This is a genomic window from Methylophaga sp. UBA2012 (assembly GCF_002335235.1).
Classification (GTDB): Bacteria; Pseudomonadota; Gammaproteobacteria; order Nitrosococcales; family Methylophagaceae; genus Methylophaga; species Methylophaga thalassica.
Genome location: NZ_DDCG01000016.1, coordinates 1 through 46,194, shown reverse-complemented (window position 1 = coordinate 46,194; position 46,194 = coordinate 1). Strand labels below are relative to the sequence as shown.

At 44.2% G+C, this 46,194-nt stretch carries 40 protein-coding genes and 1 pseudogene; 17 read left to right on the top strand and 24 right to left on the bottom strand.

The window, feature by feature from the left end:
- Positions 1 to 7: 7 nt before the first annotated feature.
- The 4 genes from B2248_RS12350 to B2248_RS12335 form a co-directional block, all read right to left on the bottom strand.
- The gene (locus tag B2248_RS12350; RefSeq protein ID WP_273178495.1) at positions 8 to 409 is read right to left on the bottom strand and encodes a hypothetical protein; all 402 of its coding nucleotides are present in this window, start codon (positions 407 to 409) and stop codon (positions 8 to 10) included.
- Entirely contained in the window at positions 406 to 1,155 is a 750-nt protein-coding gene (locus B2248_RS12345; RefSeq protein ID WP_273178498.1) for a hypothetical protein, read from the bottom strand. The genes B2248_RS12350 and B2248_RS12345 overlap by 4 nt, the downstream gene beginning before the upstream one ends.
- Before the next feature lie 15 nt (positions 1,156 to 1,170).
- Positions 1,171 to 3,006, bottom strand: coding sequence for a hypothetical protein (locus B2248_RS12340; protein WP_273178500.1), 1,836 nt, complete (start codon positions 3,004 to 3,006; stop codon positions 1,171 to 1,173).
- 142 nt (positions 3,007 to 3,148) lie between these two features.
- Complete coding sequence (locus tag B2248_RS12335) at positions 3,149 to 4,966, bottom strand: DNA cytosine methyltransferase (RefSeq protein WP_273178502.1); 1,818 nt, start codon at positions 4,964 to 4,966, stop codon at positions 3,149 to 3,151.
- A gap of 66 nt (positions 4,967 to 5,032) precedes the next feature.
- On the opposite strand from B2248_RS12335, the gene B2248_RS12330 reads away from it, so the two are divergent.
- Positions 5,033 to 5,506: a very short patch repair endonuclease gene (locus tag B2248_RS12330; RefSeq protein ID WP_273178504.1), complete on the top strand. Its 474-nt coding sequence runs from the start codon at positions 5,033 to 5,035 to the stop codon at positions 5,504 to 5,506.
- A 42-nt stretch (positions 5,507 to 5,548) separates the two neighbouring features.
- Here the strand turns inward: B2248_RS12330 and B2248_RS12325 are convergent, their stop codons facing one another.
- Both B2248_RS12325 and B2248_RS12320 read right to left on the bottom strand, forming a co-directional pair.
- Complete coding sequence (locus tag B2248_RS12325; protein WP_273178506.1) at positions 5,549 to 7,408, bottom strand: M48 family metallopeptidase; 1,860 nt, start codon at positions 7,406 to 7,408, stop codon at positions 5,549 to 5,551.
- 202 nt (positions 7,409 to 7,610) lie between these two features.
- Complete coding sequence (locus B2248_RS12320) at positions 7,611 to 9,458, bottom strand: autotransporter outer membrane beta-barrel domain-containing protein (protein ID WP_273178508.1); 1,848 nt, start codon at positions 9,456 to 9,458, stop codon at positions 7,611 to 7,613.
- Positions 9,459 to 9,710: 252 nt separating this feature from the next.
- Between B2248_RS12320 and B2248_RS12315 the strand changes: the two genes are divergently transcribed.
- A complete protein-coding gene (locus B2248_RS12315; RefSeq protein WP_273178510.1) occupies positions 9,711 to 10,904 on the top strand; it encodes an IS4 family transposase in 1,194 nt (397 codons plus the stop codon).
- A gap of 323 nt (positions 10,905 to 11,227) precedes the next feature.
- Here B2248_RS12315 and B2248_RS12310 read toward each other — a convergent pair whose 3' ends face one another.
- Complete coding sequence (locus tag B2248_RS12310) at positions 11,228 to 11,545, bottom strand: HPF/RaiA family ribosome-associated protein (RefSeq protein ID WP_273178512.1); 318 nt, start codon at positions 11,543 to 11,545, stop codon at positions 11,228 to 11,230.
- 182 nt (positions 11,546 to 11,727) lie between these two features.
- Here B2248_RS12310 and B2248_RS12305 point away from each other — a divergent pair, with 182 nt between their 5' ends.
- The 10 genes from B2248_RS12305 (at position 11,728) to B2248_RS12260 (ending at position 22,906) form a co-directional block, all read left to right on the top strand.
- Positions 11,728 to 13,050, top strand: a complete 1,323-nt coding sequence (locus tag B2248_RS12305) for a PQQ-dependent sugar dehydrogenase (protein WP_273178513.1) — start codon at positions 11,728 to 11,730, stop codon at positions 13,048 to 13,050.
- A 124-nt stretch (positions 13,051 to 13,174) separates the two neighbouring features.
- On the top strand, positions 13,175 to 13,819 hold the full coding sequence (locus B2248_RS12300; RefSeq protein WP_273178515.1) for a hypothetical protein: 645 nt from the start codon (positions 13,175 to 13,177) through the stop codon (positions 13,817 to 13,819).
- Complete coding sequence (locus B2248_RS12295; protein ID WP_273178516.1) at positions 13,809 to 15,044, top strand: hypothetical protein; 1,236 nt, start codon at positions 13,809 to 13,811, stop codon at positions 15,042 to 15,044. The genes B2248_RS12300 and B2248_RS12295 overlap by 11 nt, the downstream gene beginning before the upstream one ends.
- Before the next feature lie 8 nt (positions 15,045 to 15,052).
- Complete coding sequence (locus B2248_RS12290) at positions 15,053 to 16,495, top strand: hypothetical protein (protein ID WP_273178519.1); 1,443 nt, start codon at positions 15,053 to 15,055, stop codon at positions 16,493 to 16,495.
- Positions 16,482 to 18,488, top strand: a complete 2,007-nt coding sequence (locus B2248_RS12285) for a PEGA domain-containing protein (protein WP_273178521.1) — start codon at positions 16,482 to 16,484, stop codon at positions 18,486 to 18,488. The genes B2248_RS12290 and B2248_RS12285 overlap by 14 nt, the downstream gene beginning before the upstream one ends.
- 1 nt (position 18,489) lies before the next feature.
- Positions 18,490 to 18,630 carry a hypothetical protein gene (locus B2248_RS12280; RefSeq protein WP_007144349.1) on the top strand — a complete coding sequence of 47 codons (141 nt, stop codon included), beginning with the start codon at positions 18,490 to 18,492 and terminating at the stop codon, positions 18,628 to 18,630.
- Between the two features lie 3 nt (positions 18,631 to 18,633).
- A complete protein-coding gene (locus B2248_RS12275) occupies positions 18,634 to 19,413 on the top strand; it encodes a MotA/TolQ/ExbB proton channel family protein (protein ID WP_007144348.1) in 780 nt (259 codons plus the stop codon).
- A gap of 6 nt (positions 19,414 to 19,419) precedes the next feature.
- Positions 19,420 to 20,481: a VWA domain-containing protein gene (locus B2248_RS12270; RefSeq protein WP_273178524.1), complete on the top strand. Its 1,062-nt coding sequence runs from the start codon at positions 19,420 to 19,422 to the stop codon at positions 20,479 to 20,481.
- Positions 20,478 to 21,431: a hypothetical protein gene (locus B2248_RS12265; protein WP_273178526.1), complete on the top strand. Its 954-nt coding sequence runs from the start codon at positions 20,478 to 20,480 to the stop codon at positions 21,429 to 21,431. The genes B2248_RS12270 and B2248_RS12265 overlap by 4 nt, the downstream gene beginning before the upstream one ends.
- 1,070 nt (positions 21,432 to 22,501) lie before the next feature.
- Entirely contained in the window at positions 22,502 to 22,906 is a 405-nt protein-coding gene (locus B2248_RS12260; protein WP_273179011.1) for a GFA family protein, read from the top strand.
- A 54-nt stretch (positions 22,907 to 22,960) separates the two neighbouring features.
- Here B2248_RS12260 and fliB read toward each other — a convergent pair whose 3' ends face one another.
- On the bottom strand, positions 22,961 to 24,181 hold the full coding sequence (fliB, locus tag B2248_RS12255; protein ID WP_273179013.1) for a flagellin lysine-N-methylase: 1,221 nt from the start codon (positions 24,179 to 24,181) through the stop codon (positions 22,961 to 22,963).
- 373 nt (positions 24,182 to 24,554) lie between these two features.
- Here fliB and B2248_RS12250 point away from each other — a divergent pair, with 373 nt between their 5' ends.
- Positions 24,555 to 24,902, top strand: coding sequence for a hypothetical protein (locus B2248_RS12250; protein ID WP_273179015.1), 348 nt, complete (start codon positions 24,555 to 24,557; stop codon positions 24,900 to 24,902).
- A 64-nt stretch (positions 24,903 to 24,966) separates the two neighbouring features.
- Here B2248_RS12250 and B2248_RS12245 read toward each other — a convergent pair whose 3' ends face one another.
- The 13 genes from B2248_RS12245 to B2248_RS12185 form a co-directional block, all read right to left on the bottom strand.
- Positions 24,967 to 25,491, bottom strand: coding sequence for a hypothetical protein (locus B2248_RS12245; RefSeq protein ID WP_273179016.1), 525 nt, complete (start codon positions 25,489 to 25,491; stop codon positions 24,967 to 24,969).
- A 162-nt stretch (positions 25,492 to 25,653) separates the two neighbouring features.
- Positions 25,654 to 26,331 (bottom strand): OmpW/AlkL family protein, encoded by a 678-nt coding sequence (locus B2248_RS12240; protein WP_273179018.1) that lies wholly within the window; start codon positions 26,329 to 26,331, stop codon positions 25,654 to 25,656.
- Between the two features lie 88 nt (positions 26,332 to 26,419).
- The gene (locus B2248_RS12235; RefSeq protein WP_273179020.1) at positions 26,420 to 27,097 is read right to left on the bottom strand and encodes a response regulator transcription factor; all 678 of its coding nucleotides are present in this window, start codon (positions 27,095 to 27,097) and stop codon (positions 26,420 to 26,422) included.
- The gene (locus B2248_RS12230) at positions 27,097 to 28,659 is read right to left on the bottom strand and encodes a sensor histidine kinase (RefSeq protein WP_273179022.1); all 1,563 of its coding nucleotides are present in this window, start codon (positions 28,657 to 28,659) and stop codon (positions 27,097 to 27,099) included. The genes B2248_RS12235 and B2248_RS12230 overlap by 1 nt, the downstream gene beginning before the upstream one ends.
- Positions 28,660 to 28,722: 63 nt before the next feature.
- Entirely contained in the window at positions 28,723 to 29,301 is a 579-nt protein-coding gene (locus B2248_RS12225; protein ID WP_273179024.1) for a PqiC family protein, read from the bottom strand.
- Positions 29,302 to 29,316: 15 nt separating this feature from the next.
- Positions 29,317 to 30,987, bottom strand: coding sequence for an intermembrane transport protein PqiB (gene pqiB, locus B2248_RS12220; RefSeq protein WP_273179026.1), 1,671 nt, complete (start codon positions 30,985 to 30,987; stop codon positions 29,317 to 29,319).
- Positions 30,984 to 32,294 (bottom strand): paraquat-inducible protein A, encoded by a 1,311-nt coding sequence (locus B2248_RS12215; protein WP_273179028.1) that lies wholly within the window; start codon positions 32,292 to 32,294, stop codon positions 30,984 to 30,986. The genes pqiB and B2248_RS12215 overlap by 4 nt, the downstream gene beginning before the upstream one ends.
- Before the next feature lie 44 nt (positions 32,295 to 32,338).
- A complete protein-coding gene (locus tag B2248_RS12210; protein ID WP_273179030.1) occupies positions 32,339 to 33,538 on the bottom strand; it encodes an NAD(P)/FAD-dependent oxidoreductase in 1,200 nt (399 codons plus the stop codon).
- 3 nt (positions 33,539 to 33,541) lie between these two features.
- Complete coding sequence (locus B2248_RS12205) at positions 33,542 to 34,054, bottom strand: DUF1456 family protein (protein WP_007144338.1); 513 nt, start codon at positions 34,052 to 34,054, stop codon at positions 33,542 to 33,544.
- 152 nt (positions 34,055 to 34,206) lie between these two features.
- A complete protein-coding gene (locus tag B2248_RS12200; protein ID WP_273179032.1) occupies positions 34,207 to 37,155 on the bottom strand; it encodes a DUF748 domain-containing protein in 2,949 nt (982 codons plus the stop codon).
- An 89-nt stretch (positions 37,156 to 37,244) separates the two neighbouring features.
- A complete protein-coding gene (locus B2248_RS12195) occupies positions 37,245 to 37,760 on the bottom strand; it encodes an ankyrin repeat domain-containing protein (protein WP_007144336.1) in 516 nt (171 codons plus the stop codon).
- A gap of 41 nt (positions 37,761 to 37,801) precedes the next feature.
- Complete coding sequence (locus tag B2248_RS12190) at positions 37,802 to 39,457, bottom strand: electron transfer flavoprotein-ubiquinone oxidoreductase (RefSeq protein ID WP_273179034.1); 1,656 nt, start codon at positions 39,455 to 39,457, stop codon at positions 37,802 to 37,804.
- 3 nt (positions 39,458 to 39,460) lie between these two features.
- Positions 39,461 to 40,393: a LysR family transcriptional regulator gene (locus B2248_RS12185; protein ID WP_273179036.1), complete on the bottom strand. Its 933-nt coding sequence runs from the start codon at positions 40,391 to 40,393 to the stop codon at positions 39,461 to 39,463.
- A gap of 103 nt (positions 40,394 to 40,496) precedes the next feature.
- On the opposite strand from B2248_RS12185, the gene B2248_RS12180 reads away from it, so the two are divergent.
- From B2248_RS12180 to B2248_RS12170, 3 genes are read left to right on the top strand one after another with little or no spacing between them, the layout of a single operon-like run.
- The gene (locus B2248_RS12180; RefSeq protein WP_273179037.1) at positions 40,497 to 41,249 is read left to right on the top strand and encodes an electron transfer flavoprotein subunit beta/FixA family protein; all 753 of its coding nucleotides are present in this window, start codon (positions 40,497 to 40,499) and stop codon (positions 41,247 to 41,249) included.
- Positions 41,246 to 42,178, top strand: coding sequence for an electron transfer flavoprotein subunit alpha/FixB family protein (locus tag B2248_RS12175; protein WP_273179039.1), 933 nt, complete (start codon positions 41,246 to 41,248; stop codon positions 42,176 to 42,178). Before B2248_RS12180 ends, B2248_RS12175 begins: the two co-directional genes overlap by 4 nt.
- A 12-nt stretch (positions 42,179 to 42,190) precedes the next feature.
- Complete coding sequence (locus tag B2248_RS12170; RefSeq protein ID WP_007144331.1) at positions 42,191 to 42,967, top strand: ferredoxin--NADP reductase; 777 nt, start codon at positions 42,191 to 42,193, stop codon at positions 42,965 to 42,967.
- Positions 42,968 to 42,983: 16 nt separating this feature from the next.
- On the opposite strand, the gene B2248_RS12165 is transcribed toward B2248_RS12170, so the two are convergent.
- The 3 genes from B2248_RS12165 to mgtE all read right to left on the bottom strand — a co-directional run bounded on the left by B2248_RS12165 (position 42,984) and on the right by mgtE (position 45,634).
- Entirely contained in the window at positions 42,984 to 43,847 is an 864-nt protein-coding gene (locus B2248_RS12165) for an MOSC domain-containing protein (RefSeq protein WP_273179041.1), read from the bottom strand.
- Positions 43,848 to 44,000: 153 nt separating this feature from the next.
- Complete coding sequence (gene pqqA, locus B2248_RS12160) at positions 44,001 to 44,072, bottom strand: pyrroloquinoline quinone precursor peptide PqqA (RefSeq protein ID WP_081443609.1); 72 nt, start codon at positions 44,070 to 44,072, stop codon at positions 44,001 to 44,003.
- Positions 44,073 to 44,203: 131 nt separating this feature from the next.
- Entirely contained in the window at positions 44,204 to 45,634 is a 1,431-nt protein-coding gene (gene mgtE / locus B2248_RS12155) for a magnesium transporter (RefSeq protein ID WP_273179043.1), read from the bottom strand.
- A 180-nt stretch (positions 45,635 to 45,814) separates the two neighbouring features.
- On the opposite strand from mgtE, the pseudogene B2248_RS12150 reads away from it, so the two are divergent.
- Positions 45,815 to 46,194, top strand: a pseudogene (locus B2248_RS12150) (hypothetical protein); the annotation flags it as partial.

Sequence of the window (46,194 nt, the reverse complement as noted above, 5' to 3'; positions counted from 1 at the left end):
TCCGGAATTAGTTGACCACTACACATGTAATATACGCAGAGTGTCTATATCTATGTTTGTAATCAGAGCTAAGAATATAGTTGTAAGGCATACTTGCCTTTCGTGTCTTATCTCTACGAACCGGACATAATTGTTCGAACCAAAAAAGTGCAATCCAAGTCCATAAGCCGCGATCACCTATATACCTCTGATTATCGATTTTATTCATTATTTCAACGAGATATTCTCCCATTTCATACCTTGACCGGAAATAATGATTTTGTATGTCTACAGCGTCAGGGATTTCTTCACTCATGTCTGGATGAGTAAGCATATAAGCAGGAAAATTCTCTGTACTTCCATCTCTTAGTCTGAATATATATTCGTTAAACTCTTTGCATCCATAATCAGTCAGTTTTCTAATTTTCATTGCTCTTCATCCGTGTATGCATCTATGAGTCGTTTTGAGAACTCAAACCTTTTGGCAAACTGCTCAATAACATCATCGAGCCATTTTTCCCTTTCTTGAATATCCATTTCTATGGGAGAAGAATCAGTAAAGTTCTGACTAAAACCTAGCCATTTATTAAAACCATCACTATCAATATCTACATCTTCGGAAAACAGATATTTACTCAGTATTTGGCTCATTGCAGACGGCAATATAAGAGCCTGAAATATCGGATCTGAACGCATTTTTTCCAGAGCATTTGGTATGTTATTATTTATAATCAACTCTGGCTTATCGAGGTCATCAAAATCAAGTTTCCAGCAGAGATTATCAAGGGGTAGAGCTCTGACACTTAAAAGGCTTGATTTTTCTTCATCATTGAAATCAAACCTGAACCCCTCACCAGAAGCAAGTATCAAAGCATGCTCAGACGACTCATCAACCACTAAGACTCGAAAGTTTGCAGTACCAGTAAGATCTAGTTGATTCAATTGCCTATCTGTTGGTGGAATGATATGACCCAAAGTACCAAAATCAAATCTTTGCCTAGTCTCTTTGTACCAAGCCTCAACATATAGCTTTGCATCCTTGGGCATGTCTCTTTGATTAATTTCGAAATTAACATTAAAACATGGTGACGATTGTCCTTTTTCCTCCAAAACTTCAAAGCTCACTTCATTTTGAAGAATCTTATGTCTGCCTGTGTAATTGAAAGTTCTTAACATGAATCCCCCTCCTTTCTACACAACCCTAATTTTCAGATCACGATTAGTATCAAAACCGCTTACTTCAATATAGAAAGGTATTGAAGTTATATTAAAAACTATATCCTGTCCCCCTGCACTATCGATATCTACACCACCAGATACTAATTTATTGATCTCTTTATTTTTACCAGTATCAAAATCGTAGGGGCTCCACTTTTTGAACGCATTACCTCTGGATACTTCATAAGCCAATTTAAGAGAAACTTTCCTAGGGAGATCGCCATCAGTGAGCCCTTCTCCTTGCTTAAGGATTAGCCCACCACTCACACGATTAACTGTAAACTTAGGCTTAGATCTGTTTATTATTATTGGCTTAGGCGGCTTGGGTACTCTAGGTCGTTTTTTCTTGGCTGTTTTTTCTGGTTCATGAAACCAAAAGAATTGATTAAGAGCATTTTCATCTTTTTCTTCAGTAACATCAGCAAGCAAATCATATAGTTGGACCAGAGCTTTTTTTATCATTGTTACAGAACGTTGAGATGATTGATAATTTTTCCTCAACTTTTCTGTATTAGTTGTCCATAGTGTATGTGCGGCATTTTCCGCATCACCTAAGAAAGCACATATGGGTTCCTCTTCGGCGACAAGAACACCTAAAGCCCTTCTTTCTCTGAACTTAGTTTCAGATGGAAGCGTTAGCCCCCCCCTAACATACAAATCAAGTCCTTTATCAAGATCAGTTGGCCTTTTGATAAAGATTGAAAAGCCTGTTGAATATGATGTGGCATCCTTCTTGATTATAGATATGGGCATATGAAGAGAAACAAGTTCTCCGTTAGTAAATTGTTCTCGTATTTCAGCAAGGACTTCAGGTTCAAAGTCACCCTCATCTAACTTTTCATCTTTTGTCCAACTCTCTTTCATTCTCAATAATTTAGCAGGGTCTCGCGATGAGGCCTCTTCAATAAAGTCAAAAAGTGTATCTATCTGAGAAAAGTGTTCATGCGCATGTTTATGTGCAAGCTCACGTATATTTGATGAGCTTATATGAGTAGTATTAATTCTAACTTCAAGCTTTTTTGTAATTATTGGATAAAAGTAGTTTTGAATAGTAATTCCAATCATACGATCACTATTGAGATTATTAGGATATGGGATAACTATTGAGAGACCTGAGTTCCCTCCTCTTTCAAGGCCAAAATATTTTACAAATTCATCCACAAAAGCTTTGTCCTGAACAGGGATAGGAAACTGTTCTAGAGGATCATCTTCTTTTTCTAAATCACAAAAGAAAGCATGGGGCGTATAATCAATATTATCAATTGTATGGAGGTCTAGTACCGTTTGGCCCATCAAATGATATGATTCATCCTGTTGCCTTTTAGTGAGGCCAAAAAAAACCCGAGCTTGACTAGTGCATGAATAAACAAGTTTACCTAGTCCCCAACGGCCACGGTTTTTACCTGATTTGTGGGACTTTCCATGTCTGCGCCAAAAGTCAGTAAAATTATCATTATCTTTTTTTCTAACAGAGCCAGTTAGACCTTTAGTACCAAAATCCTCTATAACCAATGCTGAAGGATTTAGGGGATCAAAAGCTGTTAGATCGAGACGTGAAGCTCGAGCATGTTCTTGTTGTTCTGATAAAAGTTTTTCCATAAAGCCTTGCTGAAGTCCACTAGACATATCTAAAAACGTAAATGTAACTTTAACAGTCTCATCTTCGTTTAATGCTGCATCCAAACTATTTTGGATTGCTTCTCTAACAATTGTCTCTGAAAGCTGTAACTCATCATTATCAAACTGATCGCGTTGTGTAATTTCAGTTTCAACCTGATCCTTAGAAACTCTTGGAAAATGCCATTTCATACCAGCTCCCTGTTGTTAGCGATAGTGTTCTTGAAATTCTAAGTTATCGCTTTTTTCGTTTTCTTTCTACATCTGTAATAAATTTATCTTTTACATACATACTTTTAAGTAATATGAAGCCAATCTACAGAGGAAAGCTGACTCAACTCCTTCGAATAATTTTTTTATTTATAAGTTGAAATACATGTAAAGCAATTTTTTTAGCTAAGTATGCGGGAACTGCATTTCCAACTTGTTGATACTGCCATCCCTGACTACCTTCAAAGTAATAATCATCGGGAAAAGTCTGAATTCTTGCTGCCTCTCGAACAGTCAAAGAACGATTCTGGGCAAGATCATAATGAATTTGAGCATGACCATCTTTTCTCAAATGACTAGTTATGGTGTAAGGAACAGTTTGTGAGCTAACTGTTCGGAATCTGTCTGCATGATTACCTGTGTTCCAGTTTCCGTGCTCAGGAGAAAGTGGCAATGGAAAATCTTTGCTTTTTGGTGATGGACTAACCATTTGTTCGTGAGCAGAGGCCCATGCTGCAGAAAACATATATCGCTTCAGATCTTCTTTCATGTGTCCTCTTGTCACATGGTTTACCGCACCTTGGATGTCTCTATTTAGCCATGAGTACAAATCGGGATAATTTTGTCTGAACCTATTAGTAAATAATGACTGTTTCTCAGAATCACGACAAAAAAGATTGTTACCTCTTCCATCACCTTCCGCTACAAAATTTCCATCATCACAACTCATCAAAATTTTTAACGTTTTAGAGTATGCACTAAGATAGTGGCTGCGAAGCTTCAAGTAGTCACCGGTAAATATAGTGCCAGACATCCGAAAAATCTGATATCTAGATAGCTTGCTACTTTCGAGTTTTCTTCTACATATTCCAAATGCAACATCTTCTGCAGTTCTTGGCTCAGATAACAATGTAATCAACTCATTCTTATGCTTATACCAATTTCGTAACCAAGCATTAGCATCATCTACCTCATCACTCATCCCACTTCTCAATATTGGCAAACCAGTCAAAAGGTCTGCAGTCTTTGGAGGAGGGTCAGCCAACTCCAGATAATCATCTATCAAGCCATACTTATGTTTGATTCCCAACAAAATGACTCGCTTTCTATTTTGTGGAACCCCATACTTACTAGCAGTTATGACGTAGTCGGAGTTCTTTATATACACTGGACCATTCTGAGTAGTTGCTTTTTGATCCGGCTCTTTTACGAATGAGTAGATATCATATTGTTCTTTGCGAATGCGCTCAGGCATAACAAGTTCTTGCTTAATTTTTTCAAATATAAACTTTCCATCTGCTAATTTAGCAGTGAGAATACCTTCAACATTTTCCATGACAAAAATATCAGGATCAGCTCTATCCAGAACCTTGAGATACTCTTGATACAGAAAAAAACGTTCATCACTTTCTGGTGAATAGTCTTTTTCTGCTTTAACCCTATTCCTTCCATTCACGGAATATGCCTGACAAGGTGGACCACCTATTACTACTAATGGACCTTTATGCTCTTTTCTAATCTCATCAATTCTCTTCATAATGAGCAACTCATGCTCTGTCGGCTCATCATCTTTAGCTGATAATGGTTCGCCTGCCTTGATTTTTTTCCATTTCTCCGGATTACCCAACGCGCAAGGCCCTCCCATGGTCTCATACAAAGCCTCACTCCATTTTTTCTTGAGCTGTCCGATCATGATCTGAAAATTTTGCATTTTTTCAGACTCATCATGACTTTCTATGTACGGGTAATAAAATTTATTTCGCTCTTCTTTCGTTAACTTTCTGTAGAAAGCTCTTAGTGTTAAAGTTCGATGGGCATACTTCTCATGCTCAACAGACATTGCAATCTGAAAAGGAGAGTTATCACTACAACTACTAAAACCTTCGCCCAGACCACCTGGCCCAGCAAACAAATCAATTACTTTTATTTTTTTTGCTTTCATCTTTTACCGATCTACTAATTGTTCATAAGATAATACCAGGTCCAATAATCATATGGAGCTTGAATCGTGTCAGACGTACATAACGCCAAAACAAGATCGTTCAATATGTCAAAAATTAAGAGTAAGAATACAAAACCTGAGCTGATCTTAAGGAAAGCAATCCACGCAAAAGGACTTCGATATAAACTTCACGATAAATCTCTGCCCGGTCGACCAGATATTGTTTTTCCAAAATTTAAAGCTATCATCGAAATAAAAGGCTGTTTTTGGCATGGGCATGACTGTGACTACTTCAAATGGCCAAAAACACATTCTGAATTCTGGAAAAAGAAAATATCATCCAACATTGAGAGGGATAAGAAAACACTTCTAAGACTTCAAGATCTAGGTTGGAGGACTTTAACAATCTGGGAGTGTACTTTAAAAGGTAAAAATAAATTACCACTGCCTGAGTTGACTGAATACGTAGAGTCTTGGTTAGCAGAGTACCATGCATCCACAGAATTAGACTCTAAGAAAATCAAGCGTCAGCCAATTTGATAATTAAACCAAAATAAAACCGCTGCCCTCTCGATTCCTCTTTTAAAGTATCCGCTTTCCAATCGCCTTAATTTTCTTGCCAAATTTTTTCGAATCCCCTTTAAGGCATACAACAAAAATGGGGAAATCCAAATTCAAAGCATTTGCTACTTTCTGTGCAGCGTTATCGGTACGAGTAAAGAAGCCCTTTGGTGAAAAGGCAATAATATAAACGGGTACAGACGTATCCAGCTTTAAGACTTTTTCGGCTAACCAGACTGAGCCAACATTTTTCTGAGACTTTAATCGCTTCTTCAGATGTTCAAGTGTTTCATCGCCAATTTCTGGCCACTTAAAGTGATCATCGATGGAGATATTTTCTCGTTCTTCATACACTTCTTGATGAAATTTATATGCATCGGCTGCGTCTTGCCACCACTTTTCAGCTTTGTCCTGTTCGCCTTGTTCTATGAGAAAGTTGTAGCCTAAATTAGCCACTTCCGTTAATAAGTTTGGACTTTTGAAGGCCACTCTTAATTGTGACAGGCCCTCTGGACGATTGTTATTGAGCAAGTATTTACCAACATAATAAGCCGCCCCAATACTGTCTGGATGTCTTTTTTGATAAAGGCTAAACAGTGAATAGGCTGCTTCAGCATCTTCAAACTCGTTCGTGTAACTGGCGTATTCCCATAACTCATCATCGGTTAACTCATCAGCCTGTTTTGTTTTGAAACCGACAATTGATGCTCTGGCATTTTGTACATAGTCATAGCGGTTTTTCCAACCCTGGCGATTATCCTCATACCACTTTTTATCAAAGTGAGTTAACACCGCTTGATAACGATCACCCAACCAAACTTCAGCCGCATTATGTTTAACTGGTTCGGGTATAACAAATTCACTGGTCAACGATCTCACCCGGTCATTCAGGCTTGGATGGGTGTCTGAATAATGCGTTTTAACCTCTAACTCTTTTTCAATACGCTTTACAAATTCATCTCGTGCAATTGGGCTGTGTTTTAAAAAATTAGCCAAATCTTTAAATGGAGTCTTCGGTGGGCTAGCGCTATCATCTGCGCTTTTGATCAATTTACTCCAGTAATCCTGTTCAATATAAGGCGCAGAAACATAGACATTAACTAAGGCTTTTGCAGCCGTTTCTGGTGATGTGAGCTCAGCTGAAATGTCATCTGCCTCATATTCATTATTACGCGCAAGTGCAAATGAATAGGCCGAAAACTTTGGTGCATACCAATCAAAAAACGATCGCATCATTGATGCACCAAATGAATCCGTATTTTCATACGAATTCATGATGCGACTCCAGGTAATACGTACCCGGTAAATCCAGCCTGAAAAACGACTATGATTACCTGATAAATGACCGAACTCATGAGCAAGCACGGCACGCATCTCTGTGGGAGATAAAGCTAATAACAAAGGAAGACCGAGAATCAAGGTATTCCGCTGACCACCAAAAATGCCGTATTTAGGGCTTTGTACTACAGCCGCATTTAACTCATCGGTCACCAATACTTGATGAATTTTTAATGACTTCAACGATCGGGTTAACTGATCTATCTCGCTAAAAAGCGCTGGATACGAATTCCTTTCTAAACGATAACCCGTAGGCGGTTCAAACTTCACCCACAATGCTTTAAGAAAAACCCAAATTGCCGCGAGAATCATAAATATGAGTTTCTTCTTAAGTAATAGTAAGAAAATACTACTACTCAACAGCGCGATGCCAACTGTGCCGCCCACCAAAACAATCAAGACAAACAGAACTGAAAAAATAACGACATAACCAAGCAATGCAAATAATGCTAATTGAAGCTTGTATTTACCCGGGCTCTTAAATGAATCTCGCTCAGCTTTTTGTACCAACTCAATAAACTGCTCTTCACTAAGACGTCCCATTTATCTAATTCCTTTTAGTTAAGTATGTCCGATTTTTGAATACTACAACAAAGCTAAGAATCAAGGGAGCAGTCAGTTTAATTCTTGTTTCATGACCATATTGGCTGACACCATGATTTATTTCACTAGATAGCGAAACGCCCCCGGGAATACAGGGGGCGTTTGCTTTGAGGGTATTGATTGATCCCGGTGCGATCTGCGATCAGAGCGGCAATGACATGGTGATTTCAATAGCACTTGTATCGCTGTTGTGGTTGTCATCGTCATTAGCCAACGACATCATATGGCTAAGTGCGAGTTCGCTGGTCAGTCGACCGGTGTTAAAGCGAAGTCCAGTACGCATACGCTGATTGCCATATTCGTTGAGGTTGCTGGTAAAGAACGGTGTAACAATCCCCATTGCACGTCCATCCTGCCCCCTCAGGGCAAAGCCATAAGTCACAGTACCGCCGATGGTGTATTGGGTGTAATCAGACCGTCCGGCAAGATAGCTGCCTTCCAGCGCGGCATTGAGCCCGGTCAAGGTATTAGACAAACGCACACCGCCGCCGATATTAAACGCGGTTTTGTCATTGTTGATTTCATCGGTGAAATCATAAATCAGGCCGGTTTCAAGAAACGGTGTGACGGTCAAATGTTGGGTCGGGTTGAAGTCATAGGCGGCCTCGATCGACGGTTTGATCTGACGAGTGTTAGATCGGATTGTCGCATTGTTTGTGCCGTCACTTTCGGTATAGCCATCGACGGTTTTACGCGCCGCGATCAATGCCAGAGACGAGGTGAGCGATGCCGGCAAGGTATCCATTGGGCGGACCTTATAAGACGCAGTGAATGCGGCATACCACATGTCGGATTCTGTGTTGCCTGATACTGCACCATTGTCGCGGGTGACATCAATGTCGCCCATACCGTATCCGGCTTCGCCCGTGATGGTCAGGTTTTCCATCGGCCGGTAAATGACATAGGGCGAGACAACCCAGCCGGTTTCCTTATAGCTGCCATTGTTGAATGACGTAGTCAGATCGGTGTCGTTATAGCCAAGTGATACACCAGCAATCAGGGCATCGGTAAACCGGTAATCGAGCCCGATATTATAGCCCCAGACATCACCGTTATAGCGGTTGTCGGTGGTGCCATTGACATAGTCGTTATCAACCGAGGTAAAGGAGCCATGGCCCCACACGGTAAAGGGTGTGGTTGTGGTAAAGGCAGACCGTCCGTCAATGCCACTTGCGCCGCCACTATTTCCCTGATCGGTCGGGCCAAGGCCAAGCAGGTGCATGCCCTGGCCGGTGGAGCTGTCGAAGCTGCCCATCATGGCTATGCGCCGCAGGCCGTTGTTATCCTCAGTCAGGCTGCTGCTGGTGCTGCGGTGGTAAGCCGGGTCATAGAAAAAATCGGCATTTGAATCATTGTCACCACTGTTTCCTACACTTCCGCCGCCAGAGGTCGAGCCGCCCGTTGCGGTACCAGCCGATGTGCCAACAGCGGAGAGCCGGGCACCAATATTCTGTGAGATCACAGTTGTCTGGGAGCGTGACACAGATGACACGACGGTCGAAGATGTTGTGGACTGACTTTTTTCGGTTGTTCCGGGAACCGGCTCTACCGCTTCGTCGCATGACAATTCGATTGAAAGGATGGGAGCGTTGCCATTATTGACCACCAGACTCAGCCGGCCGCTAGTGGTGTCGCGAGGGATGGTAATTGTCGCGGTGACTGTATCGTTGGCATTGACTGTGCCGTTCCGCGTGACCGTCTGGTTGCCGTTGGCGATGTCTGTGTATGTAAAGACATAAGGCAAGCCGTAGCCATTGTTGTTTGTCAGTTTGATTTTCGGCGTTTCGTTTACCTCGTGCGCCGAGTTCACAGAGGATACGGCGGTTGTGCTTCCCGTATATGACCAATTCGTACAGCCTGCACTTTTTGCGAACGCATCATCGGGAATAATTGATGCCGTTCCTATTAGTGCCATCCCCAGCACGACGGGTCTCTGTAGAAGAGATACTTTCCATTTGCCCACATATGTCCCTTTGTAATGGTCTTTCACCTTTTTTTGCCTTTAGAAAATAGAGAATTGCCCGTGTAGATTGATTTATATAACGGATTAAGTTGAGCGAAAAATATCAGTGTAGGAGTAACAAAATCAAGGGGAAAATCAACGGGTCGAACAAAGGGGCAGCCACTGACCAATCCCCACGAAAGGCATATTAAAAACAATGAGTTAAAATCAAAAAAAAAGGAACTCTCATGATATTTAACGATCGGATCAGTTACCACACTTATCAAATCAGGAAATACCATGAGAGCCCAGACTATTCTGAATACATTCTTAAACGATGTCACGCCCAGCATGCATAAAGTTCGACGAGCCAGTTTATGTGCGGTATTGAGTAGTGTACTGTCAGGTAGTCAACTATCCATTACCGCTATTGGCCGTAATATTGATAGTAAAACAAGCGAGAAACATCAAATAAAACGTAGTATGCGTCTCGTGAGTAATCCTCATCTTTATCATGAAAGCAGAGCCATATATTCGGCTTTGGCGATGCGGTTAGTTGGTCAACAAACTCATCCTGTTATTTTGGTCGACTGGTCTGATTTAGATCCACGCAAACAACATTTTTTATTACGGGCATCAGTGGCAATTGATGGCCGCTCACTGACCCTGCTTGAGCAAATCTATACCGTAGCTGAAAAAGACAAACCCACTATTCATAAACAGTTTATGGAAAGACTCAAAGCCATGTTGCCGGTTGATATTAAACCTATCATCGTCAGCGATGCGGGGTTCCGAGTACCGTGGTTTCAGCTCATTACTTCCCTAGGCTGGGATTATGTTGGACGGGTTAGAAACAAAACCATGTGTAAACAACACGAGGAGGATGACTGGTTTTTAACGCGAGAACTTTATCAACAGGCCACCACACGAGAAAAGTATTTAGGCCAATATAGGATGCGACGCAAGAACAGCTTTATAACGCATCTTGTCGTTTATAAACAAATAAGCAAAGGCCGTAAAAAGCTCACAGCAACAGGGGAACGTTCACGTGCCAGTTCCAACTCACGTTCTAATGCCAGCCGTGAACAAGAGCCCTGGTTACTCGCCACTTCATTAACGTGTAATAAAGTAAGAGATACCAAAAAGATAGTGAAACTCTATCGAACACGAATGCAAATTGAAGAAAGCTTTCGAGACTTAAAAACAGGGCTCAATTTTAATGTAAGCAAAACCCGTAAGTTAAATTATCTCTGTGTTTTATTACTGATTGCCATGCTAGCTCAATACGTTCTATTTTTGCTGGAAATGGTCATGACACTGACGAAAAGTCATCTTGGTTATCAAGCGAATTCGATTAAAACACGGTCTGTTTTATCCTATCAATATATTGGATTGAGGGCATTTCGAGACCGACGATTACGATTAAAAAAACGAGAGTGGGAAGCAGCGAATAAAAAAATACAGTTGTTGATGCAGGTGCCAGTTTATGACTAGATTATTTGTGGGGATCCGTCAGGGGCAGCCAACTTGATAATTAAACAAGAATACATCTGCACCCCCATTCATTCCTCTTTTAAAGTATCCACTTTCCAATCGCCTTAATTTTGTTGCCAAATTTTATCGAGTCAGCTTTAAGGCTTTTCAGCTAACCAAGCTGAGCCAACATCAATTTATTTACCGCAGTTTATGCGGTGATTAGTCACATTATTCACCGCAGATAAATAGATACCCGCTCACAAAAGGCCCTTGGGAGTCAGAATAAAAAAGGCCAAACAAATCAAATTGTTTGGCCTTTTATGATGGATAGAAAAACGTTATCAGTGGGATTTCATGCGTTCAATCGTGGTGCTCAGTACTCGTTTGATTTTATCGGTGGCCCCGGTAAATGCTTGTTTGACAGAGGCAGCGTCATGGGTGACCACATTAGGTTGATGGCCTTCTATCCGAGCCTCAATCAGGCAGCGAATATCATCCGCTCCGCCTCGATTTTCACCGTTTTGATCACTGAGATGAACTTCGATACGGGTAACGTGCTCGTCAAAGCGTTTAAGAGCATGTTGTAATTCCTCACGAATCGAATCAGTGAGCGTATCGTCACCTGGAATATGACGATCGGTATTTACCTGAATTTGCATGTTATCTCCTTGAAAGGTGAATAAACCGCTTTTTATGACAATGTGAATTATTAAAGAATTCCAAGGTCATTTTTTATTGACGATCACGTTGATCCATTTCAAGTAATCATCCTTTAACCCAAAGCAAGTCATTGGTAAGGTCAATATTGTTAGACTCAAATATTCACTCAAAGGAGCACACTATGCAGCACCTTTATAAAAACAGCGCCGCGATCAGTATTATCGCCCTTAGCCTGAGTGGCTGTGGCGATACATCTAAAATTGCATCACAAGCGGATTTCGGACCTGATCCTGTTTTAGTGGCACCCGAAACATCGCTTATCCCCACCCTAAATATTGCTCCCGCTGAGGGCTGGCCGATTGATGCCAAACCCACTGCTGTTGAAGGACTTATGGTCAATCGATTTGCTGTGGATTTAGATCATCCTCGGTGGTTATATGTCTTGCCCAACGGCGATGTATTGGTCGCGGAGTCAAATGCACCGAAAAGTGAAAGTACAGATTGGAGTATTAAATCCTGGATTAAAGGCATGGTCTTAGAAGATGCTGGTGCCGCCGTACCCAGTGCCGATCGTATTACCTTACTTCGTGACAATGATAATGATGATGTCGCTGAAACACGGCATGTGTTTTTAGATAATTTGCATTCCCCTTTTGGTATGGAACTGATTGGCAATGACTTTTATGTCGCTAATGCTGATGAGATTGTGCGATTCCCTTATAAAGAAGGACAGACTCAAATCACCGCAAAGCCAGAGCATGTGACAGATTTACCGGGTGGACCGATTAACCACCATTGGACCAAGAATATTATTGCGAATGAGGATGGTACAAAGCTTTATGCCACTGTGGGTTCAAACAGTAATATCGGTGAAAACGGTATGGAAGCAGAAGAAAACCGTGCCGCCATCTTAGAAGTGAACCTGAAAACCGGTGAAAAACGTATATTTGCCTCAGGTTTACGTAACCCTAATGGGCTGGACTGGCAGCCACAAACCGGTGAACTTTGGACCACGGTCAATGAACGAGACGAAATTGGAAGTGATCTGGTGCCGGATTACATGACCTCTGTGAAAGAGGGTGCTTTTTATGGCTGGCCTTATAGTTACTACGGACAACACGTAGACACCCGAGTGCAACCGCAACGGCCGGAGTTAGTAGAAAAAGCCATCAAACCCGATTATGCATTGGGCGCTCATACTGCATCATTGGGCCTGACGTTTTATGAAGCAGATTTACTGGCAGAGAAATATCACCATGGCGCGTTTATTGGACAACATGGCTCCTGGAACAGAAAACCCTTAAGCGGTTATAAAGTGATTTTTGTACCGTTCAAGAATGGTGAACCCGACGGTCTTCCTCAGGAAATCTTGACGGGATTCGTGGACGAAAATGGCGATGCAAATGGACGTCCAGTGGGTGTTGTCGTCGATAAAATGGGTGGCTTATTGGTGGCTGATGATGTCGGCAACACGGTATGGCGTGTTAGCCCTGAAAAAAATTAAGCACTACTCTTGTGTTTTAGCAGCCTCGGAAAACGAGTTCAGGAAAGATTTATGCTTTTTGCTGTCTTATCGTTTTATGATAGCTATCATTAAGCAGTGAATATCTCGGGAGCGTTTTTCAACGATGAGACAAAAGCCTATCTCTGTCTTTTTATTACTCACCATTGCGTCGGGTTTTATGCTCTATTCCGGGCTGAGTCAGGCGGATGAATCCGCAAGCAATACAACGGATTGTAAAAATGTGAGTGTGGATTATCTGGATAATCCCGCGTTGACCCGAGCAGAAAAACTGGCGCGTATGGAACAGGCGCTGAGTGATTCTCTCAATCGCTTTGAGTTATGTAATATCTCCATCTCATCCAATTCCTCCTCAGCTAATAGTGGTAGTGGCTCAGGTGCTGGCGCTGGCTCCGGTTCAGGTGGCGGCGGTGCTGGTGACACCAGCAATGGAAGTTCAGCAGGTGGTGCCAATGGCACCGAGTCAGTAGCCAGTGACATGATGCAAGGCACAGAACAAGCGCCTTCTAACGAAGCTATGGCAGCGGCATCAGATACACAAGAATCAACTGAATCGGGTTCAGGTAAGATATCTGCCTCAGGCAATGTCGCTGAGAATGGTAAGATTCCGGAAGATATTCCACCAGCGGATAATGATGATGCCATTGCTGCTCAGATCCGTGTCGCCGCCGAGGCAGAAACCGACCCAGAGATACGCAAAAAGCTCTGGGATGAATACAGAAAATATAAGGGTATGAACGTTGAACATTGATCGTTTTAGAAAACCATCCAAGTTTCTGGTCTACCTGCTGGTCATGCTGCATGTGCTGACAGGCTGTGCTACTACATCCGGATCAGGTGTGAATGTCGGACCGCGATCGTCTTCAAGCTTTAGTGAAGATATGTCGAAAACGGCTTACAGCGGCCCAAAAATGGACGTGGTTATTCCAGTATTCTCACCCGGTCTTTCTGACAAAGCGGCCAATTATGAAAAAGAAGGTGTATGGCCGGAACTGCGTCGGGCTGAAGCAAATCGTTTCGCCTATAAACTTAAAAAAGCGCTCGATGATACTGGCAAGTTTGGTGCGGTTCGAGTCACACCTGATAAAACCGCTTCGGGTGATCTGTATGTTTTAGGCAATATTGTTGAGTCAAACGGCCTGGAAGTCGAGTTTGATATGCAAGTGGTCGATGCCAGTGGCAAACAGTGGCTGGATGACAATATCGACTACGAGGTGGGAGATGGCTTTTACAAAAACCCCAGAAATACCGATAAGGATCCTTATGATCCGGCATTTGATAAAGCAGCAGCTGATATCGTCAAAGCCTTACTGAAACAAAAACCATCGGACTTAAGCACGGTAAAACACATTGCTGATTTACGCTTCGGCGCCAGCTTTAACGACAAAGCCTTTGATGAATATATGGATACCAGCTCCACACCGATTAAACTTAAAGGCATGCCGAGCGAAGCGGATCCGCTTTATGAACGGGTGAAAGCGATTCGCGTTAAAGAACAATTATTTGTTGATAACCTGCAACCTAACTACGCCGCTTTTTCACAGAAAATGAATGACAGTTATCTGACCTGGCAAAAAGCCAGTGCGACAGAACTGAAACTTCAACAAGAAGCACAAAATAAAAGTCTGATGAAAATTGTGGGTGGCGCCTTATTAATTGCTGCGGCGGTGGCGGTAGGTTCAAATGGCAGCCGTTATGACAATAACTTGGGCAGGGATATGGTCACTATCGCTGGTGGGATTGGCGGTGCGGTGTTAATCACCAGTGGTATTACTTCGCGTGAAGAAGCCAAATTCCATCAGGATGCGATCAATGAGCTGGGCCAGTCACTGGATTTGGAAATGTCACCTCAAGTGATTGAGTTTGAAAATCAAAGCACCAAGTTGACCGGTAATATGGAACAGCAGTTTCAGCAATGGCGTGCCTTCATGGCACGTATGTATGAGCTTGAATCGACACCTGATAAAGCGCTTTAAACGCCGTCATGATCAACGAAGAAATACGCAGAGCCAAGCAGGCGAAACAACAGCGCCTGCTCATTGGCGTGATTATCGTGCTCTCACTTATTCTGGTGACAGGGCTAGTGTTGTTCAGCCTTAATAATGTTCGATTTAACAGCACCACAACCGAAAAGTCTCCGCCAAACACACAACCCGCGGTACAAAAAGTCGAAGAACCGAAAAACGAAGAAGATATTGCCGCATTTCGTCAGGCTTATCTGGATGCGTTTTCTCAGTATGAAAACACGTTGAAACCGCAGCTGGAAAAAATCGATATTGATAGCTGGGATAAATCACTGGCCGAGACCTTAACAACTCAGGAACAAACCGCCGTCGATACCTTTGGCACCGGGCAATATGCTAAAGCGAAACAAGCCATTGATACGCTGACGCAAACCGCTGAGAAAACACTGGCTGACAGCGAAGCGGCTTTTGAAAAAGCCATGCAAGAGGCCCAAAAGGCCTACGACAATTATGATTATCAACGTGCCCGTCTGGAGATAGATAATGCCCTTATTCACAAGGCTGATTCAGCAGATGCTCAGACCTTGGCACAGAAAATAGAAAACATCCCCCAAATAGTCGAGCTGAATGAAGCGATTCGTGTCGCTAAAAATGAAAACAATCCGAATAAAGAGCTGTCTCTGATTGAAGAATTACTGAAAATCGAACCCGATCGAGAAGAGATGAAACAGCGCGCCCAGGTGCTGCGCACGCAGCTGGCCGAGTCACGCTTTAACCAAGCCATATCTCAGGCGTATCAAGCCATTAAACAGCAGCAGGTTGAAAAAGCCAGACAGGCACTGAGTCAGGCAGAAAAAATTTACCCTTCCCGACCTGAAAATAAAGAAGTGAAAGCGGCGTTAGCTCAACTGGAGTCACAGTTGCGTTTCAACCAGCATATTGTCGCGGCAGAGAAGGCACAACAAGCCGATAACTGGGAAACTGCCAAACAGGAATTAAGCGCTGCCCTAAAAGAACGGCCAGCTAATAAAGACCTTATCGACCGCTTAAATCAGGCCAAACGGATTGTGGAGATCGACCAAAATATACAGGGCTTATTGCAAAACCCTTATCGTCTAAGTAATCCAGCGGTAAAAGCCACGGCTGATATCAATGTGATTCAGGCTGAGTCTTTTGGTGCTCAGAGTCCATCTCTGGCGAAAGCGGCTCAACAGTTGAAGTCTACCATCAATGCCGTGAATACCCCGGTGAACGTGAATGTGATTTCCGATGGTAAAACCTTCGTCTCCGTTCGCGGGGTGGGGAAAGTGGGCGAAACCACAGGTAAAACGATTCAGCTCAAACCTGGCACCTACTCTTTTGAAGGCAAACGCGAGGGTTATCGCTCCAAGCTGATTGAGGTGCAGATCCCTTTGAACCGTAGCGATTATCAAGTCACCGTGATTGCCGATGAGCGAATTTAATCAGGCCATTGAGGCTGCTAAACGTCGACAGCGGCGTATGCTGTTATGGCTCAGCCTTGGATTTATCGTTGTTGCCTGTATTGTTTTTGCGACACTGATTGCTTCACGAGCCACACCCATTCAAGTCTTGCCTGAAGCCATCAGCACTGAAGCGAAGCTGAGTACCAACAGTGGCATCGCTCTGCTACTGGATCATCATTTATATAGTTTGTCTGACACCGCTGAGGTAGAAGCCTCTGCGCCTGGCTACCAAACGACAACACAGCTGATTTCTCAATCCGGCTTTGGCAAATTAACACAAATCACCTTGCAGCCCTTACCTGCTGAAGTCGTATTGAAAACCGGGCTGGAAGACAATAAAACCCGCTGGTATATCAATGACAAACTCACCACAGTGGCCAATACGTTTGAACAATCATTTGAGAATGGTGACTACACCATCAAGGCCAGTCACCCTTTTTATGAGCCTGTTACCCGGCAATACAGCTTAGCGCCCGCGCAGAAGATTGAAGAAACACTTAACTTAACCCCCGTCATGGGTGAGTTATCACTGAGCAGCACATCCGCTCAGGCAGATGTTTCTATCGATGGAAAAGCACAGGGGCAGACGCCTTTAACCTTATCCCTGCCCGGCGGCCCACATCAGCTCGACATCACTAAACCGGGGTTTGAGACCGTCACTGATTCTGTCGAAATCAATCAGACAAGCACACAGATAAACAGGCAATATCGATTGCAGGCAGAACGTGCAAAAATCCATCTCACCGCATTACCTGAAGGCGGCACACTGACCGTCAATGGTATTGATACGCCATTACAAAATGTCATCAAAGTGGACGCCAATCAAAACAACGTACTGACTTACAAAAAACCAGGCTATTTCTCCCAGTCCAAGCGCGTTAATCTTAAGCAGGGTGAAACTAGCGAACTGCAGTTCAACTTAGAAAAAGAAATGGGCAAGGTGGTGATAGAGTCCACGCCTCAAGCGAATGTCACCATCAATAATAAGTCTGTTGGACAAACGCCATTAAGCTTAACGCTGGATGCGCTGCCACAGACTATCGACTTTAGTCTGGACGGCTACCGAGCTGAGACTCGCACGATAACACCGACAGCAAAATCGACCAGCAGCGTCTCGGTGAATTTACTGACGGAGAAACAAGCCCGACTGCAAGAAGCCCCCAGAAGCTACAATACCCGTGCCGGTGGCGAGATGATGTTATTCACCCCAAACGACACCATTATTATGGGTGCTGAACGCAGTGAGCCAGGGCAACGGGCCAATGAGTTTATCCGCAAAGTCACCATTAACCGCCCGTTTTACGCTGGGGTGCATGAAGTGACGAATGCTGCCTATGCCCAATTTGATAAAAGCCACAAAGGTGATCCGAACTTGCCGGCCACATCCGTTACCTGGTTAGATGCTGTGCGTTACGCCAACTGGTTGAGTCAGCTTGAAGGCCTAACAGTGGTGTATAACATCAATGGTAATCAGGTCACGCAAATCAATGATCAAGCTGATGGTTATCGCTTACTGACCGAGGCCGAGTGGGAATGGTTAGCCAGAAAAGCCGGCCGCCCGGTTCAAACACTGTTTGTCTGGGGTAATGACAAAACCATTCTCCCTAAAGCAGTGAATATAGCGGATGAATCAGCTAAAGGCTCGGTGACACATTATGTGCCACGTTATAACGACGGTTATGCTGGCATGGCACCTGTGATGTCGATGAACAGAGAGTTATCAGGTTTGTTTGATTTGGGCGGCAATGTCAGTGAATGGACACATGATAATTACTCACTTACTGTACCTAAACCGGGGCTTGTTTATACTCAGACGCTGGATAAAACAGCCGGTGATGAGCATGTTGTAAAAGGCGCTAACTGGCGTTCAGGCACACTATCAGAATTAAGGGCGTCATATCGGGATGGCGCCAGTCAGGGCCGTGATGACTTAGGTTTCCGGCTGGGACGTTATGTTTACGGAGGTCATTAATATGGCAACACTCAAAAAATCGTTGGTGATTGTATTATCCATTGCCCTGTTTCTGCTGGCATTGATGATGGTGAAGAATGTCTATGCCGGCAAACCTATTATTAGTCTGAACTCCCCTGTTTCCTTTCCCGTGGATATTTAAACCATGAAAGATATGCTGAAAAGTTTTGCGGCATTACTGATTTCTATCGTTGTCGTGCATTTGTTCTACATTGGTTATGTTCGACCAGAAGCAGCACAACTGATTGAGTTTGCCGTCAGTCAGGGACAAACCGCACCGCGCGATATTGCCGTGATCATCAAAGATTACGAGCAGGAAATCTGTTTTATTCTGATGTTGTGGGGCTGTTATCTGATCCTCAGTGCCTACCGAAATATTCTCAAAACCAAGTATTTGTTCAGCGTGGATCTGATTAAAGATGCCCATTCACAAGCTGAGGATACTGATGCAAAACATACTCTTGATGTGAATGCGATTATTCATCGGCTGGATACTGAAATCCCAGCGGACTGTATGCAATCACCACTGGTGCGGACTTTACGCTCCTCTTTATGGCGCTATAGCTCAACCAATAATGTGCAAAACCTGTCGGATGCGATCGAAAGCAATCTGGAAGCACTGGCCGTTAAACAAGATTCTGAAAACACCATGATTCGTTATTTGATCTGGGCGATTCCTTCGATTGGTTTTATCGGTACCGTCCGCGGTATCGGCCAGGCTTTATCACAAGCTGATAAAGCATTGGCAGGTGACATCTCGGGGATGACAGACAGTCTCGGTATCGCTTTTAACTCCACCTTAGTCGCCTTGCTGATCAGTATCTTTTTAATGTTTTTATTCCATCAGTTACAACGCCTGCAAGACAGCCAAATCGTCGATACGCAGGATTATTGTGATAAGTTTTTGCTTCGTCGCATTCGGTGATTTTCGTTGGCCCGTAAAAACCGACAAGCTGAAGGATTAAACCTCGCCTTTCTGGATATTATGTCCTGCGGTTTGGGCGCGGTGATTCTGGTTTTTATGCTGGTTAAACAGAATATCGAGTCATCGCCCTCAGAAACGGAGAACCTGAAAAAAGATATCAGTAGTCTGGAACAAGCGCGTGATGACGCCCAGAAAGGCTTGGATGAACTCACCTCGCAACTGAAAAAAGAGAATATCGATCTGGCCGCTTTAAGCCAGAGCCTGCAACAACAGCGTGCCGATCTCAACGATAAAAGCAGTGAAATTCAAACAGCACAGTCCAATCTCGATGAACTCAAGAAAAGTATTACCGAGATCAACGTGCCGAAAAAAGAAGATCTGGTCGAAACACAGCAAGTCAACGAAGAAAACTATCTGCTCGGTCTGAAAATGGAAGGCAGTAAAATTGCGATCTTAGTCGATGTCAGCGCCTCGATGACCAATGAAAAACTGCTCGATATTATTAAAACCAAAAGCAGTTCTGATCAGACAAAAGTCTCAGCCGCTAAATGGCAACGCACCAAGCGCGTGGTCGCTTGGCTATTAGCACGTGCGCCGAAAAACAGTCAGATTGCCGTTGTCGCCTTTAGTGAAGATGCTAAGCAGTTAGGCGGCACCGGCTGGATGCCTGCCAGCAGTGCCAGCGTGTCCGGCATTATGAGCAGTTTGAATCAAGTTATTCCTACCGGCGCAACGAATCTGCAGAAAGGTTTAAGCACCGTTAACAAACTATCACCCAGCGATATCTATGTCATCACCGATGGTTTGCCCACCAAAGGTGAATCCAACTATAAAAGTCTGAATCCGTTTTCTGGCTGTAGCTCATTGACCAGTAATGCCAAAACTATTTCCGGTGAGTGCCGAAAACGGCTGTTCCGCCAAACCATTAACGAAAGCGGTCTGACCCAGGCGAAAAAGAATGTGATCCTGCTGCCACTGGAAGGTGATCCGGAAGCAGCTTATGAATACTGGGCCTGGGCCTCCAGGTCGGATGGCTTATTAATCAGCCCAGCGAGTAACTGGCCATGAAGCGTCGCGATAAAGGTATCGACATTTTCAGCCTGTCGTTTCTGGATATTATTTCCTGCGGCTTTGGTGCGGTGGTGATGTTGATTCTGATCTCCAAAACCGACGTCGATGTCGCTCCCACTGCTGGCACAGAAGATGTCAGTGCGATGCTCTCGCAGTTAGTCACACTGCAAAATTCTGTCAGCCAGATTCAACAGGAAATGAATCAAAAACTCGAGGCGCTTTCTTCTTTATCAGAACAAAAACAATCTACCGCTGCTGCCTCAAAAGCACTGCAGCAGCAACTAAAAGCATTAAATCAAAAACAAGCCGCCACGGCAGAAAGCATTGCTGGACTGGGTTTAGTGGAAGAGCGCTTAAAACAAGCCTCATTAAAAACACCGCAAAAGCCCAATAAAACCCGCGATGAAGATGTCGGCGGGATTCCAGTTGATAGTGACTATGTGGTGTTTATCGTCGACACCTCGGGCAGTATGAAAAACATCTGGGGCAAAGTGTCACAGGAAATCGTCAATGTGCTGAATATTCATCCTCAAGTGAAAGGTTTTCAAATCCTTAATGATATGGGGCAATCACTGATTTCCGGCTACGATGGTCAATGGATGCCGGACACGCCGGCCAGACGAAAAAGCGTGATCGAATTGTTTAAAAAGTGGAATGCGGTCTCTAACTCCAGCCCGGTAGAAGGCTTAACCGCTGCGTTAAGAAAATATGCCAAGACCAATATCACCACATCCATTTATGTGTTTGGTGATGATTACACCGGCTCAAGTTACGACCCAGTCATTGATGCCATTACTCAGCAAAACAAAAAACTGCCATCCGGCAGACGGCTGGCAAAAATTCATGCCATTGGTTTTATCTCACCCGGTACAACCGACCGTTTCAGCGTGTTGATGCGTGAAATGACCAAACAAAATGATGGCACGTTTATCGCCCTGCCTCGTTGATGGATTGAATCAAAGCAATCAACGCTTTGTAGAGCGCTAGTTTCGCCTTAATGGCGAGTCAGGGAGATGCTTGCTTATTTTAAATGTAGGTTGGGTTGAACCTGTGAAACCCAACAAATGTTTTCTAGCTTAAGTTAGAGCATTGCCTCAAACACTATTCTATTTTTCACTTCACACGCTGCCGCTGGGGCGTTCATTTATTTTGTTTGCCCAAAATAAACGAACCAAACAAAAGGGCACCCGATATTGCCTTATATCTAAAAATTCACTGCATTTTATGGCGTGTACACCAACTCGCTACGCTCAAACACGTGCCCACTTAACCCATAAAATGAAGCCAATTTTTAGCGGCAATAGACGGGAAAATGGGGCTTTTTCTAATCCCCCGTTTGTGCTGACGAGGAGTGACATTTATTCAGGTCTGAGGGAGGCTAGTGTTTGATTCGTGGCATCCATGCCACTCACCCTTTGGGCGCCTCCGGCGTCCAATTTTGTTCAAGACAAATTTGTGAGCGTAGCGAGTTTTAGCCGACCGCCTGAATCAATGTTATGACGAGTGAAGCCGCAGGCCAGCACTGTGGGGTGCCCTAGGGTTGTTAGGGAAATGGGCAAACATTTCCCTGACTCGCCATTAAGGCGAAACTAGATTTTCAAAAAAGCTTGAGCTTAAGTTGAAGAACGTGATTCGATTAAATGAACACCCCAGCGGCAGCGTGTGAAGTAGATAATTATCCAGTAGATTGAATTTAAACATGACTCCAGACAAGCATAGCTCAAACAAGCTTATCCGATAATGTCTATCCCATCGTTGGGTTTCGCTGGGGCTCTACCCAACCTACTTAACTTTGTAGTTTGGGCAGAGCGCCAGTTTCGCCTTAGGAGATACTTGCTCATTTTAAATGTAGGTTGGGTTGAACCTGTGAAACCCAACAAACATAGCTTCAATCTTGAATGTTGGGTTTCGTTCCTCTACCCAACCTACTTCACTACTTCACTCTCCCTAATGGTAGAGTGAGAAATATCAGCATGTGGTTGAAACAAAACGTGTCAGAAAAAACTAAGGAAAAGCTATGACGGAACATCACGGCGCATGTTTATGTGGCAAAGTGACCTTTGAAATCAAAGGCGACTTTGAACATTTTTATCTCTGCCATTGTAGTCATTGTCGAAAAGATACGGGATCAGCACATGCTTCCAATCTGTTCTCTCAATCCGCCAAACTGATCTGGCTGTCGGGGGAAGAAAACATCCGTACATACACCTTACCAGGCACCCGTCATACAAAAAGCTTTTGCATAAACTGTGGTTCAGCCTTACCGCAGACACAAATGAATGGTCATTTATTAGTGGTGCCTGCCGGTTGTTTAGACAGCAGCTTAGCTATTCAACCCGGCGCTCATATCTTTATGGCCAGCAAAGCTGAATGGGACAACACGTCAGATCAACTCCCTAAATTTGAGCAGGGGCCAACATAACTATCCGTAGGTTGGGTTGAAGCATGAAACCCAACAAACAGACTAACAATTAGATCATGGTTTAAGTAACAGCATCATTGCGCCCAAAGAATTAAACTTCAATTCTTCTAGTTTTTTCAACAATGATGGTAGGTATTTAGTGTTATGCGAGATAAACCGCTCATAGCTTTGTATTAATTGCAGAACATGAGCTGTATCAATATTCTGATGATAGCTGGCTATTCCTATCAACGTGGTTTGAATATTGGTAAAACAAGTGATCAATCTAAGGTAACTATCAAATAAACCATGTTGGCTTGATACAGGGAAATCAGAATGGAACAAGTGGGAGATTAAATAATTTTCCAGAAAATAGCCGCGTTCTTGTAAAAAGTCCTGATAATATTTCTGGTCAGCACTTTGATATTTCTCAAGTATCTTATCTATCTCAAACTCATCGTAGTTGATATCCAAGCCCTCATTTAACCAGTCCAGGCATTCTGCCAAACGAGGATTAGCCGCTCTTGGATAATCAGTAAGCAACATTGTAAGAGAGTACTCAAGCTTCAGGCGTGGATTTGAGTTGAATTGTCGATATGGTTTTAATAGTTCGTCTGGGTAGTCAAGCGCCTCGATGAATTCAACGATAGTTTGATTCATCAAAATATAACTGTTTGTTTTTGAACCCGCATCAAGCTTATCTAAGAAGAAACCCAAGAGAAATAAGCGTTCGTCCAGGGTGATTTGTCGCATTTGTATGATGTGGAATGAGACTGTCCTTATCGCTTCATAGGTTTCCTCAGCATTAGCTGGTAGATGTGCGCCTATTTTTAATTCAATTGATTGTAGTCTTTGGCTGTGCACACTGGCCATATCAATATCAATTAGTTGTACAGGAGCTTCAGGTAAAATAGCCAGGCGTGTGACTTCAGGGCAAGCTAAGCTCAGAGCGGAGTGTGACTGATTAAAAACTTTGGTTGGTCTGCGGGGAAAGACTGTGCACGTATCGGACAAGTAAGTTTCACCACATTTTTTATAAATATTACATAACTTGTCTTCATTCAAAAAAGGACACGAGCCATCATCATGTAGCTTGATCTTATACTCTGCGCCGGTGACCTTTTGTCTGTCCGGGCCGATATTATTAAGCACTTCTTTCCGGAATTTTTGATCGGAAATAGTTTTATATTTTCGATATGTTTTTTTATCGATACTGACTTGCCAGCCACTACAACAGGTATCCTCACAATCAGAACCAATGCATTCGAACTTATCGTAGTAGTCCAAAACCTTCATAAGGTAGCCTCTAAAATAAAACCTATTAATCTGTACTGTACAGATTCATCTAAAAATATAAAACTTTAAAAAGCAGCAAACACGGCTAATATCATCATCTCTGACAGTACCTATATGTATTTCTATGGTGATGATTAATCTCATTCATCAGAACAGTTCATGGCTTGGTAAGGCCTTGATAATGGCTCCCTATAAAATCCAAAGCACCGTTGGGTTTCGCCTAAGCTCTACCCAACCTACGAGTCATACTCAAGCATGAGACAAGATAATCATCCGTAGCTTGGGTTGAAGCATAAAACCCAACATCAGACTGGAACAATTTAGATTGCGCACAAGTCATTATCTATAATCAATCTAACTCGATGAGGTCATGATGAAAGTCCATACGCTTTTTCTTGCTGTTGTTAGTCTTTTATTTACAACGCTTGTGTATGCCGAGGAACAGAACTATCAACAATGTCTGTTCAATCCAGCTAATGAAACAGTAGCTGAGAAGGCGGGACAATCGACAGCGGTATTTTGTGCATCACGTCATTTTGATACGGCACCAACGGCTTTTCAGGCGCAAGTATTAAACCAGGATATCGAAGGATTTAAACAACGTGATCCGAAGTTCAAAGCCTTTTACGACGGTATTCGTCAGCATAGTTCAAACGATATCTATACCGATCGGCAAATCATTTTAATGTTTATTGATAAACGCGAAGTGAATAAAGACTAAGGCATAAAAAAAGCTCTGGCCCAAAGGCCAGAGCTTCCGAACTACTCCCGCAGTAGTTCTTACCTTATGGTTGATAAGGTAAAGAGGAATGATGCAAATCGATTTTGACGCTGCCGTCGTCCTCAAGTGTATATCCAAAGGTGTATTCCACTTTCACTTCCTTACCTGAGGTATCAGTGAAATAGTAATTCCCCATCGCAACGGCATAATCGTCTTTGATGGCAATATCTTCATTTTCAAATCGGACATTTGTCCATGGTTGCAGGGCAAAGCCTTTATCTTCTGAGACGCTACCACCCACAAAGTAGGAAATAGCCTCATCGTAGCTGTTTCTGAATTGATCTTCCGCGGCCTTGGTCGGTTTAAATAACACCGTGCCATCTTCAAAATCATACAGCTCACTGACTTTCATTTTCGCGACGGATTCATAGTCTTTTCCATCCAGTTTTGCCTGACCAATTTCAACAATCGCCTCTGCCCAGTTTTCCTGCGCTTTTTGAATCACCTCTTTACTCAGTGACTCGCTGGCCAGCGCTGAACCGGCAATCGAACTGCTTAAAATCAATGTCATTAATGATAGTTTTTTCATTTTTTCTTCCTCTTCACGAATTGTGTAGGCTCAGTTTATGGCGGGATGGCTGAATACGATCTGATTATTAGATGAACAGAAAATGAATTTTTCAACACTGAAAAAAGCACAAAAAAAACCCGCATAAATGCGGGCTAATGGGGAGGTCAAAAGAGTTCGAGATTAAAAACGCCGGCCAATACCAATACCAAACACAAAGGGATCGATATCGGCGTTAATCGTAGCTTTGTCGATTGTGCCACCTAATATATTGCTGTAGTGCGCTTGGGTATCAATATCGATATATTTCATATCGACATTTATAAACCAGTCCTGATTAATGGCCACATCAACACCGACCTGAGCGGCCAGTCCCCAAGAGCTATCAAGCTTCACCTTAGAGCCCGGTGTGCCGAGAATTCCTGGCACTTCCTCATCAAAAAAGTAGGTGTAGTTAATCCCGGCACCGATATAGGGTCTAATCGAGGAGTCCGGTAAAAAGTGATATTGCAGAAGTAATGTCGGTGGTAAGACCTTTGTGTCCGCCACATCACCGAGATTACTCCAGTTTTTTACCCCTTTAACGGTATGCTCGGAATACCCCAGAATCAGCTCCACCCCCCAGTGTCTGGTAATCATATAAGTGATGTCGAGTTCTGGCACAGTATCATCATTGACACTGACCCCTTCGCCGGAGGCAGCCCCGTTGATATATAACTGACCACTATCGTCATTGGGATTAACATTAATAATTCGACCGCGAACTAGCCAGTCACCAGCCTCATAGGCGTAAACAGGTAAAGAAATGGTCGACAGGCTTAACACTGATAAACCAGCCAGAGCGAATAAGGACTTTCTCATGATCATTAACCTTAGTGTGAAAACGAAGGTCAGTTTAGGCAGGCGATACTGAATTTATTCTGAGTTTAAAATGAACAGTAAATGAATATTATTTTGCTGAAAAACGGTAACCAACACCACGTTTGGTTTCAATGAATGAACGTGCAGGATCGTTATCAATTTTCTTCCGTAGACGGCGGATGTAAACATCAACAATATTCGTCAACGGATCAGTATTTATCCCCCACACTGCATTGATTATGCGTTCACGCGAGACGACTTTGCCATCGGTTTGCACCAGATATAACAACAGATCAAACTCCAATGAGGTGAGATCGACCGCTTGTCCCGCCACATAAACACTACGCTCACCGACATTTATCTGTAACGGTCCAACTTGCAGGCTGTCTTGTTCAGGTTGATGGGCTGAGCGTCTTCGACCTAGCGCTTCAATTCTTGCAATTAACTCTTCAAAATCAAATGGTTTAGTCAGGTAATCATCAGCGCCGGCCCTGAGTCCGGCGACTTTTTCCTGTGTGTCATCCACCGCGGTTAAAAAAAGTATCGGAATGTCTGCATTCTGCTTCCTGACGCGTTGGCAGATAGTTAAACCATCCATATCTGGCAGCATGCGATCAATAATCAGCAAGTCGTATTGGTGTTGTTTCACAAAAGCGAGACCTGTTGCCCCATCATTCGCTTGCTCACAAAAAAAGCCTTCCGCTTTCAGCCCACGGCAGATAAAGTCAGCCACCCGTTTTTCATCTTCAATCAGCAGAATTTGCATTAGACCACCCGAGGCAGTGAGATAGTAATACGAAAACCAGTGTCATCTACTTGAGCCCAGATTTTTCCCTGATGCGCATCGGTTATTGCCTTGGCTACAGCTAATCCCAAGCCTGTTCCCGGTAAGGATTCTCTCCGTACTTTTTGACTGCGATAAAAACGATCAAAAATAAAGGGGAGCTCGGACTGCTCAAGTCCATGCCCCTGGTCCGCTACATGAATCAGGATGTTGTGCTCATCAGTCGATGTATTGATTTGTACTTGTGTCTCTGCAGGGCTGTATTTGATCGCATTGTCGAGCACAATAATTAACAATTGCCTTATTCGTTCGGCATCCACCATGGCATAGGCAGGTTCTGCGACAGGATGAAAACTTATGACCATGGACTTTGCTTTTGCCTGGTGACGCATATCTTGGCAACAGTCAGTGATGAGATCATGGATATTGGTTTTTGCACATTCCAGTCTCAGGTTATTGGTATCGGTTCGAGCAATAAATAGCAGATCATCCACCAGTCGACTCAAAAACAAAGCCTGCTCGAGTACCTGGCTTAATGCATCACGTAAAGCAGGGTCAGAATCCTCAGCTTTTTTTTGTCTCAATGCCACCTGAGCTTCACCGCGAATAATGGTAAGCGGTGTTCTGAGTTCATGGCTGATATCAGCGAGAAAGTGTCGTCTGGACACATCGTTGTGCTGTAAGGTCTGATTCAATTGAACCAGCTCCTCTGTACGTTTTGCCACCTCATATTCAAGGTTTTGATTGAGGGTATCACGTAATTGTTTTTGTTCAGCCAGATTGTGTGCCATTCCATTAAATGATTCAGCAATGGCATCAAACTCAGCATCAAAGCCAAGTGGTACACGGTATTGCAAATCACCTTTTGAAAGCGCTTCCGCTCCTTTTTTTAATTGGTCCACGGGTTCAGTTATATTTCGAATTAATGCCAGACTACCCAGTATCGTCAGAAAAATGGCTAATAAAGACAGTACCAATGCCGACCAATAAATCAGGGCGTGTCGATTTTCAATATTGGCATTCAGCGCATCCACCAATCCAGACTGGCGCTGCAGTGCCAGGTTAATCGCATCACGGAAATTATTATCAATTTGCTCTTCCAGAAGGAATTTAATTTTCTGTGAGCGTGATTGTTCATCACTCATTTCCAGTACTTCAGCGAATGACTTGAGTATGCCATTTATGGCCATTTCCAGATTATCTGTATCCTCGACAGAACCCTTGGTTTTTTCCGGGCCCAGGGCTTCTCGTTGAGCAATTTCTAATGCTCTGATACGAGATAGCGTCTCGGTAATCATGGCCCGTTTATTTCTGACAATGGACTGATTGGCACTTTTACCGAGCAGAATTTCATCGGTGATTTGCTTGAATAAACGATAGCTATGATCAGACAGCTTTAAATGCTCGGTGAGTAAGCTGTTGGCCATATTCACTTGTGCAATATTCGATGCTGTGAACTTGGTCGACCAGACGGTGAGTGACAAAGCCAAAATCACTATCAGAAAGGCAAATGCGGCAAACAAAATAATTTTCTTTTTATACATAACGTCGTTATCTATACATTAAGAAATTGAAATTTGGTGTCAGAGCCTGATAACCGACATCAATTATTGCTGCTTATCTTCAGATGGTAATTGTTTCGCTATCTCAGCCGCTAATTTGTCCAGGTTCGTCGCTAAGGCTCGGATCAGCACCGGATAACCTTCTGCTGGCAGGTCTTGAGTCAGGCTGAATCGCTGTGTTTTGAGTGTTTCTCCAGCGGTATTCATCAATTGCCACTGACCACTGGTCACCGCTTTGCCATCGAAACGTCCTTGAAATTGGTCAAATTCCAGCTGCAACTGATAGGTGCTTTGCTTGGCAAATGACGGCAGGTTCACAATCCGATAATTTGACTGTGCCGCCTGGAGTCTGTCCCGTAAAGCGCGGCTCAACTGGTCTGTTAACGGCTCAGCCCATTGATGATACTGAGCAGAATGAATGGTGATGTCATCGAGTTGTAAAACGACTCCATTGTTGCTGAGAAAGTCAGCCAGAATAACCGGTTTAATAAAAACCGTTTTATCAGACACCACCTGCTCTGACGCCTGAGTCACAGGCAGAGTATAGAAATTTGTCTGCGTCACAGGCTGGCTGGCACATGCGGTCAGCAATATGAATAACATCCCAATAAAAAATCGTTTCACAACAGACTCCTGAATTTATGGCTGAGCAGCAGGTGGTTGTGGGTCCATCTGCTCGGTGCGATTAAAAATAAGTGCATTGGGCTGCTCATTCAACGTCCGCACCAAGGGCTGTATGTCATTAATCAAGCCTTCCAGACTCTTAATACTTTGCGATAAGTTCTGATACGCCGGTGCGTCGGGTGACAATCCTTTCAGCGTTTCTCTAAGTTCAGTCAGCGTCTGATTAACATTACCCGGAATGGTTTGTGTCTGAGGATTATTCACAAAGTTATCAATACTGACTGCCAGTTTTTGCACTTCTTGCAGCAACGCCTGAGAAGTTTTCAAGTTAGCATTCACTCCATCTAAAACAGGCTGTACATCGATACCATTTAACTTATCGAGTAAATTAGAGACTTTCATTTCCATCTGTGCGAGCTGTGATGACTTGGTCGGAATCACCTGTCGCTCTCTGAACATGGCGGTTTTAATCTCAGGCATGCCGGGTGTTTTGTCGATATTGATATCCACAAACATCGAACCGGTAAGTAAATTACCCGGTTTTAAAGTAGCGACCAGACCACGTTTAATCAGTCGATCAATACGCTCTTTCCACTCTTCAAGCAGACCATCATGGAAATCACCCAGCCGCTGAGGCTCGAGTCTGATAAGCACCGGAATAGCAAAACCATCCTTACCATTTCGCATTCTCGAGTTATATTCCCAGGGCACACTTTGTACTGTACCAATGCGCAGCCCCCTGAACTCTACTGGCGCACCTTCTGCCAAACCACGCACAGTATCCTTCACCATCAACACATATTCGATGTAGTGATCATAGCTCGCTTGTTGGGCTGCGGTCTGATTCGGATATAAGGTGAACTCATCACCTGACTCCGCCGCTTTGTCATTTTCCATTTCCTGTAAAACACCAAAGCTGACACCACTGCTTAATAAGGTCTCAAGTGACGCCAGGTTGATATTAAAGCCTTTCGAATCAAGGCTGATATTGACACCAGAAGAAGACCAGAAGCGGGTGCTTTTGGTGACCAACACATCATAGGGTGCTTCGATAAATAACTCATGGTGCATATGTTGATCACTGGCCGAGAACTCAGCTTTCTCAACCCGACCAACAATCTGGCCCTGATAACTGACCGGGTCACCGGGATTCAACGAAATTCCCAGAGGGCTGTCGAGACTGATACGAATTCCATCGCCGCTCAGTGACACCGGTGGTTGATCCAATACCTCAAAGTCACGCTTTTCCTGCTTTGACTTACCAGGTTCAAGTTGAATATACGCGCCGGACAGCACGGTATTTAAACCACTGATACCTTCACGTCCAATACGCGGTTTTACCACCCAGAAACGTGTGTCCTCAACCAGGGTTGATGCTGCATCGGGGTCAATCCGGGCTTTGACCACAGCGTATTGCAAATCATCCGAAAGCTTCACTGATTCAACATGCCCAATTTCCACATTACGTGTTTTAATCAGCGTTTTGCCAGCAGCAATGCCCTCAGCATCACTCATCGTCAGATTAATCAGTGGCCCGGTGCTGAGATAATCATCCACAACCAACCAGGCACCGATTAATACTGCGACAATCGGAAGAATCCAAATCGGTGACCAGCTTGATGCTTTGCTGGCTCGAGCAGTATCTAATTCGTCTGTTGTGTCAGTATTAGAGATATCTTCCGTCATACTTTCTTGCCCCGCATAGGTCGTAACTCAGATTGAGGGTTATCCCAAATTAATCGTGAATCAAAGGTGATCGCTGCCAACATGGTTAGTACAACCATACTAGCGAAGGCCAGAGCGGCTGATCCGGGGGTGACAGAAATTAAGTCACCAGCATGAATCAAGGCCACCAGAATCGACACCACAAACACGTCTACCATAGACCATCGACCGATAAATTCGGTAATCCGATACAATTTCAAACGCGTCATTTGGCTTAGCTGATGAGCATTATTGACGGTCAGGCATAACCACGACAAGACGAGTAATTTGCCTATCGGCACCAAAATACTGGCAATAAAAATCACTAGTGCAATCGGCCAGGATCCATGTTGAATCAGATCAATCACTCCCCCCATGATGGTACTGTTTTTTTCCTGACCGAAGGTGGTGGTAGTCATAATGGGATAGACATTGGCTGGAATATACAGAATAGTTGCGGTGATGAGTAATGACATCGTTCGTTGCAGACTTTTAGGTGCACGTGCATGAAGAGGCTCGCCACAACGGATGCAATGATTATCGCCATTTTCATTAAGCGTATGAATCAAACCACAGGTCGGACAGCCCGTCAGCCCTTGTTCAGAGGCCCCTTGCCCGGTTCTGGTCTGCGCCGGCGCACGCGGTTCGCCAGCAATCGCAAACCACATCCAGTCGGCATCGATAGAACGTGTTGTCATCAATAATAAAAACGCAAATACCGCGTAGGCCCAAAAGGCGATACCCAGCTGAATATCGGCCATACCAGCAATTTTGAACAAGCTCACCAATGCACCGATAATAAACACATCAGCCATCATCCAGCTATCCAGATGTTTTAAGGTCCGCGCAATTTGTCGGTGTTTTATTTTTGGTTCTGAAAACAGCAAGACCAGTTGTAACCAGATCACTGAAAAAAGGTACAGTGCTGGCAGAATGATAATAGTCAGTGCCACCACAATGGCAACAATCGGCTGCTCAAAACTTAATAACATCGATGCTGTTTGTTCAATTTCGATACTATGGCCAATGCCTTTTATCGAAAAACTGACAAAGGGAAAGCTCACCGCGATCAATAATGCGATGACAGCACTGATGGCTAAAGCCAGACTGCGTTGGGCCGGACGGTAATGGCGTCTGACCAGAATATGTTGGCAACGTGGACACTGTGCGACTTCTCCGGCATGAAGTCGTGGTAAAGCAGACACCCAATCACATTCGTGACACGCCCGTAACCGACGTTGTCCGTTAATGTTCTTATCAAGCTTCTGTAGAGATACCGCTTGTTTCATGGCGTAATAACATCGCGTCTATTTTCTGCGTTAATCGAACCTGCTTACACATATTGCCCTGCACACCAGCCACTTGACCATGCCCATTGGAAATTAAATCCGCCCAACCAGCCAGTCACATCCAGCACTTCACCTATAAAATATAAGTTTTCTGTGGTTTTGGCTTCAAAGGTTTTTGACGAAATGCCGTCCGTATCGACGCCACCGCGGGTGACTTCCGCTGTGCGATAACCTTCTGTTCCGGAAGGCTTGATTGTCCAGTGGTGGAAAAACTGTGACAGCTTGTCTATTTCCTGATTTGATAACTGCTTGACCAGTTTATCGCCTAAATCTGCAGCAATCAGTCCTAACCATGTCAGCACAAATCGTTTCGGTAAATAATGCCCCAGCAATGTTTTCAGCGTGGCTTTTTCTCCAGCCGTTTTCCATTGTTCAATTAACTCTGCCACTGATTGCCTTGGTAAAAAGTCTATCGTGATCTCATCCGAACTGTACCAGTAGTTGGATATCTGCAAAATGGCTGGCCCACTTAAGCCTCGATGCGTAAATAATAAGGCTTCATTAAAGGTTTGCTGGCGACAAGTTACACTGATATCTATGGATACCCCGGCTAACTCCTGCGCAACGTTTAACCAGGCATCACTCAGCGTAAATGGCACTAACGCCGGTTCTGTCTCTTTCACTTTCAGGCCAAATTGTCTGGCAATTTTATAACCAAAGCCAGTGGCCCCCATTTTAGGAATAGACAAGCCACCCGTTGCAATCACCAGTGAATGACACTGGTACTCACCTCGTGGCGTATCGATGACAAACTGTTCATTGTCTTGTTTGCTGATGGCTGTAATGGCGGTATCAGTTTGAATGGTGACACCGCCCGTTTCACATTCTGCTAATAAAATATTCAGGATATCTCTGGCTTTATCATCACAGAATAATTCGCCCGCGCCTTTATCGTGATAGGCCAGCTGGTAGCGTGAGACCAGCTCCAGAAAATCATACTGGGTGTAACGACTTAAGGCTGACTTACAAAAATGGGGGTTTGCCGACAGATAATTATCCGGCTCCATGTACAGATTGGTGAAATTACAACGACCACCGCCTGACATTAAAATTTTCTTACCCACCTTATTCGCATGATCTAACACTAATACCCGGCGTCCACGTTGACCGGCGGTGGCGGCACACATCAGACCTGCTGCACCGGCACCAATCACAATGCAGTCGAAGAATTGAGGACTCGTCAAAACTTACTTCTCTTTATCATCCAGTGACGGCCAGCTAAAGCCCTCAAGGTCATTTTTCTTTGGGTGAAATTTCAGTTGCAGGCCTTGTAGAAAGTTACGTAAAACCTGGTCTTTACAGGCACGGAAATGTTTATGATCCGGCTTTCTGAAAAACGCACTTAACTCATGCTTGCTCAGGCTGAAACCTTCCAGCTGCAATACATCTAATATTTCGTCACTTTGTAAGTTAAAGGCTATCTTCAACTTTCTGAGGATAATATTGTTATTCAGTGACTTTTCCGGCTTCGGTTGCTCGCCTTCTTTTTTACCACGCAAATGGTTAATCAATCCGTTCAGAAAGGTGGCCATCTGTTTGTCATTCAGTGATTGATATTCAGGATCATCGTCTTTCTTCAACCACTGGCGTACATCATCACGGCTCACCGTCATATCGGCTTGTTCAAAAATCGAAATCATCGTCGCGTCATTAACGTCGAGGATGTAACGGATTCGTCTTAAAACGTCATTATTCGTCACACATTTTTCCTAAAGGCGGGAGCCAACTAACAGGCTATTAATAACAGTGCATACTTTAACAGGATGCCGTATGGAACGTGGCATAGACATCTTCTAAGTCAGCTTTTAAGCCTGTAAATCGCTCTACAATTCTCGTCTCTGTCGTGTTTGATTTATTGCGAGCGCAAATCAAAGCGCATCACGACATCCTCGTCTTTGGCCTTAATCGCGCTGATAGCATCAGCATGCAGCTGCGCATCACTGAGTTTTGCCTGCTGTTTGATATAGGCCATCACGGCATCTTGTCTGGCTTGTGCGAGCTGCTTCAGATCGGCTTCAGAAACCGTTTTTTTGGCGACTAAAGCGGTTTTGAGTTTGCTGTTATAGGCGAGTAGATCAATAGATGGATCTTGGTCGTCAGCCGCCGTATTTTTAGCCATCACTTCCAGTTTCAGCACCGATAAGTCTGGGCTTATAGCCTGTTCTGTATACAAACGCTCCAAGACCGTTTTCCGACGTTCTAATAATTGCTGTTCAACATCTGTTTGTTTTAAGCCTGTTTCGATGTCCTGTTCCACCGCTTTTAACTGAAGTTGCTGACGATCAATACTTTCTGCATAAGGTGCAGGAATTTCCAGCGTTAATTGTGGGCGTTGTGCCAGGGCTTCTGTGAGTTTTAATAAGGCTTCTTTTTGTGGGGGTGTCAGCTCCGCTCGTCCGGCAGCAAAACGAATATCATTCACCGGCTGCTCATCGCCTCCAACCAGGTTAGCCAGGAAACGGAAAGGCGAGGTCACAATATTACGAATCGCATTAAAAATGGCTTTTCGTATGGCCGGGCCCATCTCAAACTGAGGATTGTTCACATCACCAGTCACCGGAATACTTAAATCAATCACTCCATCACTGTTTTTTAATAAGGCCACCGCCAGATCCAAGGGTAAATCCACTGCATTCGGTGATTCCACGCGTTCACCTAAACGAATATCACGAATCACCAGACTGTTAGTGGCATTTAATGATCCATCCTGGATGGCATAATTGAGTTTCACATCCGCACGGCCATCAGCAATTTTTCTACCGGCAAATTTGATGGTGTACGGACTCATCGCTGGTAAGTCGAGATTGCTGAATGACATCGCCACATTACTTTTCTCCGTAATATTAAACGGTGCCAAACTGCCTTTGATTTCGACCATGCCAAACTCTTGTACCTGACCTTCCAGATTCAACTCGACGGCTTGATCAGATTGAGTTGAAAAACCACTGATTTCACCATCCAGCGAACGCATTTGGGTATCAAATACAATCGGCAGACTTTCATCGGTAAAGCGTGAACTGGCGTCTTTAATGCTCACCTGTCCAATCGACACTTTGTAAGACTCATCCTTAGCGTTAGTTTCAGCTGCGGGCGCTGTTGTTTGACCCGGCCGCTCTTTTAACAACATACGCAAATTAGTCACGCCTTGTTGATTAATAAAGATACGGCTATACAACTTATTGACTTCAATATCTGAAATTGCCAAGTCTTTATTTTTCAGAGAAAAATCGATGGTGTTAACGGATAATTTATCCAGACTGAATAGCTTCTCTTTCAGGTTTTGATTATCTATCTGCAATGAGGATAAGGCTAAGTCACCTTTGACCAATAAAGCATCATCGGTATTACTTTTGAGTGAAGCATTGGCGGATACCTGCCCATCCTGCAAGCTGACATAGGCATATTCATGGATATAAGGCTGCAACGGTTTCAATGATAGCTGGTCGACTTTCGTGTCTGCGGTCACCGTCAGCACAGGGAATAGCTGCAGCTCACCATCAGCAGATAGCTCACCACCAGAACCGACTTTAATACGGCTGGTAAAGGGCATTTCCTGATTATCTGCCAAACTCAGATTCTTCAGGCTAGCCGCCAGATTTAATGTCATATTTGAGGCTAACTCCGGCTGCTGGTCTTCAATAAACAGAGCAACATCTTTCAGTTCGACTTCAGCAATCGCTAATTTCAATGCGGGTGTCTCTTCTGACGACGCTGTCTGTTCGGTGTCAGATTTGGGTAAGGCTTCGATGAGTTGCAACCAGTTAATCTCGCCCTGTTTGTTATGCAAAGCAGCCAGTTTGGCATTGCTCACCACAACATTATCCATGGTTAATTGATTTTCCGGATATTGATAATGCCCGTTCTCAACGTTTAACTGACCGTCAGTGATTAAGGCTTTTGTGATGCCCGGCTGATATACATCCAGCTTAGAAAGCTGAATAATGGTGTTGTTAATATCGACGTTGGGCTGTTCTCCAGCCAGGTTCAAATCGTAGTCAAGTTTAATATCCACCAGCCCCTGCTTTAACTCAACAGGTAACTGCGCTTTAAAATAACGATACGGTGTCTGCAGGTTAAACTGACTTAAGCTGAGCTGACCCGATAGGCTCAGTGGCGATAAGGAAAAATCACCTGCTATGGTTAAGTTGGCTTTATCTTCAAGCGCAATAGCTAAGTGGGTGTTTGCTGTCTCACCTGCTTTGGTAGAAAAATTCTTTAATTGGAAATGAATGGGTGACAGTTCAGTTTTGAACGTTTCGGCTGGCACATTATCGACATAATGCAGCTGCCCCTCTTCAAAACTCAGCGTATCTAAAATGACATTAAATAGTGGCTCACCTTCTTCTGAAACCGCTTGCTCAGTGGAAGCTGGTTCAGCATCCTGCTCTGGAGCGGTTTCCTGCCATTTAGTGGCTAATTTTGTCAGCGTATTTTCTGTATCTGAATCACGTTCGAAATAGAGGTTAACGCCATCAATATCAATGTTACGAATAAGAATATTGCGTTTAACTAACTGGTTCGGATCAACATTGATATAAACCGACTCCCATGCTGCAAGCGGCTCATTTTCTTTGGTTTTAATATCCAGTCCCGTCACACTTAATTCGAAAGTATAGGGATTAAAACGTATCTCCTGCACTTGAGCCTGCAGCTGTAAGCGTTGATCCAATGTACTTTTCAACTGCTTTTCAGCCAGCCAGGGCAACAGATAAAAACCGGCCAGCGTGTAAATTACACTCAAACTCAGCAGGCTAATAATCAGGCGGCGGTGACGAAACAGAAACGTCTTAACTGATGACATCGGAATCATTCTTTACTTGATGGGATAAATTAATAGTACACAATTCAGTTCGCTGCACCAATTTATCTCTACTTGCAAGGCACAGCGTATCAGGCATTTCTGAGTCGTTCCCGGGTGTCAGCAGCCCCCATGGCATCGGCCAACATTAAGGCAGTTTTACCCTCATCCGTCATCATACTGGCATCAGCTCCATGCGTCAGAAGACACTCCACCACTTCGAGTTGGTTAAACATGGCAGCAAACATCAGAGCGGTTTTGCCATCCGGTGTGGTCGCATTGACATTAGCCCCATGCTCGATCAATAACTCAGCAATGTCTTTGTAGCCCTTGAAGGCCACGCCGGCTAACGGTGTTTGCTGACGATCATTGGCAAGTTCTGGGTCGGCACCATGCGCCAATAATAGTTTTGTCATGTCGTAGTGACCGTTGTAACTGGCTAACATCAACAAACTATCGCCGTTGCCAGTACGGATATTAACCGGCAAGCCCATTTCCAGTGATTTTTTTAACTCGTCCGCTTTGCCATCACGCACTAACTGAAACACCAGCTGAGCTAACTCATAGGTTTTTTCATCCATTTCCGGGTTTGCATCATTTTCCGCCATCACATCATCCTCTTATTCTGTTGGTGTCAGTCGTACCTACCTTACATGCCTTTATACACTGGCCCGCTACCACCTTCTGGTGGCACCCAGACAATATTCTGAGTTGGATCTTTGATATCACAGGTTTTGCAGTGTATGCAGTTCTGAGCATTAATCTGCAATGAGGGTTCACCTGCCTGCTCGATAATTTCATACACCCCGGCCGGGCAATAACGTTGCTCCGGTGCATCATAGTTATTGAGGTTAATCGTTATCGGCACCGTTTTGTCTTTTAACTGCAGGTGGCAAGGTTGATTATCATCATGAACAAGATTGCTTAAGTCGATAGACGACAGCCGATCAAAGGTCAGCTCACCATCCGGCTTGGGGTAGTCAATTTTTGTCACCTGGCTTTTTGGCTTAAGACTATGGTGGTCCGCTTGCTGATGTTTTAAGGTCCATGGAAACTTGATATGTAAAGCGCTTAACCACAGCTCAACACCAGCCAATGCGCCTCCCACCAAATTTCCAAAGCGTGACAGTAATGGTTTAAAGTTGCGTACATTTCCCAGCTCTTTCCAAACCCATGAGTCATTTAACTTAATAGGATATTCCATAAGTAAACGCTTACCACCTTCACTTTCGGCAGCAAAATAATCAAAAGCGGCTTCTGCTGCTAACATGCCAGATTTCATCGCATTATGGCTGCCTTTAATTTTGGGCACATTCACCATACCCGCGCTGCAGCCAATAAATGCACCGCCCGGAAAAATCAGATCGGGCAGAGATTGCAAACCACCTTCACTAATCGCTCTGGCGCCATAACTAAGGCGCTTACCACCGCTTAACATCGACCGTATATCCGGGTGAGTTTTAAACCGTTGAAATTCCTCAAAAGGAGACAGGTAAGGGTTGCTGTAATCTAAATGTACCACCATCCCGATAGACACTAATTGCTCACCATAGTGATACACAAATGCCCCACCGCCGGTATCGTCAGATAATGGCCAACCAAAACTATGACTCACATAACCTGACTGATGTTGCTGCTCTGGAATACGCCAGATTTCTTTTATACCTAAGCCGAATTTAGCAGGTCGGTTTTCATCACGTAAGTTGAAATGTGACTCTAACTGACGGGCCAGCGATCCTCTGGCTCCCTCTGCAATGAAGGTAAAAGGTGCCTGAATTTCAATACCGGCGACAAACTGTGCTGTTTCTTGGCCCTGGGCATCTCTACCCATATCACCAGTGATGATGCCAATCAGATTGCCCTCCTCATCATACAAGGCTTCTTGTGCAGAAAACCCGGCATAGATTTCCACACCGAGCTGTTCAGCCTGCCCGGCTAACCAACTGCATAGTTCGCCCAGACTACCGATATAGTTACCATTATTTTTCATCAATGGCGGCATCAGCCAGTGAGGAATCGTCCAGGCTTTATTGCCCGTCATAAACTGAAACTTATCATCGCTTACTGGTGTTTTTAATGGTGCGCCCTTTTCTTTCCAGTCCGGTATCAGCTCGTTCAAAGCGATGGGATCAATCACCGCGCCAGACACAATTTGTGCACCGACTTCCGCCGCTTTTTCCAACACGCAGACGCTGAGATCTTTTCCTGCATCATTGGCTAATTGTTTAAACCGGATAGCCGCAGCCAGCCCTGCTGGCCCAGCTCCAACTATCAATAAGTCATAATTCATTACATCGCGTTGCATGATTTATTCCTTAATTATTCGCGTTAAATTAACCTCGTCACTACGAGAGACATCGGCGGTAATCGATTTACACAAAGCCAAAAACTCACGCATGCCAGTGGTCTGATATTTCTGCTTATGCCAAAGAAAATAAAAGTACCGCCCCAAATCTAAGGCGGGTGTATTAACCGGCACTAAACTGCCACGGCGGAAAGCATCTTTTAATGCCAAACGAGAAATACAGCCGATGCCTAAACCTGATTCAACCGTACGTTTGACCGCTTCGGTATGCTCCAGCTCCAGACGGATATTGAGCTGAGAATGGTAATTATGAAAAGCACGATCAAAGGTCTCACGGGTGCCCGACCCTTTCTCCCGTAAAATCCACGGCTCGGCCAGTAACTGCTGCATAGTCACTTTTTTCTTACTTGCCAACGGATGCTCCGGAGCACAAAACACCACTAATTCATCAGCAATCCAGGTTTCCACCTCAATATCCGGATGATGACAGCCACCTTCGATCAGGCCAAGATCAAGTTCATGATTCGCAATTTGTTCAATGATAGTTTTGGTGTTGTGGACCTGCAGCTCAATACGACTATCATCATGCTCATGTAAAAACTCGGCGACCAGCAACGTCGCCAGATAATTGCCAATGGTCAGTGTTGCGCCGATTTTCATCAGGCCATAACCGGCATGACCTTCCATCAGGTTATGAATCTCTTGTGCGCGGTCTAATAACTCCACGGCATGCGGTAGCAATTGCTGGCCCGCCTGGTTAATTCGTAAGGATTTCCCAACCCGGTCAAACAGCTGCACATTATATTGTTTCTCAAATTCCGCCAGCGCGGTACTTGCTGCAGATTGTGAGAGAAACACGGCTTGAGCGGCTTTCGACACACTGCCTGTTCGACTGACGGCAACAAAAATTTCGAGTTGTCTTAGACTGAATTTCATGTTTTTACATATCTATTTATTAGATAGATAATATCTAAATAATCAATTTAACAAATATTGTACGCCACTATAAAATGCTCAGCAAACCTTAAGAGGAAATGTGATGAAAATTTTAGTCGCGATAAAACGTGTAGTGGATTACAACATCAAGGTTGGCATCAAAGCCGATGGTTCCAATGTGGATATCGACGGCGTCAAAATGAGTGCGAATCCCTTTGATGAAAATGCGATTGAACAAGCTATTCGCCTGAAAGAACAGGGAAAAGCCACTGAGATTGTTGCTGTATCGATAGGATCAGCTGCCAATCAGGATGTGCTTCGCCATGCACTGGCAATGGGGGTAGATCGTGCCGTCTTAGTCGAACATGAGGCTGAAGTGCAATCGCTGGAAGTCGCCAAACTATTAAAAGTCATCGTAGAACAGGAACAGCCAGACCTGATTATTCTGGGCAAACAAGCCGTTGACGATGATGCCGGGCAGGCAGGGCAAATGCTTGCCGCATTATTGAATTACCCTCAGGGCACGTTCGCCTCGGCTTTAGACATTGAAGCTAATAAAGCCATCGTCACCCGTGAAGTAGATGGCGGTACGGAAACCCTGGCCTTGCAATTGCCGGCGGTGGTCACTGCTGACTTACGCTTGAATGATCCCCGTTTCGTCAAATTACCGAACCTGATGCAAGCGAGGAAAAAACCCATTGAAACACTCGTAGCAGCAGATCTGGTATCGGATCTCAGTGCCAGATTGTCTTTATTACAGGTGGCAGAACCACCCGCACGTAAGCCTGGCATCAAAGTCGATAGTGTTGATGCTTTATTGCAGCAACTACGCGCAAAAGAAGGAATTGAACTATGAGCACATTAGTCTTAGCAGAACATAACGGTCAGCAACTACATAACGACGTTCGTCATGCTGTGACTGCAGCTCAATCTTGGGGACAGCCGATTCACCTGTTAGTTTTAGGCCATCAATCTGAAAAGATTGCTGAACAGGCCGCCACGATTCATGGCGTCAGTCGAGTATTACATGTCGATGCGCAGCAGTTTGCCCATCCGATCGCAGAAGATGTCAGCAATCAGATTAACTCGATAATCACTGATTATCAGGTCCTTATTGCTGCCCATTCTTCATTTAGTCGCAATGTTTTACCTCGAGTAGCGGCACTCAATGATGTAGCGATGATATCCGATGTATTGGACATTCAATCTGACAATCGTTACGTGCGTGCTATCTACGCTGGTAATGTACACACCACTATACAAAGTCATGATACACGCCAAGTTCTGACAGTGCGTGGCAGCAAGTTTGCGGCGGCTGAATTAAATGGTCAGGCTGAAATAACGACTATCACAGCAGTAGCGCCTTTCACTAAAACACACTGGATCAGCGAGTCACGTATTGAGTCAGACAGACCTGCTCTGAACTCTGCCAAAGTGGTGGTATCAGGCGGACGCTCATTAGGTAGTGCAGAAAAATTTGATGCCTTACTTAATCCATTAGCTGAAAAACTCGGTGCGGCACTGGGCGCGACCAGAGCAGCGGTGGATGCAGGTTATGCACCGAATGAAATTCAGGTCGGTCAAACAGGTGTGACTGTAGCGCCTGAACTGTATTTTGCTGTCGGCGTATCTGGTGCGGTGCAACACACGGCCGGTATGAAAGACAGCCGGATTGTGGTTGCCATCAACCAGGATCCTGATGCACCGATTTTCCAAGTGGCTGACTACGGTTTGGTCGCTGACCTGTTTGATGCCGTGCCGACTTTAACCAATGCCCTTTCATAAAAAGAGATAACGATGAGTACATTTGCAAGCGAACGCGTATTAAGCGTACATCACTGGGATGACAATCTGTTTAGCTTCAAAACGACTCGTGATCCGGGCCTGCGTTTTGAAAATGGTCAATTTGTGATGATTGGCCTTGAGGTCGACAATAAGCCATTAGTCCGTGCTTACAGTATTGCCAGCCCGAATTATGATGAAAATCTGGAATTTTTCAGCATCAAAGTCCCCAACGGCCCACTCACCTCACGCCTGCAACATTTAAAAGTAGGTGATGAAGTTCTGGTCAGTAAAAAACCGACAGGCACCTTGGTGGTTCATGATCTCAAACCGGGTAAAAACCTGTATTTGTTTTCAACCGGCACCGGACTCGCACCTTTTCTCAGCGTGATTCAGGATATTGAAGCCTATGACCGCTTTGAAAAAATTATTCTGGTACATGGGGTGCGTTATCTTAGCGAGCTGGCCTATGCCGACTTTATTGAAAAAGAATTACCTGAGAATGAATTCTTTGGTGAGCTGGTCAGAGAGAAGTTGATCTATTATCCCACCGTGACACGTGAACCCTTCCGAAATGAGGGGCGACTGACGGATCTGATTACCAGTGGCAAACTGTTTGAAGATATTGGCTTACCGCCGCTTGATCCTGCCCACGACAGAGCCATGATCTGTGGTAGCCCACAAATGTTAAATGACACAGCAGCATTATTAGACGAAAGAGGATTTGTGGTTTCCCCTCGTATCGGTGTGCCTGGCGACTATGTAATTGAGCGTGCTTTTGTTGAAAAATAATGGGCTGTAAAGCGTATCATTTAACGAAAACCTCATCACCAATCTGAATTACACCGGCTTCAGCAATCACGCCATAAACGCCCAGATTCTGATCAGCCTGCTTCACAATCGTCCGAAGCATGCCAGTATCTGTGGGAATATGGCGTTGTTGTCGGGTGATCGCTCCACAACGTGGTGTTGTGCCACAACATTGCACATAAGTCTGACCAATCTGAATCGTTTTATCTAACCAAGCTTGTTCAACCAAGCCTTCCATTCCCGGTAAGGTTTCAATAACAATATTGGGACGGAAGCGTTCCACAGCCCAATCAGACTCGGGTTTAAGCTGTTTCATATAATCGAGTGTGGCCGTGGTGAGCAGATGAAAAGGCGTGACTAAGAAAAATGTGCCGGGCAAGGACACATATTCCTGAGCTTGCTCAGGCAAGTTATCCAAATCCGGCAAGGCTTCTCCCGGTTCCCGATCAAACGTGGCTTTTAATTCTTCCAGCCAGGTGTGATCGTCTTGTTTATAACGTTTGTAGAAGTCCTGTTCTTCAATGGGTTTGAGAGGCTGCAAAGTGGAATCGAAGCCCGTCAACAGGGTCAGCAACTGATTCACCTGCGGCTCATCACTGCCAATCACTGCGCCGTCAGGAAAAGTAATATCGACCTGATCGTCGGGTCCGGTCGCATCACCACGCCGGCACTTCGCACGGCAACGCAATAATTGAGGCCGAAACTTACAACTTTGAATTTCCTGTCGCTGTGTATCCTGCAATGCCCAGATACGATCACCGGTTAAACCATTTTCGCCTAAATAACCTTGTTCAAGCTGTTCTCCCGCCATCCCTTTGACCGGATACCGCCAGATTTGTTTGACTGTGCCAACCTTGAGCATAAAACCACCCTGTCTTCATCATGCAGAAACTGATGCTCAGCTTAGGGTCTATCTGAATTCATGTATATCAGGAAATTTACGTAGATAATTTTTCTGCAGGCATAAAAAAAGCCCCAACTAGTGGGGCTTTTTTGCTCTCGATTTGAGAAACTATTATCTGTTGCAGATGTACATAGTTACTTCGAAACCGAAACGCATGTCTGAATATTCTGGTTTAGTCCACATGATAATCACCTCGCTTTGTGTGTTTGTTAGTACGGTTCCTATATTACGAGCCCATAGCAAATCGCAATAGCGTATTTTTCTTTTGATCACTCAGGATTTTCCTGAGTGCAGATAAAATATCTACCTTTCATTCAAGTCGGTAAAAGCAAAGAAGCCAAGCTTAGAAATATCAGAAACCCTAAGGTGTCGGTCATTCCGGTGGTAATAATGCTGCTGCCCAGCACCGGATCCTGTTTCAGCTTCTTTAAAATCAATGGAATACTGACCCCAATTAATGCCGCTAACACCATCGTGCATGACATCGCTAGCATCATCACAAAGGCCAAGCCCAGGTTATGATACAAAATTAAGGTTAACAATCCGGTCAGACTTCCCCATATCAAACCGTTAACAGCAGCCACGGAAAACTCTTTTATATAGAGACGCCGCAGATTATTAGCATCAAGCTGTTTTAATGCCAGACCACGAATCACTAACGCCACCACCTGATTACCCGTATTACCGCCAATATTCGCCGTGATCGGTAATAATGCAGCTAGCGCCACCATACTGCTGATGGTGGTCTGGAACTGATCAATCACACGCGAAGCAATCAATACAATCACCAAATTAAGCGCAATCCAGGGCCAACGGTTTTTTGCTGACTTCATCATCGGGTCAAACAGGTTTTCTTCTTTCGATAAACCAGCCTGAGCCAGAAACTGACGCTGGGACTGTTCTTCCAGTAAATCCATCAAGGAGCTGACACGCAATACGCCAACCAGTTTCTGATGGGCATTAATCACCGGAGCAACCAATAGTTCATAACGCTCAAAATCACGTGCTGCTTCATCGGCAGAGTCGGTGGTATGAAAAATATGGACTTGTTTCAACATACTGTCTGCCACCCGCAACTCACCAGATTTGATTAATAAATCCGAGACAAGCAACAATCCCTGAAATAAACCTGCCGAGTTAATCACCAGAATAAAACCGGATTCATCGGGTAACTTTCCTTTTTGACGTAATTCACGTAACACTTGATCTAGGGTCTGGTGATCAAATACCACGGTAAAGTCATATTCCATCCAGGCACCGACACTCTCTTCAGGAAAGAGTAAGGTGGACTGGACATTTTCACGCTGCTGTTCTGGTAATGAAGATAAAACGCTATGGCCGACGTCATGCGGTAATTCTTGCATTAAATCGGCAATTTCATCGGTATCGAGATGAGATGCTGCCCGAATTAAATCCGTCGGGTTTAATTCTGCTAATAATGTTTGCCGTAAACTGTCGGATAACTCGAGCAATACGGCCCCCATATGCTCGCTATCCAGTAGTTGCCATATAAAAGAACGTTGCACAGGCGGTAATTGCTCAAGCAAGTTCGCAATATCGTAAGGATGTAAGCGATTTAACAATTGCTGAATTTCACCTTGATATTGCTTTACGGTGAGTAATTCGACCAGAGCCTGTTTACCTTTATTCTCTTGTCGCATTGTCAGGGTTTCTACTAATTCCTGACGATTCAGCAAGTCATAAATTAAGTGGAATATATGCTCTGTTTGCTTGATTTGTTGCACGCAAAACGCCTCATCATCTTTAATTGCCGATCCCTTAGTATGCGACAGAGATATTTCAATCTGGTGATCGTCCTGGCTATGGCAGGGCGGGAAAACCTTCCGTTATTTCAATAAATTATTCTTAAAAAGAGTCAGATGCAGTAAAATTGCCGATTGCTTTATTTAACGTTGCCTTACATTGTGAACACAAACCGCCCTAACCTATTCACTGCATTGCTCAGACGAATTAAACACTGTTTTCAATCTTCCAGAGACACGTCAGCCGTTGCGATTCGGACAACAGTTCAGTTGCCGATCATTCTGGCTGATGGCAGTGAAGCTATGGCAGAGATGTATAGTTTTTCGGGCTTAGCGGACGGTAAAGAACATTTTGCGTTAAAACTCGGCAGCCCGGATCCACAGCACCCATTAGTTAGATTACATTCTGAATGTGTCACGGGTGATGCATTGGGTTCTGCTCGTTGCGATTGCGGACCGCAATTGCAAGAAGCATTGAGTTTGTTTAATAAAGAAGGTGGTTATTTATTGTATCTGCGTCAGGAAGGCCGTGGCATTGGCCT

Excerpts from the sequence above, each read along its gene's own strand:
- B2248_RS12175 (WP_273179039.1), top strand. The coding sequence starts at position 41,246 with ATGAGCACATTAGTCTTAGCAGAACATAACGGTCAGCAACTACATAAC.
- B2248_RS12250 (WP_273179015.1), top strand. The coding sequence starts at position 24,555 with ATGAAAGTCCATACGCTTTTTCTTGCTGTTGTTAGTCTTTTATTTACA.
- B2248_RS12335 (WP_273178502.1), bottom strand. The coding sequence starts at position 4,966 with ATGAAAGCAAAAAAAATAAAAGTAATTGATTTGTTTGCTGGGCCAGGT.
- B2248_RS12290 (WP_273178519.1), top strand. The coding sequence starts at position 15,053 with ATGATCAACGAAGAAATACGCAGAGCCAAGCAGGCGAAACAACAGCGC.
- B2248_RS12230 (WP_273179022.1), bottom strand. The coding sequence starts at position 28,659 with ATGTATAAAAAGAAAATTATTTTGTTTGCCGCATTTGCCTTTCTGATA.
- B2248_RS12305 (WP_273178513.1), top strand. The coding sequence starts at position 11,728 with ATGCAGCACCTTTATAAAAACAGCGCCGCGATCAGTATTATCGCCCTT.
- B2248_RS12245 (WP_273179016.1), bottom strand. The coding sequence starts at position 25,491 with ATGAAAAAACTATCATTAATGACATTGATTTTAAGCAGTTCGATTGCC.
- B2248_RS12200 (WP_273179032.1), bottom strand. The coding sequence starts at position 37,155 with ATGTCATCAGTTAAGACGTTTCTGTTTCGTCACCGCCGCCTGATTATT.
- B2248_RS12170 (WP_007144331.1), top strand. The coding sequence starts at position 42,191 with ATGAGTACATTTGCAAGCGAACGCGTATTAAGCGTACATCACTGGGAT.
- B2248_RS12280 (WP_007144349.1), top strand. The coding sequence starts at position 18,490 with ATGGCAACACTCAAAAAATCGTTGGTGATTGTATTATCCATTGCCCTG.
- B2248_RS12265 (WP_273178526.1), top strand. The coding sequence starts at position 20,478 with ATGAAGCGTCGCGATAAAGGTATCGACATTTTCAGCCTGTCGTTTCTG.
- B2248_RS12325 (WP_273178506.1), bottom strand. The coding sequence starts at position 7,408 with ATGGGACGTCTTAGTGAAGAGCAGTTTATTGAGTTGGTACAAAAAGCT.
- B2248_RS12350 (WP_273178495.1), bottom strand. The coding sequence starts at position 409 with ATGAAAATTAGAAAACTGACTGATTATGGATGCAAAGAGTTTAACGAA.
- B2248_RS12315 (WP_273178510.1), top strand. The coding sequence starts at position 9,711 with ATGAGAGCCCAGACTATTCTGAATACATTCTTAAACGATGTCACGCCC.
- B2248_RS12275 (WP_007144348.1), top strand. The coding sequence starts at position 18,634 with ATGAAAGATATGCTGAAAAGTTTTGCGGCATTACTGATTTCTATCGTT.
- B2248_RS12310 (WP_273178512.1), bottom strand. The coding sequence starts at position 11,545 with ATGCAAATTCAGGTAAATACCGATCGTCATATTCCAGGTGACGATACG.
- fliB (WP_273179013.1), bottom strand. The coding sequence starts at position 24,181 with ATGAAGGTTTTGGACTACTACGATAAGTTCGAATGCATTGGTTCTGAT.
- B2248_RS12190 (WP_273179034.1), bottom strand. The coding sequence starts at position 39,457 with ATGCAACGCGATGTAATGAATTATGACTTATTGATAGTTGGAGCTGGG.
- B2248_RS12260 (WP_273179011.1), top strand. The coding sequence starts at position 22,502 with ATGACGGAACATCACGGCGCATGTTTATGTGGCAAAGTGACCTTTGAA.
- B2248_RS12285 (WP_273178521.1), top strand. The coding sequence starts at position 16,482 with ATGAGCGAATTTAATCAGGCCATTGAGGCTGCTAAACGTCGACAGCGG.
- B2248_RS12215 (WP_273179028.1), bottom strand. The coding sequence starts at position 32,294 with ATGAAACAAGCGGTATCTCTACAGAAGCTTGATAAGAACATTAACGGA.
- B2248_RS12165 (WP_273179041.1), bottom strand. The coding sequence starts at position 43,847 with ATGCTCAAGGTTGGCACAGTCAAACAAATCTGGCGGTATCCGGTCAAA.
- B2248_RS12195 (WP_007144336.1), bottom strand. The coding sequence starts at position 37,760 with ATGGCGGAAAATGATGCAAACCCGGAAATGGATGAAAAAACCTATGAG.
- B2248_RS12185 (WP_273179036.1), bottom strand. The coding sequence starts at position 40,393 with ATGAAATTCAGTCTAAGACAACTCGAAATTTTTGTTGCCGTCAGTCGA.
- B2248_RS12235 (WP_273179020.1), bottom strand. The coding sequence starts at position 27,097 with ATGCAAATTCTGCTGATTGAAGATGAAAAACGGGTGGCTGACTTTATC.
- B2248_RS12180 (WP_273179037.1), top strand. The coding sequence starts at position 40,497 with ATGAAAATTTTAGTCGCGATAAAACGTGTAGTGGATTACAACATCAAG.
- B2248_RS12340 (WP_273178500.1), bottom strand. The coding sequence starts at position 3,006 with ATGAAATGGCATTTTCCAAGAGTTTCTAAGGATCAGGTTGAAACTGAA.
- pqiB (WP_273179026.1), bottom strand. The coding sequence starts at position 30,987 with ATGACGGAAGATATCTCTAATACTGACACAACAGACGAATTAGATACT.
- B2248_RS12300 (WP_273178515.1), top strand. The coding sequence starts at position 13,175 with ATGAGACAAAAGCCTATCTCTGTCTTTTTATTACTCACCATTGCGTCG.
- B2248_RS12345 (WP_273178498.1), bottom strand. The coding sequence starts at position 1,155 with ATGTTAAGAACTTTCAATTACACAGGCAGACATAAGATTCTTCAAAAT.
- B2248_RS12240 (WP_273179018.1), bottom strand. The coding sequence starts at position 26,331 with ATGAGAAAGTCCTTATTCGCTCTGGCTGGTTTATCAGTGTTAAGCCTG.